Genomic DNA, 45,788 nt, shown 5'->3' with positions numbered 1-45,788 from the left:
CCACCAAGCCTTTCGGCGTTATCCACACCGTTCTGCAGGCTAAGCACAATCGTGTTGGCAGAGATGAATGGCTTGATCTGTTCGCCGGCCTCAACGGTGTCGGTGGACTTAACGCAAAACAGGATCATATCCGAACCGGCAACACCGGCGGCATCGGTATTCCCCGTCACGGTGACATATTCCTGCGATGAACCGAAATCGAGGAGCAAGCCATCCCGGTTCATGGCATCGACATGGCCGGGACGCCCGATCAGGGTAACGTCATGCCCCGCACGGGCCAGCATCGCCCCGTAGTAACACCCAACGGCCCCGGCACCCATTACCGCAATTTTCATCTTCGGTCTTGCTCCTGATCCTGATCTTGCGTCCGATGGGATTTCCCTGTCGGACTGGCACCCGCGAGTGCCGCTTGACTTTCATGCGTTCTCGTCCAATCCTGATCAAATCAGAGGAACGTTCAAGCCCTTATAACAAGTGGCCGCGCAAAAGAACCATAACAGACGCGCCGGTCATCCATATCAGGAAGGCGATCTTGAACAATTCCTCTTATTCCCTGAATCGTCGCCGGTTCCTTACCGGACTTGGCGTCATTGGTGCAGGATCACTTGCATCTGCATCCCTATTTGGATCTGTTCGTACAGCACTTGCTTCGGGCGTGATCGGCAAGAGCAAGGAAGATGTGCTTCTGGTCATTGATGTCCAGAACTGCTTCCTGCCGGGTGGTACCTTGCCGGTCAGTGACGGCGACCAGATTATCCCGCTGATCAACAAACTTGGTCAGCAGTTCGAAAATGTCATTTTCACCCAGGACTGGCATACGCCGGGCCATGCATCCTTTGCATCCAGCCACGAAGGCAAAGCCCCGTTTGAGACCATCGAGCTTGATTACGGCACACAGGTCTTGTGGCCTGATCATTGTGTTCAGGGATCGGACGATGCCAAGCTTGCCGCTGGCCTTGACATCCCGCATGCGCAACTGATCATCCGCAAGGGCTATCATAGTGAAGTCGACAGCTATTCCACCTTTGTGGAAGCAGACGGCGAAACCAAAACCGGTCTCACCGGCTACATGCAGGAACGCGGGCTTAAGAACGTTTATGTTTGCGGTCTTGCCACCGATTTTTGTGTGAGCTGGTCGGCACAGGATGCGCGCAAGGCTGAACTGAATGTATCGGTGATCGAGGATGCCTGTCGGGCGATTGACCTGAACGGGTCGCTTGAAGCGGCATGGGCTGCAATGGAAACAGCAGGCGTTGCCCGCATGCAGTCATCTGACATTCTGACGTCGTAGGCATTCCGCCAAACAAAAATCCCCCCGGAAGTTCTTCATCCTCCGGGGGGATTTTTTATTCTATCAAGGCCGGGTTCAGCCGTTCCTGACGACCGAAACATGGCCTGCGGTCCAGCCACCCGGCCAGACTTCGGCTTCGCCATTTCGCAGGTTCCGGATCAGACCAACCGGCACGTCCTTGGAAATCAGCAGTTCGCCATCGGCACCGTCATCGTAGGTCGGCTCTGTTTCGGCAAAGCGACCAGTATGGCCCAATTGCGGTTCACACGGGGTATAGACCGAACAGCCCGAATAGTTGGTCGGATTGTTGGTGGTGTTGACTGCCGCACCCGTGGTGCCGCAAGCCGCAACCACCGTCATAAGTTCGACAGCCCGCGCCTTCGCACAACCGAACACGCGGTTATAGCCCGATGGCGTCAGGGTCATCGACGGGACGAGCAACAAATCAATATCAAGCGGCGCAAGAACGCAGGACAAGGCCGGCATTTCAATATCAAGACAGATCAGCACGGCAACATTCAGGCCCCGCCACTTGATCACATTGAATGCCTTGCCCGGTGTCAGGTTCCAGTTTTCCGGCTCTTGTTCCCCGGGGGTAAGCGACAGCTTGTCCTGAATGATGGCATCGCCTTCGGGGGTGAAGATCATCGCACTGTTGGTTTGCCCGGCTGCCGGGTTTTCCGGATCAATATGCCAGGGCATGCTGCCCGCAACCAAAAGCATGTCATGCTTTTTGGCAAGCTTCGCGGCGTATTTACGCGCCTCGGGCGCAAGGTCCGCCATCCAGGCGATTTCCTGAGCCGTTTGCAGCCCATCGGGTTTGAAGGCCAACCATTGTTCGCTGGCATATTCCGGCAGCACGAAAATCTTGGCACCTTGTTTGGCGGCCTCGGCCATCTTGGCATCGATATGATCGGCCCATCCGGCCAAGCCAGCCATCGGTCGTCCAAGGTTCGTCGCCCATAAGGCAAGCGTTACATATTCGGGGAAGGATGCCGGCGAAGTCATGATCAGCGTTCCTGGAAATCAAAATGGTGGTGTGCGCAAAATAGCATGATCCGGCCATCAGACGACAGCCGGATCATTTCAGTCCTGAGCGGAGCCAGACTTAGTTTTTAAGTTTGGTCCAGACACGGTTGCGAAGATCACGCGCCTTGACCGAGCAGTTCTGAGACGGAATCAGAAGGTCTGCGTATTCTTCCGGCATGTTCACGGCCGGGTCGGACGTCAGCGACGGATCCATGAATTCGCCAGTGCCCTTGATCGAGTTCATATAACCGGCATAGTTCGACGCAGCAGCGGCGTTTTCCGGCTGCATCATCCAGTTGATGAAGGTCTTGGCGTTTTCAAGGTTCGGCGCGCCATCGGGAATGACAAAGTGGTCAGCCCAGTAGGTCAAACCTTCCTTCGGATAGACAAAGACAGCTTCCGGAATACTTTCCTTGGTACGGTGTGCTGCACCGTTCCACTGCATGTGCATCTGGACTTCACGGGCCGACATACGGTCGATAGTGCCTTCAGAACTGTAGACAGCAATGTAGGGTTTCTGTTTCAACAGAACATCAAGAACCTTCTGTGCCTGTTCCGGGTCTTCGGTGCATTTTTCAACGCCCGCATAGTAGGACGCTGCATTGAACATTTCGACTTCGTCGTTCAGCGCACCGATCTTGCCACGGAACTCTTCGCGCGGTTCGAAGAATTCTTTCCAGCTGTTTTCAAGCTCGCCATCGACAACAGCCGCGTCATAGGTGAAGCCGGTGGTACCCCACAGATAGGTCACGGAGTATTCGCGCTCCGGATCGTATTTCATAGTGTCGTGCGGCTTGGCAACATTGCTGAAGTTTTCAAGGCTTTTGGCATCGAACTTGGTTGCCAGACCTTCCTTGATCATCACATCAACCATGTAGTCGGACGCGACAGCAATGTCATAGCCCGATGCGCCGGCCTGAAGCTTTGCCAGCATGGTTTCGTTGGAATCATACACATCAAGGGTCACCTTGATGCCGGTTTCTTCCTCGAACTTTTCCATCAGTTCAGGCGGGAAATAGTTCGACCAGTTATAGAAGAACAGATCGCCAGCTGCCTGCGCTGAACCAGCCGACAAAAAGGCGATCGCGGATGCTCCCAGAAGTACGGAACGTAGTTTCATCGTGAGACTCCCAAATTAGGACGGTGCATTGTTTTGTTATTCGGATGGCCGGCCCGTCCGGTGAACCCGCCATCCCGTTTGGAATTTGCTAGTAGCGAATACGATCAATCATGAACGAGATGCTGACAAACACGATTGAGACAATCAACATCATGGCAGAGACAGCATTCACTTCGGGCGTGATCCCGATCCGGATCATCCCGAAAATATAGATTGGCAGGGTCGTGGCCCCGGCACCGCCAACGAAATAGGAAATAACAAAGTCATCGAGCGAGATGATGAAGGACAACATCGCGCCCGACAAAATCCCCGGCCACAGCAACGGCAACGTCACCCGCCGGAAGGCTTTCCAGTCGTTGGCATACAAATCATTTGCCGCCTCGACCAATGCGGGGTCCATGCCCTCCAGCCGTGCACGGATCGGCAGATAGGCGAACGGAATGCAAAAGACCGTATGGGCAATGATCACGGTCAGAAGCCCAAGCTTGATCCCCAACGCGACAAAGAACAGAAGGGTGGCAATCGCGGTGACAATTTCGGGCACCAGCAGTGGCAGGACCAGCATGGCTGAAACGCCTGCCTCGCCCTTGAACCGTCCGCGTGACATGCCCATCGCAGCAAGAGTGGCCGCAATGGTGGCCAGAACCGTGGCCGAAATCGCAACAACGATAGAGTTTTGCGCCGCACGCAGCATGTCATCGTTGGAAAGGGCCGTGACATACCAGTCCATGGTAAAGCCGGTCCAGATCGTCGCCAGACGGTTTTCATTAAACGAAAGCGCGATCAGAACAACAATCGGCAGGTAAAGATAGGCAAAGAAAAACATTGCCGTTGAGGTGATCCCGCGGAAACGCCACAGCGGGTTGGAAGCATCGACTTTCATCGGCTTTCCTCCGGCAATGATTTGAACTTGAACGAATAGACCATCATCGAGATCAGGACGAGCGCCAGAAGCACAAAGCCAAGCCCTGCCCCAAGCGGCCAGTTACGTGCTGCACCGAATTGGCTGCCGATCAGGTTGGCAATCATCATGAATTTGCCACCGCCAAGAAGTTCCGGCGTTACATAGGCACCAAGACACGGAATGAAGACAAGGATACTACCCGCCGCAATTCCCGGTGCCGCAAGCGGCAGGATCACGCGGCTCATGGCACGACGTTTGTCCGCACCAAGGTCAAAGGCGGCCTCGACCAGTCGATGGTCAAGCTTTTCAAGGCTGGCATAGATCGGCAGAACCATGAACGGAAGGTAGGTATAAGTCAGACCGATGGAAACTGCGTACGGCGTGTAAAGAACATCAAGCCCACCGGTTTCAATCCCCATCCAGTTCAGCGCCCCATCAATCAGGCCGCCATTGCGCAGCAACAGCATCCACGCATAGTTCCGCACCAGAATGTTGGTCCAAAACGGGATTGTGACCAGAAAGATCAGGAAGTTGCGGCGGCTTTGTGGTTGGGTTGAGATGTAAAACGCTGTAGGGAAGCCCAGCAAAAGGGCAAAGACCGTCGTCATTGCCGATAGACCAAAGGAACGGGCAAAAATCTCCAGGTAGTCGGTATTGACCACCAGATTGTCCATAAGGTCGCGTTCAAAGATGAAACTGATATACGCATCCATCGAGAACACGCCCCAGTTCACCCCGCCATAATCGCCCCGTTCGAGCATCGAAACATAGGCCATCTGCAACAGCGGCACGGCCATGAAGAACCCGATATAGACCACCGCGGGCGCGACCAACCAAAATCGTTTGGATCGTATTAAGTTGCCCATGATCAATCTGCCAGTACCCGAACGGCATCGGGCGACATGGTGATGGCCACACGGTCACCCTCGGCAAAGTCGGCCTTGGCGCCTGCACCGTTTTGCATGCGGACCGTCAGCCGGGCATCATTGCCAAGATCAATCTGATAGGTGGTGTCCGTTCCGAAATAGATCACCGTGGAAACCGTGCCGGTCAGTTGATCGGCATTGGCATCATTTCCTGCGATCAGTCCCAGGCGTTCCGGACGAACCGATACCGTCACCGCCCCTTTGCGTTGATCCGATACATCCTGCGAAAGTGCGATGACGCTGCCGCCGGCAAGTTTGACGGCACGTTCGCCTGCCCCGCCTTCGACAAGTTCACCGACGAGGAAGTTACTGTCGCCGATAAAGTCCGCAACAAAGCGATGGGTCGGTGCTTCGTAAATCTCGCGCGGCGCGCCGATCTGAAGAATTTCACCAGATTTCATAACGGCAATCCGGTCCGACATCGCCAGGGCTTCTTCCTGATCGTGGGTGACGAATACGAAGGTAATCCCGGTTTCCGTCTGCAGGCGTTTGAGTTCGACCTGCATTTCCTTGCGCAATTTCAAATCAAGCGCGGACAACGGCTCATCAAGCAGCAGAACCTTTGGTGCAGGTGCAAGAGCACGCGCCAGTGCGATACGCTGTTGCTGACCACCGGAAAGCTGGCTTGGGACACGATCACCATATTCTTCCAACCGCACCAGTTCGAGCATCTCTTCTGCCCGGCCATCGGCCTGCTTGCGGCTTGTGCCCTGCATTTCCAGACCAAAGGTGATGTTCTGTTTGACCGTCAGATGCGGGAACAGGGCATAGGACTGGAACACCGTATTGATCGGGCGCTTGAATGGCGGCAGATCATTCAGTGCCTTGCCTTCAAGCAGGATCTGGCCGGAGGTCGCCTGCTCAAACCCGCCAATAAGGCGCAGCAAAGTCGTTTTGCCGCAGCCCGACGGGCCCAGCATGGTGAAAAACTCGTTCTGAAAGATATCCACCGACACTGAATCCAGTGCGGTAACCTTGTCGGCGCCTGATCCGAATGTTTTTCCAACAGATCGCGCTGAAATGACTACGTCTGACATGCAGTTCCCCGATTTTGTATTTTGTAAAATGATATAAAATCTACAGAGACTTGCAATCCAGCGGTCGCAAAAGCGTCGAGATTCACAGAAGTTCCGCAATATCCTCGTAAAAAGGGCATCCAAACTGGTGTACATTGCGTCATATAGACACATTACAAAATAATGTGCACCGCACTATGCGCGTAAAACGGGGACTTCCGGGGCAGAAAGGCAATCAAAAGAACCAAATATGATGTCACGACATCAAATCAGACGATGCCCGCCTCACGCAGTTTGGCAATCTGGTCATCACTTAGATCTGCAACCTTGCGCAAGATTTCGTCGCTGTGCTGCCCCAACATCGGCGGGGCTTTTTCATCTGTAATCGGTGTCTTCGAGAACTTGATCGGATTGGCAACTGTCGGAACGATTCCAGCAGTCGGATGATCAAGCTGCTTGACGATGCCGCGATGCTTGACCTGCGGATTTTCGAAGACACGATCAAGGGTATTGATCGGACCGCACGGCACATTGGCTTTTTCCAGCGCATCAATCCATTGATCCGTGGTTTTGCCAACCATCGCCTGACGGATCAGCGGCACCAGTTCGTCACGGTTCGCAACGCGCTTTCGATTGGTGGCATAACGTTCATCAAGCGGCAAGGCACCCAGCCCGGCCACTGCGCAGAAACTTTTGAACTGGCTGTCATTGCCGACCGCCAGGATCAGATAGCCATCGGCGGTCGGAAAGGCTTCGTAAGGCACGATATTGGGATGCGCATTGCCAAGACGGCCCGGTGCATTGCCGGTTGCAAGATAGTTCATTGCCTGATTGGCAAGTACTGCTGTTTGCACATCAAGAAGGGCCAAATCGATATATTGCCCTTCACCCGTGGCATCACGGTGACGCAAGGCCGCCAGAATGCCAATCGTTGCATAAAGCCCGGTAAAGATATCAGCAACAGCAACACCAACCTTCATCGGCTGGCCACCCGGTGTGCTGTCAGGCGCACCGGTGATGCTCATCAATCCACCCATGCCCTGGATCATGAAATCATAGCCCGGCCGGTCCTTATAGGGGCCGTCCTGACCAAATCCGGTGATCGAGCAATAGACAATCTTGGGATTAACCTTCGCAAGCGATGCGTAATCCAGACCGTATTTGGCAAGGCCGCCAACCTTGAAGTTTTCCAGAACCACGTCGCTTTCGGCAGCGAGATTGCGCACGATCTCCTGCCCTTCGGGTTTGGTGATATCGATGGTCAGTGACTTCTTGCCGCGGTTTGCCGTCAGGTAATAGGCCGCCTCGGTGGTGTCTTCACCATTGGCATCCTTGGCAAAGGGTGGGCCCCAGCCGCGGGTATCATCGCCGGCACCGGGACGTTCGATCTTGATGACCTCTGCCCCCATATCGGCAAGGGTCTGACTGGCCCACGGGCCCGCCAGTACGCGCGAAAGGTCAAGAACACGAAGCCCGGAAAGTGCGCCAGTCATCTGAATATCCCGAAATATCGACTTTGAAAAAGGCAGCTGGGAAAAAGCAGCTGGAATCAAATCGGGCGACAACATTTCTGCCGTCGCCCGATCAAGGTCTTTGGATCAGCCTTCAGCGGTGAAGGCCTGAAGACCCGTCTGTGCACGGCCAAGGATCAGGGCGTGAACATCATGGGTACCTTCATAGGTATTGACCGCTTCAAGGTTCATCGCATGACGAATGACATGGTATTCATCGGCGATACCGTTCCCGCCATGCATGTCACGGGCAACACGAGCAATATCAAGCGCCTTGCCGCAGTTGTTACGCTTCATCAGCGAAATCGCTTCTGGTGCGCCTTTGCCTTCGTCAAGCAAACGGCCAAGCTGAAGCGCGCCCTGCAGGCCAAGGGTGATTTCGGTCTGCATGTTGGCCAGTTTCAGCTGGATCAGCTGATTTGCCGCAAGCGGACGGCCGAACTGTTTGCGATCAAGCGTGTACTGACGTGCAGCGTGCCAGCAGAATTCAGCAGCGCCCATCGCACCCCATGCAATGCCGTAACGCGCCTTGTTCAGGCAACCGAACGGACCACCAAGGCCCTTGGCATTTGGCAGCATGTTTTCTTCGGGCACAAAGACATTGTCCATGACGATTTCACCCGTGATCGACGCACGCAGCGAGAACTTGCCTTCGATCTTCGGCGCGGTCAGACCCTTCATATCCTTTTCAAGGATGAAGCCGCGAATGACGCCTTCGTCATCCTTGGCCCAGACGACAAATACGTCTGCGATCGGGCTGTTGGTGATCCACATTTTCGCACCCGACAGGGTGAAACCACCATCGGCTTTACGGGCACGGGTTTTCATGCCGCCCGGGTCGGAACCGTGGTCCGGTTCGGTCAGGCCAAAGCAGCCAACCCATTCGCCGGTTGCCAGTTTCGGCAGATATTTCTTGCGCTGTTCTTCGCTGCCATAGGCATAAATCGGATGCATGACGAGCGAGCTTTGAACCGACATCGCCGAACGATAACCGGAATCAACGCGTTCAACTTCGCGGGCCACCAGACCATAGGCAACGTGGTTCACACCCGGTCCGCCATACTCCTCGGGGATGGTCGGGCCAAGCAGACCAAGTTCACCCATCTCGGTCATGATTTCGCGATGGAAAATCTCATGACGGTTGGCTTCAAGAACACGGGTCTGAAGGTTTTCCTGACAATATGCACGGGCCGCATCGCGGATCATGCGTTCGTCTTCGCTCAACAGTTCTTCAAGCAGGAGCGGATCTTCCCAATGAAACGGTGCGCGGCTTGCCATTCGCCTGGTCCTTTTATGAATTTTTGTACAGAAAGCAGGGGCAGCGCCATAGAAGGGCGAGATGACGCTACCCCTGAAAAGCTTAGTTGCTTATGTGATTAAGCTAGGAATTGGCAGCGCAAGTTGCAAATGATAAAAGCGACATAGGTTATGCATAAAACTCATAAACTTGTTTCGCCACACGACAGCAGGACACCCATTTGGCCCGTCGCATTCCCAGCCTGAAGGCATTGAGTTGCTTCGAACAGACCGCCCGGTTTGGCAGCGCATCACGCGCCGCCGAAGAACTTTACCTGACCCAAAGTGCGGTCAGTCGCCAAATTCAGGGCCTTGAAACCTGGCTTGGATGCAAGCTGTTTGCCCGTGAAAAGCAACGACTGGTGCTAACCCCTGAAGGCGAAAGCTATCTGCAATCCATCCGCCCGGCCCTTGATCAGCTTGAAAGTGCGACATTGACCCTTTTGTCTGGCGGATCGGAAAGCGGGGTTCTCACGCTTGCCGCGCCGCCAACATTCGGGTCACGCTGCCTTATTCCATTATTGCCTGACTTCCGGGCCAAACATCCTGATATTGCGATCAATTTCATTTCGCGGATCGGGATGCCCGATTTTGATCGTGAACAGATTGATATCGCGGTTCTGTTTGGCGAAGGAAAGTGGTCTGAACTTGATGCCCACATCCTGCATGGTGAGGAAATGGTCCCGATCTGCAGCCCGCAACTGGTTGCCAATCTGGGACGGACACCACAGCCAGAAGACTTGCGAAATTTCCCGTTGCTCCATATCGCGACCCGTCCGCGTGGCTGGGCCGACTGGCTTTCTGCAAGCGGGCTCAGTGATATTGACGGGGAAAACGGCCCGAAGTTTGAACATTTCACCATGGCGATGCAGGCCGCTGTTGCCGGACTTGGCGTGGCGTTGTTGCCGACCTTTGCAATTACCGATGAACTGGCAACCGGCCGGATCATTGCCCCGTTCGGACAACCCAAGGCCAGTCCTTTTCACTATTACGCCTGTTGCCCGAAAAGCCGTGCGCGGCTTCCGAGAATCCGGGCGTTCATGAACTGGCTTGATCAACTTGATACGGTCAAGAACCTTACGCGGGAAACGACCGTTTAAGGTAACCCCGCCCGGTCAGCTTACCTTCTGATCGGCTGTCAATGCACGCAGTGCATTCATCCCGCGGCGACGCAGCACGTCGGCATCATCCGGGCCATCGACGATTTCAAGCAAGCGCACAGTTGCCATCAGGTTTCGCTGCGCGTTGGGCACCTCTTCGGGTGTCAGTCGCCGCATACTGTCGACACCGGCACGCCCGATCTGATTGAGCTTTTTCTTAAGCTCTACCACCGCCTTGGCGGCCGAGCTCTGGGCAGCCAGAACATCGGAAATGCGGGCCGTTTCGGCAATGGCCTCTGCTGACTTTTCGGCCGCAAGGATCTTTTCATCATCGAATTCCTGCGAAAAGATTGGCCGCGCGAGCCCGCCTCGGCCAGACCCCGGACCCTGCGCAGCTTCCAGCTTTGGCAGCGCATCAATCACGCGTTCAGGGGTTGCGCCAAACATCGTATCGGCAAGCGCGCGCGAAACGCGGCGTCGGGTTTCAAGCAACTTCTCACCCCAACGGCCATCCTTGCGGATTTTGAATTCTCGCGTGATGCGAACAAACTCGGATGCATACCAGCGCGCAAGCGACAGGATATAGGCCTCATCCTTGCCCGTTCCGACACCCTGTTCGATTTCGGTCACGGTTTCGGCAAGCAGGTCAATAATAAGGTCGCCGGTCTCGGCAAGGTTGGTTTTTTCAATCGTGCGGTCATCGGACTTGGTCGAGAGCACACGGATCAGCTTGAACAGCTCACTTGGGCGCAACAGACGCGCCAAAACGGCAAGCAGGAACATCGGTTCGAACCCGGGCTTGGTTTTCGAAATGGACATGAACAGGTCGCGCAACCATTTCACGTCATTTTTGTCGAGAACCCTGATCGGCGCCGACGGGAAGCGTTCGCGGAGTTGCGCGATCTCTTCACCGACATGCAGGATCTTTCCAACCGCGGAGAAGGCAGACAAATGCACGCGTGATCCCAGCCGGGTCGCCAATGCACGTTCCTGCTTAACACCTGTGTGGGAGTTTTCAAGTTGCGCCTCAATCGTGCGCGCACCGAGCTTCCAAAGCGTGCGTTCAGCAATTGCCAGTTTGGCGGTATCACGGGTTGCCGCAGCTTTTTCGATATCCTTCATGGCCTGCTGAAAGTCAGGACCACCGGACTCAACAACCACCTTCCAGATCGGCATCAAAGAGGATCGGCTGATCCGAATGCTTTTGTCATTCGGATCATCAGAGGTCAGCAAATCCTCGAAGGGATCGCAAAACTGGCGCATCGGGGTCGGATAGCGTTCCGGCTTAAGCGATGCCAGGCGCGGGCGCAGAACCTGCAAAATAGTCTCGTGCGGCAAGGGCAGCTTGGGATCGGCACGGTCGCTTTCGATTGCACGCGTGAAACGGGCAATCTCGTTGCTGCTGAGGGATTCAAACAGCTGACCAAGTTGCGAAGCGCCAAGTTTTCCGGCGTCTTCAATCTTCATGCCGACTGTCTCCTGAAACGTTCGAGACGATCCATCATATCGGCGTCAATTTCGCCGCTACCAAGTTTACGCAACTCACCGGCCCAGAGCATCTGGTTGACACGCACATCCACCCAGAACTGCTGCTCGGAAACGGAAATTTCCGACAACGGCAAGACCGGCGCAAAACTGGCGATTTCCTCAACCGTTTCGCGCTGTTTTGCACGATCTGTCAGCGACCGCTTTTCCCAGACATCAATCAGTTCCTGCCAACCATCAAGCAGCCACCAAAGATACTCGATGGTTTTTCCAATATCCTTCTTGGCACGGTCCCAATCTGTCAGAACCTTGCCAAGCTCGCTATTCCAGCTATCGACTTCGTCAATGCGTTTCAACGCGTGATCTCTGGTGGAACGGGTTGCGCTCACCACCCGTCCGGCCATAAACCGGAAATCGGACTGCTCGGAAATCGCCCATTCATCAATGTCCTTGGCAAACTTGCCAAGCTCGTTGGCCAGAACGCGCAATTGTCCCTGACAGCCCTCCAGATCAAGCCCGACAGGGGCGATCATCTTGCTCCACTCGCCAAGGCTATCAATGATGGTATCATTAGCGACCTTGTGCTCGGAAGCAAAACGGTTCAGGGCCTTTCTGGCACGGATTTGACCCTCGGTCGTCATCAGTTCTTCGCGCTTCATATCCTTGACAGCGCTGCCGCCAAGTTGGCGCAGGGCCTGATGCAAGACCGCCATCTGGCCAAGTTCACGCGATGCCTTTTCGTTCCAGTTCCGGCGGATGCAGACCCGCGCTAGCTCAACCCCGCCAACACCGGTACTACCAACCATGCGGCTATGCTCAAGCACGGTTTGCGGACGCACATCTTCAAGTTCAAGAACGCGATCAAACATCATCCGGTCATGAACCGAAAGATCAAAAACCTCGCGCAATGTATCAAGGGGCATCTCGTAGGTCCCCAATCCACCCGAAAGGCCTGGCAACATGATCATCTTGCGCCCACCCTTGCCTATCGAAACACGGGCATAGCGCAAGGTTTTGGTCGTAAAAGGGGTTCTGACGCCACGCGACTCAAAAGTCTGGGGCAAGCACAACAGTGGGTCTTCCGACACCTCATGCGGTTCGGGAGTCTTGTGACTGACGGATTTTACGAACTTTTGCTTATTCATTATTGGCTTTGGTTAACCGGTAACGACGCTGATGTCTAGCGGTCACCCTGATACCCACAGAGATCAGGATGTCCGGCGTTGGCAAGCAATGGGTGAAGAACACCTTGTTAAACAGTGCAAACCTGTTCGGGAAGGTTCAGATTACCCCGACAAGGTGACCACTACATTAACAATGTTCCGCGAAATTACCATCAACAACTCGCTGCACCAAATTGCCATTTTTCGCTGAATGTCATCAAGTGTTTATAGCGTCTCTTCCGCCTTTTCCCACGTTTTTACATATGCCTTCCATTCCGCACCATCGGGTATGGTCTCATCGACATTCAAGAATACCCGACTATCGATCATAATGGCCACCTCATCCGTCTCCACAGGCGCCTTGATCATTTTGTCCTGATAGGCGCTCGGATGCGGGCCATGTGGAAACCCGCTTGGATGGAAAGTCGCCATCCCGGCCTTGATATCCCCGCGGCTATAGAACTCGCCACGATGGTAAAAGATGAACTCGTCGGCATCTTCGTTGGAATGATAGAACGGCACACGCATCACCCCGGATTCACCCTCACCAACCTTGGGGATAAAGGTGCTGACCGAAAAGGTATCAGATACGAAGGTGCAATGGGCTGCGGGCGATGACCCGAGACCATCGGTACGACGTTTGACAATATCCCGCCAATTGAGCTTCACGACGCAAAGATCGCCTTCCCACCCAAGCGCATCAAGCGGATTAAATGGATAGGTCAGCGTCGAAACATGTCCGTTGCGTTTGATATGAATTTCCCAGAATGCCTCGTCTTGCTGGGCGATAAAGGCGTCGTCAATTCGCGGCAATGTGAATGACATGGGATCGACAACACCTTCCCCGCCTGAGGATGGGTCAGGCAGCTTGAAGGCGTCTGATGTTGCCTCGATCATCATGAATTCTGAGCTTTCCTTGGGCTCAATCCGCCATGCCGTGCCGCGTGGCAGTAAAATATAGTCCCCGTCGCCATAGGATAGATGCCCATAGTCGCAAAACAGTTCGCCCGCGCCGTCATGGACAAACATCAAAGTGTCACCATCCGCATTACGTGCAAGCGCATGCATTTTGCTTTCAGTTTTCCAGTACCTTAGCTCCATCTTGTCATTGTGAAGAACCCGGCGGGCCTGAAGTGGACAAGCTGGTCCCGGTGAAAGCTTGCCAAGGGAAAATGCGCGCGGCCGCAATGGGCCTTCGAATGTCGCCCAACCTGCCGGCGGGTGGCGATGATAAATTTGCGCAGCCGGACCCTGGAAGCCGGCACGCCCGACTTCACGCTGATAGGTTTTATGGGCACCCTGCCCGTCCGGGCGCGCCACACATTGACCTTCACTACTTGGAACCCTGATCCAGTTTGTCATTGCTTCCTCCCAGATCGGTTTATCGGGAACCAAACGACATGGATCGCAACAAGCCCCCTTACTAGCGATATGAGAAAGAAGGGATTGCGTTTCAAGCAACACGGACCAATGGCAACGCACAACATAAGCGCTAAACCAAGGTCATTGTCATGGAAATCAAAAGAGGAAGATGGTGCGCCCGACAGGATTCGAACCTGTGGCCCCCAGATTAGGAATCTGGTGCTCTATCCTGCTGAGCTACGGGCGCACTGCTTAGAAGCCGCTTTCAATTAGCAGCAAATCCGACGGCAATCAATCCGCGACGACACGCATATTGCCGCCATTTCGGGTAAAACTGCGCCCCAAACGCAAATCAGCCGGGGGCGCGAACACCCCCGGCTGATCAAATTCTAGATCGATGATTGCCTTAGTCGAAAAGGCGATCAATCGGGAAGGAATAGGTCAAAGACAGGATTTCCGTACCCGGGTTCTCGTCACCAATGCTGGCGTTCGAGATGTGAGAAATACCAAGACTCAGGCGTTCATGGCTGTCAAAGCGGAAGCCAAGCTCCAGCCCCGAACGGAATTCGATCCAGTGACCAAGATCTTCGCCGTTACCCTGATGGTATGCTCCAACCGATGTATAAACACTGGAAACGAAGTGATCGCCCCACAGAACATCAACAGCAAGACCACCGTAACCGTGAGCGGCCCCCTCAGAGGTCACCATCACACCGCCAATCGGACGGGCGACATCGAACATTGCGTGCTGCGCACGATAGTTTACACGAAATTCTGCTGCTTCTTCATCCTGAGTGATATCAACCATACCGGTTGAAAATTCAAGCAGCCCAGAATCGTTATCATTACCAAGAATTTGCTGCGCATGTGCCGTGTTCCAAAGCCCAAACACAACGCAAGCTGCAAGCAGCTTCCCCAAAACCAACTTCATTAACCAAGTCCCCACTAGATCAATCGGTAGGCTATACTACTCAACGGCGAATCAAACTCAACAACACATTGTTATGTGATTGCTATTTTACGCAAAATGTTTCCCATCAAACCGGTCGGTCGCGCGGACAAGCTCACGAATGATTCCGGGCTCACTTGCTGCATGGCCAGCATCATCAACAATCACGAGCGCAGACCCCGGCCATGCCTGATGTAGTGCCAACGCCGAAACCGGCGGACAAACCACATCATAGCGGCCTTGCACAATTACGATCGGCAGATGGGCGATGCGATCCACATTTGCAATCAACTGGCCTTCTTCAAAGAAGCAACGATGAACAAAATAGTGATGTTCAAGCTTGGCCAATGCCAGCGCGATCTGATCACCTTCAAAGTCCTCGACCAAGCCATCGTCGGGCAACAGTGTGCAACAAGTTGCTTCGTAGGCCGACCAAACGCGCGCAGCATGAATTGCAGTTTCTTCGCCATCTTTGTTCGCAAAGATATCGGCATAGCGATCTAGAAGCGCCTGAAATCCGGGATTCTCCTTGAAACCGGCAGCGTCAAGAAAGCGCTGCTCTGCCTCAGGGAAGAAACGCCCCATGCCATCCATGAACCATTTGATTTCGGCTTCGGTGCCAAGGAATATACCGCGTAAAACAAACCCGATAACCCGTTCCGCACAGGCCTGACCATATGCCAGAGCCAGTGTGGAGCCCCATGAGCCGCCAAACACCAACCATTGATCAATACCGCGATTTTCTCGCAGGGCTTCGATATCGCCAATCAGGTGGTCGGTTGTGTTGTTTTCTAGACTGCCGAACGGGCGTGATTTTCCGGCGCCGCGTTGATCGAAGAGGATCACGCGGTACTTTTCAGGATCAAAGAACCGACGGCTGTTGGGCGAGATTCCGGCACCCGGACCACCATGCAGGAAGATGACAGGAATACCCGACGGGTTTCCAACTTCTTCCCAATAGATTTCGTGACCATCGTCACGCGAAAGCCAACCTGATTGATGGGGCGAAATTTCGGGATAGAGCACGCGAAGGACCTCTTTGTTTTCGTAGCAAAATATTGTGGTGGCGCGAACAACAAGTCTCATGAACCACGCCAAAAGAACAAGCCCTATTAGGATATCCGCACAATTCCGCCTATTGGGCAAAACATAGCCATGTCGGGTCGCGTAAAGCGATATAGGGACCGCCACGATTTTCGATGACGCCTCTGACCCGGACCTTTTGCCCGATCCAGCCCTTTAGGACGTTTTGAAAATCTTCGCCCCGGGCAAAGGCATCGCGCATTGAGGCGTCCAACGCGATGGTGAAATCGTCACGCCAGTTTGCCCCGAAATTCAGGTAGCTACGCCATTCCTGATGCTCGATGCTCTTGATCGTGCCGTCTATCACGGCAAATCTGCCAACAGCGTCGCTTGCCGTCGGGATTGCATTTTTTCCCGAACCGTTGGCAACAAAGTAAAAGGACGCATCTGGTCCAAGTTCCGACCACAGCCCAAGCTTGCCTCTGATTGCCGCATCTTCGACATTGATCAGACTATCAATTTCAAGGCCGTCATCGGGGACAAGCATCGCCAAGCCTTCTGCCAGCAACACCTTGCGCCAATCGCCGTCCACGGAACTCTCAATACGGGCCGGCCGTCGGCCAAGGAAATCGGGGCGATCAGAAGCAACTGTGACCAGAACCTCTTGCCTGCTTAGTTCTTGCAGCCTTGCCTTTGCCTGATGTTCATACCCCGGCACAAAGGCAACATCTGCCAGTCGAAATGGCCCGTCCATCGCACCATTTGGTGTAAAGGCGTCGACGGCATCAATATTCAGATGCAGACCGTCCAGGATTTCGCCACGTTCGGTTTCTGCTGCTTCCATGGCCTCGATGCTGCTATTTCCGCATCGCCATTCACTTGCCGCTGCAGAAAGGTTTATGGCGCAAATCAAACCGACAAAGACAAGCATTGCAGCATGGTACCTTGCTGGCACCAAACCGGCCCGAAAATCTCCCCATTCTTGATGTTTGATCGGGGAAACTGAAAAGATTGAACGATCACAAAACACGCGCTACCAATTCCCGGTTGGTTTCGCAATTACGATGCATGGCAGCTTACGCGGCCAAACGACACGAGGAAAGATATCAATGGGCTGGCTGAATTTCGGATCACACAAACGTCTTGCAGGTGTGCTTGCCGCGATTGCACTGAGCACTGCGGTTGCCGGGTGCTCGACCAACCGGGCGACCGGCGAGGACAGCTTTACGGCCTTTATGTCGCCCGAGCAGGAAAAAGAAATCGGCTCGCAGGAACATCCGAAAATGGTTCGGGAATTCGGTGGTCAATACACTGAAAAGGACCTGCAATCTTATGTAACCGGGATCGGCGAGAAGCTTGTTGCTGTCTCGGAAACTCCGAACGAGAAATTTACTTTCACCGTTCTGGATTCCCCGGTTGTCAACGCCTTTGCCCTGCCCGGTGGTTATGTGTATATCACGCGTGGTCTTGCTGCCCTTGCCACGAACGAGGCAGAACTGGCCGGTGTTCTGGCCCATGAAATCGGCCATGTCGTTGCCCGTCATTCCGCGCAGCGTTATAGCCGGGGCCTCCTGACGCAAATTCTGGCTGGCGGTCTGGCGGTAGCTATCGGAAACGGTGCCGGCGAGTTGATCGGGACCGGGGCAAACGCCTATCTTAAATCCTTCTCGCGCGAGCATGAATTCGAAGCTGACATGCTTGGCATTCGATATATCACCCGGGCGGGATATGATCCCGATGCGATGGCGACCTTCCTTGAAAAGCTGCGCGCCCATTCGCGGCTTCAGGCCAAGCTTGCCGGGCGATCACCCGATGATGTCGACCAGTACGATTTCATGGCGACCCACCCGCGTACGCTTGATCGCATCGAACAGGCCCATCAAAGCGCCAACGTCACAGCCGTTGCCAACCCGGAACGCGGCACCGTGCGTTACATGACCGCCATTGATGGCATTCTTTATGGTGATGGTCCGGATCAGGGCTATGTCCGGGGACAGGAATTTGTCCATGTACCGCTGGATTTCAGGTTTGAGGTTCCAGACGGTTTCAACATCACCAACCAGCCAACCGCAGTCATCGCCAAAGACGGTAAAGGTGCACAGATCATTTTCGAAGGTGCACCGGGCGCAAAAGACATTCGTCTTGATCATTATCTCGAGAATGGGTTCTCAAAGCAGGTCGACATTCGCAACATCGAGATGCTTGATATCGAAGGTCAGGAAGCCGCTACCGGAAGTGCCGACATATCACTCCGGTCCGGCCCGGCGCGCCTGCGGGTGGTTGTCATCCGTCATCGCAGTTCTGCCTATCAGTTCCTGTTTGTCACCCCGCTTGATCAGGCCGACAGCTACAATCTGCCACTGCGTCGCACGACCTATAGCTTCCGCCCGCTAACAGAGCGGGAGAAACAGATCTACACGCCGCTTCGTATCAAGGTGCGCGCCGCAAACCCGGAATATGACCTGCAAACCTTTATTGACGCCATGGAAGTCGACAAGGCTCCTGCAGAGGTGTTTGCAACCATCAACGGTCTCGACACAGGCCAGCCCCCGGCCGTTGGATCACTGGTCAAAGTTGTGCGCCACTAGGCCCACAGCAAGACCAACCACCCCAAACAACAAAAGGCAGCATGATAAATGCTGCCTTTTCTGTTCCGGAATATGCTTTTGGGTCAGTTCGGATAATCGATTAGCTGCTTGTGATCTGTTCGATGATCACACCTTGGGTATCAAGCGCAACAGCAATCAATTGACCACCCCGACCGGCACCACCGTCCAGGGACAAGGTGAATTCGCGTTCCTGCAGCCCGGCGTGCCCCTGTGATGCACCACGCACAATGCGCGCGCAATCGTAGTAGCGCTCGGTAATCGCTTCGAACATTGATCCGCCCCACCAGAATGTATCGGTCTGGCTGGTCAAAGGCCGGGAGCCATCAAGCCCTGCATGAACAAAGATCAGTCTGCCATCGGTGGAATAGGCCGCATGTTTAAGATCAGACAGAAGCGCATTGTGACCACCATGGCGTCGTACAGCATCACCGAATGCTGAGGTCCACTGTGAAATCGCATGCGCCCCCTGATGCATCGTTCGTTGCACATTGGCCGGATCAAAGCCATAGGCACGAACCACACCCGCAATTCCGCGGGTCAGCATCCATTCAAAAACTTCACCCGGATTGGGGGCGAACTGGATCTGTTGCAGCTTGGACAACATTTCTTCGGCAGCGCCACGCAGAAATGCGATGTCGGTGATATCAACACCATCCTTGGCGATGAAGTAACGACGGAACAGCAAAAGCTCGTTGATGGTGGCAATGACATTTTCAGCCGAGCCATCACCCCAATAGTTCCCAAGATAGACAAGCCTGTCGCCCGGCTGAATGCGCTGCGCAAGTTTCTGATGAACATCACGCAAAGCGCCATGATCACCATTTATTGCGCCGACGACCCAGATTCTCTCTGCCGGTTTGATCGGCGCCAAGACTGTACTCATCGCTGTAACCTGCCCAAAACAAAAAACAAAACCGGCCCAAGCGTATATCGCGGGCCGGTTTTTATAAATAGTTGTCTAAAGGTGCCTTCGCAATCAGGCTGCCTTTTGCAAAAGCTTTTCAAGCTTGCCAGACGCCTTGTCCTTGTCGATTTTTTCAATCGCGGCAAGTTCATCAACGAGGCGCTCGAACGCTGCTTCGTAGATCTGACGTTCAGAGAAGGACTGTTCTGGCTGGGTCGCGCTGCGGTGCAGGTCGCGAACAACTTCTGCAATCGAAACCGGGTCACCGGAATTGATCTTTGCTTCATATTCCTGCGCGCGACGCGACCACATGGTGCGTTTTACGCGCGCACGGCCCTTAAGGGTAATGAGCGCAGAATCCATCTGCTTTTTCGAGGACAGCTTGCGCAGACCAGAGTTGCCAACCTTGTTCACCGGCACGCGCAAGGTCATGCGGCTGGAATCAAAGGTAATTACATAAAGGCGTAGTTCCTGTCCCGCAATTTCCTGGGTTTCCAGGCCATCGACACAGCCAACACCGTGCGCGGGGTAAACAACATAATCGCCAACAGCAAACGGCAACTTATCCGACATCAAGCATCCTTCCGGCCAAATCAGGCCTGGTCATTCAACTGCAACATTACAGAACCAGCGACACAAAGAGCTGCACACGACCAAGCTTTTTTGGCAAAGTCGCGGTTCAGACAGGAATTTCAAATACGGAAATCCGACAATTCGGAACGAGCCTGTCGAGCCCTTAGCGCGAATTGTGAACAATAACACAACACGTCATCAGTTTACAGATATTTTCCCGGAACCGTATTCAATGCAGCCATGCACAAAACCCACTGGCAAGCACCAGTGGGTCTAAAATCTCTTGGAATTTCGGGAGTTAGCCCGAAAATCAGTCGCCTTCTCCCGGCGCTTCGGACAGCATTTCGGCCTTGCCAGATTTGCCGTTCCATTCGTCAGCGTCAGCAGGTGCATCGCCCTTGCGGGTAATATTTGGCCATACCTCTGCAAACTTACGGTTGATTTCCAACCAGTTATCCAGATTCGGCTCGGTATCGGGAATAATCGCCTCAGCGGGGCATTCCGGTTCGCAGACACCGCAATCAATGCATTCATCAGGGTGAATCACGAGGAAGTTTTCACCTTCATAAAAGCAATCGACGGGGCAAACCTCGACGCAGTCCTGATACTTACACTTGATGCAGTTTTCCGTCACCACATAGGTCATGGTGTAACTCCGTACAGGTTGCGGGGCCAGATTGCGGCTGCACCCGCTTTCGGCCATGTTCTCTCTCGGGAATTGGGTTATCACGCACAGCTGTTGTGTGCAACTCCAATAAAACCCTAATTTTTTGCGTAGTATTTTCTTCACGACGCACTGACAGGCTGCGTGGCGCCTGCTTCGAGTTCGCCCTCAACGCTGCAGTGCAGCGCAGAACATACAGATTTCTTGCGGCTTTTCCAGTTCCTAAATCCCGCCGAGAATTGCTTTTGGCCCCACAAAGCCATAATCTGCTTTGCAGGGGTTACATTACCGAGATCAACGGGGGTTGGGTTGCCAGAAAAAGCCCGGGACCAACAACGGCTTAGATGGCGCGACCGATTGTCTGTCAAACAGGCAAGAATTGCGGTCGGGCTCACCTTGCTGATTGGCCTGTTGTTCAGTGGCATCCAGATAATGTGGGACTTGCGCGAAGAACAGCACCTGATTGACAGAACCGTGAACCAGGTTCTGGCAACACTGCGCGAGTCTGCAACACAGGCCGCCTATGGGCTTGACGAAACGTTGGCGGCCCGCGTCGTTTCCGGCATATTCGAATATGATCCGGTCTACGAAGCAGAACTGCGTGACAATTTCAATAATGTGCTGGCACGCAAAGTCGAACAGCCAAGCAGTTCAAACCGCGCTTTCCTGACCCAGCTTATGTTTGGCGAGAATCAGGAATACGAGATCGCGCTTCAGACAGATGCCCCCAGCGGCCTTGTGGGGCATCTTCGTGTCAAAATTGATACCGATCTGATCGCGGATGGCTTTCTGAACCGTGCTTCGCGCGTTCTGTGGTCCGGTATACTCCGCAACCTTTTGCTGGGGCTGGTTTTGGTTGCGTTTTTCTATACGACTTTAACCAAACCGCTTCTGGGTATTGCGGCCCAACTTCGCAAAATCGACCCGGAAAAGCCCGACTCCGCTGACATTGATATTCCGACCCATCATAGCCGCAACGAACTTGGCATGATCTTGCAGACCATGCGCAGTCTGATGGAGCGCGTATCGACAAACCTCGACCGTTTGCTTGAGGCGCAAAAGAAAGTGCGTGACCGCGAAAACCGCCTGAGCGCCATCGTCCAAAATGTGGCGGACGGCATTCTGACCATTACGCCGAACGGTCGCATTGTCGAACATAATGCAGCAACCAAAGAAATCCTTGGCATGTTGCGTGACGAAACAGCCAAAGGCCGCACGCTTCATGAATTTTTGATGCCCCACGCCATACCGCTTCTGGAACACAGTCTCGAAGAACTCGCCGCACATGCTCAGGGTAGCGGAACGGTGGAAAAACGCTTCACGCTGCCGATCATACGTGCGGACCAGAAAGAAATTGATGTTTCCATCGCGTTGCGACCGATCCCCGATAGCGCGACCCCGCTGATGACTGCAGTGCTGAACGACATCACTGTGCGCAAACGCTATGAAGAACAACTGATCTATATGGCGAACCATGACACGCTGACCAACCTGCCCAATCGGAGCATGCTTGAACGCAGCCTGTCAGACGCCTTGCAAACGCACAAAGACTCCGCAGCCAAGCGCAGCGGCGCAACAGCGATCCTGTTTATCGATCTTGATCGTTTCAAAGTGATCAATGACAGCCTGGGGCATGATGTCGGTGACTTGTTGCTCAGGGCGGTCGCCCTTAGACTGCAACGCGTGATCGGGCGACAGGAAATCGTCGGTCGCCTGGGGGGTGACGAATTTCTGATCATTATTCCAGAGCTCAAGGAAACCCAGGATGCCGCCATCCTGTCGCAAGCAGTACTTGATGCGCTTGCGCCTTCCTTTGACATCAATGGACGGGTCCTGTTTGTAACCCCTTCAATCGGGATTGCCCTTTATCCGTCTGATGGCGATGATTTCCCGGCACTTATGCGCAATGCCGACACCGCGATGTACAGCGCAAAGTCGGGCGGCGGTGGCACCTATCACTTCTTTACCAAGACGATGAACGAAAGCGCGATGGCGCGCCTCGTCATTGAAAACGACCTGCGTGAAGCGTTGGTAAAAGATCAGTTCGAACTGCATTACCAGCCAAAAGTTGATCTTCGCACCAACCGGGTTTGCGGCCTTGAAGCACTGATCCGCTGGAAGCAACCGGGTCGGGGGTATATTTCCCCCATGCAGTTTATTCCCGTCGCCGAGGAAACCGGCCTGATTGGCAAGATTGGGGAATGGGTCTTCCGCGAGGTCTGCCGACAAATTGCCGAATGGGATGCACAATCGGTTCCAGCAACCCCGATTGCCATCAATCTGTCACCACGCCAGCTGATCGAAGGGCGCATTACGGAAACCATTTCACGCATCCTTGCCGAGGCCAACACCCCCGCAGCGCGGATCGTGCTTGAAGTCACCGAAACAGCAATGATGCAGGAAATCAAAAAGTCTGCGACGATCCTTGAAGAACTGCGACATCTGGGCCTGAAAATTGCGGTCGATGATTTTGGCACTGGCTATTCGTCGCTCGCCTATCTCAAGCGTCTGCCGATCAACACGATCAAAATTGACCGATCCTTTGTTCGCGATGTGACCATTGATGCCGATGATGCGGCAATTACACGCACCATCATCGCGATGGGCCATAATCTTGGCCTCAAGGTCGTTGCCGAAGGTGTCGAAACACATGAACAGATGCATTTTTTAAGGGAGTGCGATTGTGACGAAGTTCAGGGTTTCCTGATTGCAACACCCCTGCCAGCAGGCGATGTTGTCGACTATATCCGACGACCATCCATCGACATCCAAACCGAACTTTAGCCCCGCTGCGTCGTCAGGCTGACATCAGCCGCACCACAGCACCATATAATTGAGAAGAAAATGCCAAACACCAAATCCGTTTTGCTCGTTGATGACAGCAAGTTCGCTCGCCTTCTGGTAAAGGCATTCATTTCCAGCAACTTTGCAGGTTGGGAAATTGACGAGGCCGAGGACGCAAACAAGGCGTTGGAAATGGTCAGTGCAAAGACCTATGACTACATGCTGGTTGATTTTAACATGCCGGGTATGAACGGGCTAGAACTTGGCGAAAAGCTGCGCGCACAGTTCCCGGATGCTGTAATTGCACTTCTGACTGCCAATATTCAGCAGGAAATCCAGAACATGGCCGAAAACCTTGGACTTGATTTCATACCCAAACCCCCGACCGAAGAGAAAATTCGCGACTACATTGCGTCGCGGGAAGCAGCCAGATGATCGAACTTACTGAGCTTGAACATGATACCATCAGCGAGCTGATCAATATTGGCGTTGGCCGTGCGGCATCATCGCTTTCGGAAATGGTTGCACAACCTGTTGAGCTTACCGTGCCCACCATTTCCTTTGTGGAGCGGTTTTCTGACAGCGAACTGGCCAATGCCCCGACCGAAATTGTTTCCGCAGTCAGCCAGCGCTTCCATGGGCCTTTTACCGGGGAAGCCATGCTGGTCTTTCCCGAAGTGCGAAGTCTGGAGCTTGTGCGCAGCCTTTTGAAGGTCGACGTCCCGCTGGATACCCTGACAGATCTTGAACAAGAAGCCTTGATGGAGGTCGGCAATATCATTCTCAATGCCTGCCTTGGCAGTATTTCGAATGTTTTGGGTGAGCCGATCAACTGTTCCATGCCAACATTCCGCAAGCGGGAAACGCGCGCCTTGCTCGAAGACGATGCGACCGAAGCAACAGCTGGCGTCAAGCCGGTTCTAATGATTTTGCATGTACAGTTCATGCTGCGCCAAAACGATATTGATGGCTATGTCCTGTTCGTCATGGATCTCAAATCCATCCAGATGCTGCGTGAGTTGGTGCGGCGTTTTCTGGCCAACTCCTTTGAATAGCCGGTGAGGTGAATGACCAAGTCGAAATCCGCAAGCACGGATCAAACCCCATCCTTTGATCTCAACCGTGACAGTGATGCTGCCGACCTTTTCGCGGCACTCCTTGATACGGCAGATACCGGTTTGATTGCGCTTGCCCCCGACGGCACGATTTGTCACTGGAATCAATGGATGCAAAGCCGGTCTGGCATGGATGCAGATCATGTGATGGACAAATCATTGCACGATGTCTTTCCCGGCACAAAACTTGGCCGGGTCAGTTTGGCAATCGAGGATTGCCTGAAGTTCGGCATGCCGGCGGTGATTTCCCCGTCCCTTAATCAGGGGGCTCTGCCGCTGCGGCCCTTGCCGCAATTTGCCGCCAGTTTCGAGCGGATGGAACAATCCATTCGCGTTCATCCAATCGAAACCAAGCGGAACGGCACGCTGTGTTCGTTGATCATTCGTGATGTCACACTTGCGGTGCAACGTGATCGGCTTCTCCGTCAGCAGGCGGCAGAACTGGCTGATCTGGTCACGCAATCCAAGCGCAGCGAGGGTCGTACACGCGCTATTTTGCAAAATACCGTTGATGCCATTCTGGTGGCCTCTGACGATGGCAACATTGAACCGCTTAATGCGCGCGCACAGGAACTTTGCGGCCCAACGGGCGATCCCGAGCTTCGCAACATCATCCGTTTCTTGCTGCCCGATAGCGAGCATACGCCGCTTACACCGCCGCCGCCCAACCGGCTTCTGACCGACCTTGGGACCGGCGTAATCGAAGTTCTGGCATCCACACTCAGTGGCCGCAACATCCCGCTTGAAGTGGCTATTAGCCATTTCTCAGCCGACCAGCGCTATCACTACATCATTACCCTGCGCGATATTTCCCAACGCAAACGCCATGAAAAAGAAATTCAGCGCACGATGCAGGAACTTGAGCGGTCAAATGCCGAACTTGAACAGTTTGCCTATGCCGCCTCGCACGATCTGCAGGAACCCTTGCGCATGGTTTCAAGCTATACCCAGTTACTTGCGCGCCGTTATGAAGGCCAACTGGATGAAACGGCCGACGAATTCATTCACTATGCCGTCGATGGTACGCAACGGATGCAGCGGATGATTGACGACCTTCTGACCCTTTCACGGGTTGGTCGCCATGGCAAACCGTTCACCCAAGTGCCGCTCGACAGTCTTTTTGATGCCATCGTTACCAATTTCAAGCGCGCTGGCTCGGCCCCCGAAGGCAATATCATTCGCGAAGGATCCCTGCCAACTGTCAGGGGTGATGCCAGTCAATTGTTGTTGCTGTTCCAGAATCTGGTTTCGAACGGCCTGAAATACAGCGACCCGAAAAACGGTCAGGTCCGTATTTTTGCCTCTGAAACGCCAGACACTTGCCGAATCTTTGTTGCCGATAACGGCATTGGCATTGACCCGCAATATCACGAAACGATCTTTGAGATTTTCAAACGCCTGCATGGATACGGGGATTACGCCGGAACCGGCATTGGCCTTGCCATCTGCAAAAAGATCGTCGATCGCCATGGCGGAAGCATTCAAGTCACCAGCAAGCCCGGGGACGGCAGCACCTTCTGTGTGGAGCTTCCCAAAGAATTGCCGATTGTCGCCGCTTCCGAAAGCATGTAGCTTTCAGTTTACGTAAGCGTAAAGATGATTGAGCCACAATGACCGATAGCTACACCATCACCGACCTTGCCCGTGAATTTGAAGTCACCACCCGTACGATCCGCTTCTACGAGGATCAGGAATTGATTTCGCCCGAACGGCAAGGCCAGACCAGAATCTATCGTCAGCGTGACCGCGTACGCTTGCGGCTGATCATGCGTGGCAAACGGCTTGGTTTTTCGCTTAAGGAAATTCGTGACCTGCTGGATCTTTATGACGGCGACCGCAGCGAGATCACCCAGTTGACGACGCTGGTCGACAAGGTCAACGAACGGCGCGAAACATTACGCAAACAGCGTGAAGATATTGATGCCACGCTTGATGAACTCGATAAACTTGAAGAAACGTGTCAGGAAGAACTGTCGCGCAAGAAGGCAGGCTAGGAGCTTTGCTCTGTGTTGGCTTTATTGACCATTGACTGTCGTGTTTTGCACCTTGGCCAAGCGGGGTTCAGACGGGCGCGACAGAATAAAACAGCTAACCGGTATCGCGACCAGAAGCTGAATAAACGCTACCCATCGGTTCTCGATCAACACCAATGATGCCGTAATCACCAAAAGAAATGCCACCATGGCAAGGGTTTTGGCACGGCGATTGATCACGCCATATTCGTTCCATTGACGGATCGACAAACCAAAGCGCGGATGGTTGCAGAGCCAGTCATGCAAACGCGGCGATCCCTTGGCAAACAATGCGGCGGCCAGCAGCATAAATGGCGTGGTTGGCAGGAGCGGCAAGAATATGCCAATCACACCCAATCCAACAGAAAGCCATCCAAGGGCAAGATAGATATGCGAAAGGCGCAGCATTGATTTCCTGTTTACAGTCGGCCCCACCCCTGACAGGTTAGGGTCTGCGTAATGTAGGCATAGAAATTCGTAAATTCAATCAATAGCCGACCATTGCACTCAGTTAATTTATCACCTTGAAACGCATCAAAAATCCTCTCGGTTTGCCATGCTTGAAATTGAAAATGGCCTCTATCTGGATGAACGGCATCTGAATTTTCAGTTTGTTCGTGCCTCTGGCCCGGGCGGGCAAAACGTCAACAAGGTTTCCAGCGCCGTTCAGATGCGTGTCCGCATCGATGACCTGACAGAGCTGCCGCAGCGCGTGCGCAATCGCCTGCGCGAACTTGCCGGCAGCAAATTGACCAATGACGGCGAAATCATCTTTGACGCCCAGCGCCACCGGACCCAGGAACGCAACAAACAGGATGCCGTCGAACGGTTTCTGGCCCTGCTACGCAAGGCGGCCGAGCGCAAGAAATACCGGGTCAAAACCCGTCCAAGCCTGTCGGCCAAACGCAAACGCGTCGATTCCAAAAAGAAGCGCGGCGACATCAAGAAAATGCGCCAGCGTCCCATTGACTAGGGCCTGCTGTGGTCAGGCTGCAATGCCCTGATCCCTGCTCCCAGGATATCTCCGATACCTACGATATCTACGATGCCGGGCACTTGCGCAGCCAATCATCCAGCAGGGCTGCCATTTGCGCATTGTCGAGCCCAGTGTTTGACAGGGACTGCCAGGTCGAAAATTGCACAGCATGCTGTGCAACGGCCCGGCATACTTTTCCAGTACGTCGCTTGGGATCCTGATCTGACAGTACATCACCTGCCAGTCCTTCAAGATAGCTGTCAAACCCCTTCATCTGTTCGCCCAAGGCGGGCACAGCTTCCCTGTCTCGATAACACTGTTCCCACATATAGGCGGTCTGGCTGTAATAATCATAGAGCATACTCAGAATTGTGACCGCCCAATCACCGGTCGCGACCGAATCGCGCCAGCTCGCAGGATCGGGTGGCGGATTCAAATCGAGCCAATGCGATAAACATGCCCCAAGCAGTTCATTTTCCTCGGGAAAATGGCGGTAAACCGTCAGACGCTGAACACCTGCACGATCAGCAATCGCGCTGATTGTTGTCTGTGCCGGACCAACCTCACCATGCAAATTCATGGCGGCCTCGACAATTTTCAAACGCGTTTCACTTTCGTTATTCGCACGCAACCCTTTGGTATATTTACGTTTTTTCATTTCATTAAACACATGCGTTCACACAAATATTGACAAGCAGGCCCTTGCTTTCGTATTTCAATGATCACTGATGATTACTCATTATGCAACCTGTGCTTCTGCCCCACAGAGCACACTTAAAATACGGAGCATTGAAAATGCATCTCCCCTCGATCGCCACCGCGGTTCCGGTTACTGACAGCGTAACCGTCATACCATCCTTTTTACCCGTTGCCGGTTTTGGTGTTTTGCCAATCAACGCAATACTGATCAATGGCAATGAACCCGTTTTGGTCGATGCTGGTATCAGTGTTGTTCAAAATGAATTCATGTCTGAATTGTCCAACTGCATCAATCTGTCAGAAATACGCTGGATCTGGATCACCCATGCGGACCCAGATCACACTGGTAACCTGAAAGCACTTCTGGACGCCGCCCCCAAGGCAACGGTTATCACGACCTTTGTTGGTATGGGCAAGTTGAACCTTGCAGGTTTTCCCGTTGATCGGGTCAGGCTGGTTAATCCGGGCGAGGATTTTGTTGTCGGCGAACGCCGCTTGCAAGCAGTCACACCACCGACTTTTGACGCGCCAGAAACAACCGCGATCTTTGACCCACGCGACCAGATATTGTTCAGTTCTGATTGTTGTGGCGCATTATTGCCAGATGCCTATCAACGGGCCAACGATATTCCCGACGACATCCTGCGCGAGGGGATTATCGGCTGGACGCGGGTTGATGCCCCATGGCTCGACTTTGTGGATGCCGCACAATTCGAAACATCACTGGACCGGTTTCGCGCCCTGGCACCACGCCATGTTCTAAGCAGCCACCTGCCACCGGCAGAAAATATCGCGGAAAAATTGCTTGATGCTGTTGCCGCCGCCCGTTTGGCACCAGCCTTTAGCGGTCCTGATCAGATGACCTTTGACGCCATCATGGCAAATGCGGGGGGTATAATTTGATGAAACAGCATCTTGCCCCCAACTACACGACCAACCGCGATGTCGTTTTGCGCTTCTTCGAGGAAAGCCACAGCCACAATCCGGCAATTGTCTATGAGCTTGTCACATCCGACATTGTTACGCACGGCTTCCCCTGCCAGAATCCGCATAATCTGGACAGCTATCATGATTTCTTTATTGGATTGAATGCGGCCTTTCCCGATATGAAATTCGCCATCCTGACCATGGTTGTTGAGGATGACCATGTCGCGGTCCGGTTCCATATTCAGGCAACCCACCAAGATCAGTTTGCGGGTATCCCCGCATCCGGCAACAAAGTTGATTTTACGGGTATGGTTTTATATCGCCTTCGCGATCGCAGAATTGCCGAAACATGGTTGCATCCTGATGTCACAACTTTGATGTCTCAGTTAACTGCGCAATAGAGACGTGCGTTTCTGCGATGATCAACATCCGGTTCGCATGGTGTTTCACAATATGCGGTGTGGTGTATTCTTTACACTCTGCGAACCGGCTTTCTATAACTGTCATGAAGTGTCATTAGGTTTACCAACATGATCAACTGGGACGACATCGCCAATGCTTCCCTTCCCGCCAATTGCGGCTGGAAGGGCAGTTATCGTGTGCGCTATTCCGAGATTGGCGACAATGGCAAGGTCATGATGTCGGCGCTCGCCGACTATATGCAGGATGCCGCGGGCTGGGGTGCACGCATTCTGAAGCTTGCCTATGACGACACAGTTGATCACGGGATGGCCTGGGTGCTCGCACGGATGGTTATTCATATCCGCGACTATCCCGGCAACGGCGAGGAAATTCTGGTTGAAACCTGGCCATCGGGTGTGTCGCGCCGGGTGGCGACGCGTGATTTCCGCCTGACCAACAGCAAGGGCGAGGTTATCGGCGTCGCGCAAAGTTTCTGGGTGATGTTTGACTTGACCACCCGTCGCGCAGCCCAGTGGCCGGACTGGATCGAGGAACGCCTGCCCAACCCGCCGGGCCCCAAACTGATCTCGCCACCTTTGCGCCCGCCATTCACCAAGGATCCGTTACCGACAGTCGATAACATCAAAGCGCGACCATCTGATCTGGACCTTTACGGGCATGTTAACAATGTGCGTTTGATGCAGTGGGTCATGGGTGTTGCCGGGCCGGATGGTCAACCGGACTTTCACCCCGAAAGCCTTGATATCCAGTTTCGCACCGAATGCCGTGTGCAAGAACGCGCTTCCATCCGCCATGCCAAAGGTTTTGCCGCCGTCACCCGTGAAGAAGACGGCACTGACCTGGTGCGCGCCCACATTGTGCCGTTCAACCAGACGCCCATGGCTTAGGTCTGGCCGTCCTAGCGACCATCCATCATCGCCTCAAACAAATCGGCAATTGGTTTAAAGCTTTTGCGGTGATGTGCGGTTGGGCCAACTTCTCCCAACCCGGCCATATGTTTCTTCACGCCATAGCCAGCATTGCCTTCCCAGCCAAAGAACGGGTAACGCACAGCCAGGCGCGCCATGGCGCGATCACGGACCACCTTGGCAACGATGGATGCGGCCGCAATCGACAAAGATTTGCTGTCACCCTTCACAACCGTCTCCACCGCACAGGGCAAACCGGGATCACGGTTACCATCCACAAGCGCCTGATCAGGCACCCCACCCAGGCGATCCACGGCACGGCGCATGGCAACATAGGTCGCCTGAAGGATATTGATCTGATCAATCTCGCGCACAGATGCGGCGCCAATGCCAACCTCGGCGCAGCGCATGATGATTTCATAAAGCCGTTCACGTTTTTTGACAGACAGCTTTTTGGAATCATTGAGCTCCGACACCAGTTCCACGGGCAAGCGTGCGTCGCGTGGCAGAATAACAGCAGCTGCAACCACCGGGCCTGCCAACGGCCCACGACCGACCTCGTCGATCCCGGCGATCCGACCGTGATATTGATCTTCGATGGCAAAATCCGGCATGGTGCCCCTGTCGCGTTTCTTTTGTCATATGGTCATAGCAAGCACGCACAAAGCAGGCAACAAGCCACCCACGAAACAAAAAAACGGCACCAGTTTCCCGGTGCCGTTTTACTTCATCAAAGGTCCTGACCCTTTCAGGTTTCCTTTTCCTGATATTCCTCGCTGGGGTCATAACCTTCTGGCCCGATGGGGTCAAAGGTGGCCCAACCTTCATCCTGCTTGCTGGGCGGCAGATCCTTGTTCGGATCAACATTCAGCAGCATGTAGGCCTTGGCAATCAGGTTGGCCGTGATCGGCGCAGTCAGGAAGATGAACAGCGTGATCAGCAATTCATGGATTGTGAAGTGACCACGTTCGGCCCAGAAGAACAGCATGGAAGCGATCAACAGGCTTCCTAGTCCCACCGTACTGGCCTTGGTCGGGGCATGCAGGCGCGGCAGAAGATCACGCAGCTTGATCATCCCGAATGACCCGACCAGCAAGAAGGCACCACCGATGACGATCAGAAGCGAGATGATAAGTTCAATAACGAACGGCATTGCAACGCTCCCTTATTCGATGATGTCGCCGCGCAAGACGAACTTGCAATAGGCCACGGTTGAAACAAACCCGAACATTGCAAACAGCAATGCCCCTTCGAAATACATCGCGGTTGCCTTGCCGATCCCGTACAGAACCAAAAGCGCGATGGCATTGATCGCCATGGTATCGACGGCCAGAACACGGTCTGCGGTCGTCGGACCAGCAGTCAGACGGTACAGGTTCATCAAAAGTGCCAGCGCCACACAGACAAAGCCGAAATTCAGTGCATATTCGATCATTCGAAAATCTCCTTCAGACGGCGTTCGTAGCGATGCTTGATCTCATCGACGACTTCCTGCGGGTCCGGCGCATGCAGGCAATGCACAAGCAGGCTTTTGGCATCGGCACTCAGATCAATGGTCACCGTTCCCGGCGTCATGGTGATCGTGCCGGCAAGTGTGGTAATCGCCTCGGGCGAGGTCAGATCAAGCGGCACAACAACCGATTTTGATTCCAGACTTTCGGTTTTGCGAAACAGGATCAAACCAGCCACGATCAGGTTTGCGACGAGAATGTCCCACAACACAACCAGCCCGTACTCGCAAATTGCATAGGCATTGCGCACGCTGGGTCGACCTGGCCAGAAATTGGCCGTGATCAAGGGAATGATGATCGCCAGAATAAGGCCAAAGATCACCGCACCGGCCGAGATTTCATTAACCAGAAAGACCCAGACAATCAGCAGTGCGAGGGTCAAAAGCGGATGGGGCAGATAACGTTTCATCATCTTTTCTATCCTCTCCCCTTATTGACCGATCAGTGACAGGGCATTTTCGCCCAGCACCGCTTCGATATATTGCGACGTGTCAAAGAGCTGCACCGAAACGCCTTGCAGATAATCTGTTACCGGCCCGGCAAAAATCGTCAGCGCGACCAAAGCGCCAAGCATTCCGCAACTTGCGATAATCGGCAGGACCGGCCATTTCGCACCTTCGACCGTGATCTCACCATCGACAGAGGCACTTTTCCAGAACAGCACGCTGCCCGCCCGGCCAAAGCCGACGATGCACATAAGCGACGTCACCAGAATGATTGCCCAGATCCAGACCATGGCATCGCTGTCGCGTGCCGCATCAAGGATCTGCAACTTGCCGATAAAGCCGCTAAGTGGTGGCATCCCGGCCATGCCAATCGCCCCGACAAAGAACAGAACGGCAAGGAAACCGGCCTGATGGAAACGTGGCGCGGTATGCAGGCTGTCGCCAAACTGCCCGCGGCGTGACACCACAAGATCAGCAATCAGGAACAGCGCCGCGGCCGAGAAGGTCGAGTGCAGAAGATAATAAAGACCTGCCGAAATGGCTTCGGGCGTGAACAGCCCGACGGCAATCAACAAGGTCCCCATCGATCCGATCACCGAAAAGGCAATCAGGCTGTTAAGGCGCTTGGCGGCCAGAACCCCGGTCATGCCCAGCACCAGTGTAACCAGTGCCGCAGGCAGGATATAGGGCGCTGCCAACCATGCCATATCCCCGGCCGTGTCACCAAAGGCCAGCGAATAGACACGCAGAACCGAATAGGCACCGACCTTGGTCATGATGGCGAACAGGGCCGCCACAGGGGCGGGCGCATTGGCATAGGTGCCCGGCAACCAGAAATGAACCGGAACCAGTGCGGCCTTAACGCAGAACACCAGAAGCAGGATGAGGGCCCCGGCACGCAACAAGGCCGCATCACCGGATGCGACGTTGGGGACCTGAATGGCAAGATCGGCCATGTTCAGGGTACCGGTAACCGAATAGATCATGCCAACCCCAACCAGGAACAGCGACGAGCCGGTCAGGTTGATGACGACATATTGCATGCCCGCCTTCAGGCGATCAGCCCCCGCACCATGCAGCATCAGGCCATAGGATGCGATCAGCAGAACTTCGAAGAAGACAAACAGGTTAAAGATGTCACCGGTCAGGAATGCACCGTTCACCCCCATCAGCTGGAACTGGAACAGGGCATGGAAATGCTTGCCCCGCTTGTCCCATTCGCTTGAGGCAAACAGAACAACACCAAGACCCAGAAGCGATGTCAGAAACACCATCATCGCTGACAGACGATCAAGCACCAGAACAATGCCAAACGGTGCCGGCCAGTCCGACAACGCGTACATTTCCGGACCATTGCCGCTGGCAAAGATCAGAAGCGACAGCGTCACCGCCACAAGGGCAACGGTTGCGGTAATCGAAAACACACGCTGCAAAATGATGTCGTGACGCACCGCCAGAACAATCAGGGCGGCCATCACGGCGGGCAGCACTATGGGAACAACAATCCAGTCACCCATCAGTTTTTATCTCCTGCTTCGGATGGCGCGCCAGCCGGGCGACCGTCAACATGGTCATTGCCGATCTCAAGGAAAGTCCGGATCGACAAAACAACGATAAGTGCCGTCATACCAAATGAAATCACAATCGCCGTCAGGACAAGCGCCTGTGGCAACGGATCAGTGTATTCGGTAACACCATCGCGCAGGATCGGCGGCATATTGATGGTCAGGCGCCCCATGGCGAACAGGAAAACGTTCACCGCATAGGACAGCATGGCCAAGCCAACAACAACCGGGAAGGTTCGACCACGCAGCAGCAAATAGGTGCCGCACATGGTCAGAAGCCCAATACTGCTTGCTACAAGAAATTCCATATCAGGCCTCCTTTTCCGGTGATGCTGCCGGTGCTGCCGTTGCCGACGGATCATGATCCATCGGTTCGGCATTTATATCGACATGTTCGGCCATACGTTCGACCTGCGAGAGTTTGGCAAGGGCAAGCATCACGGCCCCGACCACGGTCAGGAACACACCAAGGTCAAAGCCCATGGCCGATGCCAGTTCGAACTCGCCAACGATGGGCAGGTGGACATGAACGAACCCGCTGGTCAGGAATGGCAAACCAGCCACCCACGCCGACACACCGGTAATCGCCGCCGCAATCACACCAAGGCCGATCATGCCATGGTAATTGACCTTCATGCGGTTCTGGGTCCAGCCAAAGCCAGACGCCATATACTGCATAACCAGTGCAACTGAGACGACCAGACCAGCGATAAAGCCACCGCCCGGTTCGTTATGGCCGCGCAGGAAGATATAAACCCCCACCATCAATGACAGCGGAAGCATCACACGCGTGGCGACCACCATCATCATCGGATGACGATCGGCCGAGCGACGATGATCCACCACCCAGTTGGCAAGACGTTTTGCGGCCTCGCCCTGGGTTACGGTTTCAATCAGTGCAAAGATCGAAAGTGCCGCGATCCCCAGAACGATGATTTCGCCAAAGGTATCAAAGCCACGGAAGTCAACGAGGATCACGTTAACAACGTTGGTCCCGCCACCTTCGACCTTGGAATTCGCCAGATGATAGGACGAGATCGAGTTTGTCAGGTCACGTGTCATGATCGCCCAGATCGCCCCGCCGACACCAAGACCCGCGGCGATGGAAACAATGCCATCGCGCATTTTGCGTCCTGGCGTGCTTTCCTTTGGTGTTTCCTTGGGCAGGATATTAAGTGCCAGCAACATCAAAATGACCGTCACCACCTCAACCGAGATCTGCGTCAGGGCAAGGTCGGGTGCGGAAAGATAGATGAAGCCAAGCGACACGATCAGGCCAACCACACCAACCAGAAGCAAGGTCAGCAAACGGTTGTGATGCATGAAGACGGCGGCCACACAGGTCACGACCAACAACAGCCAGCCAATGGCTGCAGGCGGTGAAACTTCAAGAAGCTCGCGCGAGCCCGACTGGAAGTCCGGCTGGGCATAGAAGCCCGAAAGACCAATACCAATCGAGCCGATCACCATGATCGCAAGGTAACGCTGCAGCGATCCATTATGCAGGTTGTCAGAAACCAGTCGGCTCAGTGCGACAGCCTTGGCAATCCCGCAATCAAACATTGCCTTGGCATCCGGACGCGACAGGTTCGCGGTCACTGACATCAGTCCCCCATGGCGCATCAGCAACAGCGAACCACCGATAAGGGCAATCACGCTCATGCCAAGGGCGGGTGTCAGGCCATGCCAAAGGGACAGATAATATTCCGGCAATTCGCCCCCGATAACAGCACCAGCGGTCGCCGCAACCAGCGGACCGGCAATGACGGAGGGGAACAGACCGATCAGCACAACCAGAACCGTCAACAGTGCGGGCGGTGCCCACATGCCAAATGGCGGATCATGCGGATGGTGCGGCAGGTTTTCATCGCGCGGCTTACCAAGCCAGACATGGAAGATAAACCGGAAGGAATACGCCACCGAGAACAGGGCACCCACCGTCGCCAACAGCGGCACCACCCAGTTCTGATCCAGCCACATGGTGTGCCATGCTTCTTCGAGCATCATTTCCTTGGAAATGAAACCATTGAACGGAATGACACCGGCCATCGAAGCCGCAGTGATAATTCCGATGGTCCCGGCAATCGGCATCAGGTTAAGCAAACCGCCAAAGCGCCGAATGTCACGGGTTCCGGTTTCATGATCAATAATACCGGCCGTCATAAACAGGGCGGCCTTGAAGGTCGCGTGGTTGATGATATGGAACACGCCAGCCACAGCAGCCATCGGCGTTCCGAAACCAAGCAGCATGGTCACAAGACCAAGGTGGCTGACCGTCGAAAACGCCAGAAGCCCTTTAAGGTCATGCTTGAAGATGGCAATCCATGCGCCCAGCACCATGGTCACCAGACCAGCCGTTGCAACGATATAGAACCATTCCGGCGTGCCAGACAGAACCGGCCACATACGCGCCATCAGGAAGATGCCCGCCTTCACCATCGTGGCCGAGTGCAGATAGGCCGAAACCGGCGTTGGTGCCGCCATCGCGTGCGGCAGCCAGAAGTGGAACGGGAACTGTGCGGATTTGGTAAAGCAGCCCAACAAAATCAGGATCAAGGCCGGCAGATACATCGGCGATGCCTGGATGAGATCGGCATTCTGCAAGATGACAGTCAGGTCATAGGACCCGACAATGTCGCCAAGGATCAGCATCCCGGCAATCATCGCCAAACCACCGGCCCCGGTCACGGCAAGCGCCATACGCGCCCCCTGTCGGCCGGCCGGAAGATGCTTCCAATACCCGATCAACAGGAACGAAGACAGCGATGTCAGTTCCCAGAAAATCAGCAGCAGCAGTATGTTATCAGAAAGAACGATACCGACCATGGCCCCCTGGAACAGAAGCAGGAACACATAGAACCTGCCCATCGGATCGTCCTTGGAAAGATAGAACCGCGCATAAATGATAATCAGCAAGCCAATGCCAAGGATGAGGGTCGCGAACAGCAACCCAAGCCCATCCAGGAAGAAGGTCACATTCAGACCCAGTTCCGGCAGCCAACTATAACTGACCTGAAATACCTCGCCGGCGATGACCGCTGGGGCCTTTGCCATTAGCAAGATCAGGGCAAGCAGCGTGACAGAACCGGTCGCTGTGGCACATGCATTGCGCCCGGCCCTAATCATTATGGCGGGTAAGACCGCCCCAATGAAGGGAAGCAAAACAATGAGGGTGAGACTCATGAAGGACCCTTATTTTTGGATATTCGCCGCATCGCCCCCAACGCGAGACAGCAAGAAAATTCCGCCAGAAGTTAATATTAGTACTGATATTGGTCAAGAAAACCCAAACAGAGCAGCTTTTTACCTTGCTGCTGTCAAGTGAAGACGATCACCAAAAATTACAACCGGGCGCGGTCAAAAAGTCACTTTTTACCACCCGCAAGCTGTATTGCCTCTGGCATCATGCGCAAACGAACCATGGCAATGGTCCCCAAAACGGGACCTCCGGCCAGCATGGCAAACGCCCCCCACCAACCAGCATGATCCGCAACCACCGGCACAAGATGGATCGAAACAAGCGCGATCAGGAAACCGATGGCATTTTGCAGGGTTAATGCCGTGCCGACCTGATGGGGATCGGCCAGTTCGATCACACAGGACGAAAACTGCGCGGAATCCGCAATCACGGAGATCCCCCAAACGATGCAGACAACAATAAGAAGGATGATCGGGGCATCGGACAACCCACCGGCAACCATCGCACAGGTGCCACTCACGATCATGGCGGCTATCGTCACTGTCGTTCTGCCAATCCGGTCAGCGTAATATCCCCCGGCCAAGGACCCGAACGCACCGATGCCAACAATGGCAAAGGTCGAAAGCGCGGACCAGACACCGGGATTATCCATCACACGATCCGAAAATGCCCCATACAGGAACAGGCCGATCCAGCCCCACATGGCATAAAGTTCCCACATGTGGCCGAAATAGCCATAGCAGGCATGACGCAGCGCCTTGTTTGACCAGATCTTGCCAACCATTCTTGGATCAAAGCGGGGCGACCGTCCCGGTGTGCCGCCAAGATGTACAAACAAGACGGCAATTGCCGCGATATAAGCCGTTATACTGGCGGTAATGATCACGTACCGCCAGTCAAGCGGCACGGCGACCGCAAACAGGTGCGGCATGGCAGACCCCATGGTCAGTGCCCCGACCAGAAGCCCCACCAGAAACCCGGTATCTCCGCGTGACCAGGTTGCCACCATCTTCATGCCGATCGGATAAATCCCCGCCATGCAGACCCCAGTGATCAGGCGCAGCACAATCACCACGACCCCGTCAATCGGGACAACAAGGATCATAAGATTGGCGGTCGCGGCAATAATCGCCGATGCCGCCCAGAAACGCCGGGGGTCGATCCGATCCGCCAGACCAAGGATCGCACTGATCACGGTTCCCAGAACAAAGCCCAGCAAGACCGCGCTGGTAAACAGCGACGACTGCAACGCACCGATGCCAAATTCGCTGCGCAATTGTGGCAGCACCGCTGTTGCGGAAAACCACAGCGCAAGCGCCATCAACTGACAGATTGTAATCATGGAAACGGCAAAACTCTTGCCCGTACGCACCGTGCTTCCCCCGCAGTTTTTTTGGTATTTCGGCCATCATACACAGATGTTGGCGAATGCCTATCTTGGAACACTTCATCTTTCCAGCCGTTCCTTCAATACCCCGATACCTGAAATCGCAGGAGGGCCACAATGGATTTGCTTGATCAATATTCAAACGGCGTCACCACCGCACTTGGTTTCTTCTGGAACGCGCTGTGGGCGTTTGTGCTTGGCTACGCCATCAGTGCCGCGATTCAGGTTTTCGTCCCCAAAAACCGCCTGACTGCGCATATGGGCGACGCCGGGGTCGGTAGTGTTTCGCTTGCCGGTCTGTTTGGTGCCATATCCAGTTCCTGCTCGTTTGCGGCCCTTTCGGCAGCACGATCCCTGTTTCAGAAAGGCGCGCATTTCATTGCCACAGTCGCTTTCATGTTCGCATCGACCAACCTGGTCATTGAACTTGGCGTTTTGATCTTCCTGTTTCTTGGCTGGCAGTTTCTGGCCGCCGAAATCATCGGTGGTATCCTGATGATTGCGATTTCCGCCGTCCTGATTCGCGTGACATATCCCAAGGAGATGATTGAAGCCGCAAAGCAGCATGCCGATGAAGAAACCGGCAGCGAAGAAGACGACTTCGACTGGAAGAAACGCATCAAGTCGCGGGAAGGCTGGCAGCAGGTCGGCAACCGCTTTGTCATGGAATGGCAGATGGTCTGGCGTGAAATCCTGATTGGTTTCACGATTGCCGGCTTTATTGCGGTCTTTGTGCCTGCCGAATTCTGGCAGACCTTGTTCCTTGCCGGGGACGGCACCGGTAAAGCCGCAGACTTGCCGTTCGTGACCGTTCTCGAAAACGCTCTTGTCGCGCCATTTGTCGCCGCCGCGACCTTTATCGGCTCGATGGGTAACATTCCGTTGGCCACTGTTCTGAGCGCCGGGGGTGTCAGCTTTGCCGGGATTATGGGCTTTATCTATTCGGACCTGATGGTCCCGCCACTGGTCAAGGTTAATGCCCGTTATTATGGCTGGAAAACCGCGCTTTATATCGCGGGGGTCATGTATGCCAGTATCGTCGCGACGGCTCTTATCCTGCACTATGCCTTTGTCGCAATTGGTGCCCTGCCTGAAAGCAGCCGTGACATCGCCGAGGTCAGTGCCTTTGGCGTCAATTATACGCTGTTCCTCAACATCGCGGCCTTTGGGCTGATTGGCATCCTGCTGTGGCTTCGCCGCGAAGGTCAGAAAGCAGCACAGCACGACCACGAGCATGATCATGGTGGCCACGACCACGACCACGGGCACGATCATGATCATGATCACGACCACGGCGACGGGTCTGTGCTTTCCCTGAAAAACGTGATCGTCGGAGCGGCACTCACGCTGCTTGCAGGTGGTCTGGTGCTTAAAGCAGCCAGCTTGATCTAGAAAAAAGTGCCGCCGGCAAAGCCGAGCGGCACAGGTTTCCCGAGCGGGAATGAAACACTAAGTCAGTGAACCTAATCAGGTCAGATCACGCTGATCATCAATCACCTTGCCGTCATTGGGCAGACTGCCGACCTCTGTGGCCAAAACCGTGCCGCGCAGTTTGCAAACACTGGCAAGCGTGTCGGCAATCGCTTCAATCTGGCCGTCATCAATACCCTCGCAGGTAAGGGTCATGATGTCGTTTTCGTTTTCGCGGGTAACGACCAGGCGCGCCTTGGCAATATCGCCATGACGTTTGACGATTTCGCCGATCTGTTGCGGATGAACAAACATGCCCTTGATCTTGGTGGTCTGATCGGCACGCCCCATCCAGCCCTTGATACGATGGTTTGTGCGACCACAGGCACTTTCACCCTCGGCAATTGTCGACAAGTCGCCGGTAGCGAACCGGATCAGCGGATAGTCCATGTTAAGCGTGGTAACGACGACTTCGCCAACCTCGCCCTCTGCCACCGGCTCACCGGTGCCCGGACGGACGATTTCAAGAATGATGTCTTCGGCAACAATCATGCCGTCCTTGGCATCGCTTTCATACGCAATCAGGCCTAGATCGGCACTGGCGTAACATTGCAGCATGGCGATATCGCGTTCGGCAAACCACGACCGCAGACTTTCAGGCAGCGCTTCGCCCGATACCAGTGCGCGCTTGATGGATGAAATATCCGCACCAAGTTCCTCGGCCTTTTCGATCAGGATTTTCAGGAAGGATGGCGTACCGCTATATCCGGTTGGTTTAAGATCACTGATCGCCTTGACCTGTGCTTCGCTTTGCCCAACTCCGGCCGGAACGACAACACACCCACAGGCTCGGGCACCACTGTCAAAAATGAACCCACCCGGTGTCAGGTGATAGGACAGGCAGTTATGCACAATATCGCCGGGGCGGAAGCCAGCCGCAAAGAACGCACGGCCCATCCGCCACCAGTCATCGCCTTTTCCTTGCGGATCGTAAATCGGCCCGGGGCTTTGGAACAGGCGCGCCATCGCCGGGACCGGCGTCGCGTTCAGGCCCGCAAGCGGCGGCTCCTTGGCCTGCGCATCAATCAGATCCGACTTGCGCGTAAGCGGCAGTTTCGCCAGCGCCTCGCGGGTGGTGACTGTTTGCGGCTCGACATCGGCCAATAGCCTGCCATAAGCCAGCGATTGTGACTTGGCATGATGCAAGATACGCGGCAGTGCGGCCATCAGCCCGGCTTCGCGAGTTGCCGGGGTTCGCGTTTCGCGTTCGTCAAAATAAGTCTTTAGCATCATACCCGTCTTTCATTCAAAGGCCGCCAACCACGGACATGGGTGTGGTTGGCGCATTCATCCTAGAGCCAACGTTTGCGGCGCTTATAGGACTTGATGTTCTTGAAGCTTTTGCGTTCTTCAGAACCGCCGCCCAGATAGAACTCCTTGACGTCCTCGTTATTAAGAAGCTCGTCACGGGTACCATCCAGAACAACCTTACCGCTTTCCATGATATAGCCATAGTCGGCAACCTTGAGCGCAAAGTTGGCGTTCTGTTCAACGATGAGCATGGTGATGCCCTGTTCACGATTGATCTTTTCGATGATCCCGAACACTTCCTTGACCAGAAGCGGCGAAAGCCCCATCGACGGTTCATCAAGCAGGATCATTTTGGGTCGCGCCATCAGTGCACGCCCGATGGCCAGCATCTGCTGCTCCCCGCCAGAAAGGTAACCGGCAAGGCCTGTTCGCTCCTTGAGACGCGGGAAGTATTCAAAGACCATCTCGATATCTTCTTTGACCTTGTTGTCCTTGCGCGTATAGGCGCCAAGACGCAGGTTTTCGATGCAGGTCATGTCCTCGATGATACGGCGACCTTCCATGACCTGGAACAGGCCGGAGCGCACGATATCCTCGGGATTGCCATTGGCAATCTGGTTGCCCATGAAACTGATGTCACCACGGGTGACTTCACCGTCTTCGGTTTTCAGCAAACCCGATATCGCCTTGAGCGTTGTGGATTTACCAGCACCGTTCGGGCCAAGAAGGGTCACGATTTTGCCTTGCGGCACTTCAAGCGATACCCCGCGCAGGACAAGGATCACCTCGTCATAAACAACTTCGATGTTATTGACCGACAACATCGGCTCGGCGGTTTCAATTTTGCGGGCGGGCTCAGCCATGGTGTCCCTTTCGAATGTTCGTCTTGTGATCTCCAGCTGCCGGGGGCAAGGCATTTCGCGTCTTTTGCCCTGCCCCCGAACAGTCTGGGAGACATTCGTCTTACTGGATGGTCTTAGTAACCAAGCCAGTCGTCACGACGCGGCAGCGTTACAGTCGTTACTTTCTCGACCGTTGCTTCACCGCCCTTGGCGCTACCGTTATAGATATTGACGGTATTGATGCCGCGATGGTCTTCGGCGGTCCAGGTTGCTTCCATGCACACGCCTTCCAGACCGGCAGGTACCCAGTTCTGGCGGGCATACATGCCTGCCTTGATGTTCTCACCGGTAATCCCGCCATTGGCTTTTGCCCATTCCATCGCTTCTTTCATGTAATAGGCAGAGCAAATGCCACGAATATAGTGATGGGTGCGTAACTCTTCGCCAGAGCTGTCCGACATCTTGGAGATTTCACGCACCAGTTCCATGCCCGGAACGCCTTCGTCCGTCCAGAAGCTGGTCATCGCCGGGAAGACATAGTTTTCAACATCGCCGATGGTTTTAAGCGTTTCGTAGTCACCCGCCCAAATATTGGCGAGCCATTTCGGCGTGGCACCAACCGTGTCACAGGATTTTACCAGCGACACAACCGACGGACCAAGGTTGCCAAGGTAACCATAGTTGGTCCCGGCTTCCTTAAGGGTCAGGCACTGTGCCTTGAAATCACCCGGCTTCATCGAAACCACGACCGGCGCGGTTACCTCAAAGCCAAGCTCGGTTGCATATTCCGCACAGGCTTCTTTTGGTGCGTTCGGATACGGATGGTTATCCCCGATATGCGAGAAGATCGGTTTGCCGGAACCGCCCGTGGATTTCCAGTCTTCTGCAGCCCATTGAACCAGTGCACGACATGCATCGGAATAGGATGCTCCATAGAAGAAGTTATACGGCGCCGGTTTTGCGGTTTTCGGGTTTTTGCCGGTCGGATCGGTCAGATGACCGGAATAGGACGCGGAATAGACCGGGACCTTGTCCTTGGCAACGAAGCTGATAAGGGCTTCGGTATCACCCGTGCCCCAACCCTGCATCGCAACCATTTCATTGCGCGAACGCCATTTCTTGTAGTTGGCAATTGCCTGTGGAACCTTATAGGCATAGTCGACGGACTCTGAATCCATCACCGTGCCATCGATACCGCCATGGGTGTTGATGTATGACAGCGCATCGCGCACACCATCTGCATAGAATTTGCCGATGAAGCCGGTCGGGCCGGTGATATCCATCAAATGGCCGACAAAGACCATATCGTCATCTGCTTGTGCTGCCGAGAATGACAGGCCGGTCGCAACCATCGCGGTTGCAGCAATTAGTCTCTTCATAACGACGTCTCCCTTGGACGTTTTCATCAAAGATAGCCTCCCGGTCGCCCCGTTTTACCCCCCGGCCCTTTTGGTTTTTATAAGCGGGCCGGGTTCGGGGTTTTGATCAGTACGAGAAGGGATAAAGCTTCCAGTACGCCCTGATCTGTTGCCAGCGATGGGCAAGCCCATCCGGCTCAAAGATCAGGAAAAGGATGATGGCCAGACCAATTGCCATCTCCTTGATGTAAGCCAGCCCGTCGGTCACAGCCGTCGAATTGGCCCATTCAAAAACGCTGAGCGCGCTGACACCGCTTTCCATGACTTCGGGCAACAGAACCATGAATACCGTTCCCATCAGGGTTCCTTTGACCGACCCAAGTCCCCCGATGATGATCATGCCCAGGAACTGGATCGACAGCAGAATGGTAAAGCCCTCCGCCGAGACAAAGCCCAGATAATGGCCATACATCGCCCCGCCGACACCGGCATAGAAAGACGAAATGGCAAAGCTCATCAGACGGTATTTCGTCAGGTTGATGCCCATGATTTCAGCCGAAAGGTAGTGGTCGCGCACCGCGACAAAGGCACGACCATCACGGGTCCGCATCAGGTTGGTGCCCAGCAGATACATCACCACCAGGAAGAACAGCGCGACATAGAAGAAGCTGAAATCATCGTAGATTTCATAGCCAAACACATTGATCGGATTGGCTGCCGCCCCATAGGAACCACCGGTAAACCATTCGGCACGGGCAAAGAAATCTTCAAGAATGAACTGTGCGGCCAATGTGGCAATTGCCAGATAAAGCCCCTTGATCCGTGCCGCTGGCAATCCAAACAGCATACCGACCGCCGCCGTCATCAAACCCGCCAGCGGGATCGACAGCAAAACCGGAATGCCTGTCGTGTTGTTGATCCAGGCCGATGCAAAGGCACCAAAGCCAAAGAACGCGGCATGGCCGAGCGAAATCTGTCCGGTAAAACCAACCAGAATATTCAGACCAAGTGCAGCAATCGCGAAATACGAGATCTGAATGAACAGGTTGACGTAATAGCCATCCAGAACAAACGGGATCATAGCGACGGCAAAGATGCCAAGGATCGCGGCGTTGCGGATATAGGTCGTATCAAAGATGCGGGTATCCTGCCGATAGGTCGTTCGGAAGTCACCGCAAGGACGTATAGAAAATCCAGCCATAGTACTTTTCCTCGTCCCCTAGATACGTTCAATGTCTTTGGTGCCAAACAGGCCATACGGCTTGATGCACAGGATAATGATCAGCACGTAGAATGGTGCTATCGAGAATAGGTTGCCCCAGTGCAGATACTGGCCATCGACAAACTCTGCGGTGTTTTCCAGAAGGCCGATAATCACGCCACCGACAATCGCACCAACGATCGAATCAAGCCCGCCCAGGATCACCGCCGGGAACACCTTGATCCCGATGACCGAAAGCGCCGATGAAACCCCGTTGACCATGCCGATCACGATACCGGCGACGCCCGATACAAGCGCGGAAATCGCCCAGGACATCGCAAATACGGTTTTGACGGAAATACCAAGGCTTTGGGCAACCTGCTGATCAAAGGCAGTTGCGCGCATGGCAAGGCCAAGCTTGGAATATTTAAAGAACCAATAGAACCCGGCCATGATGAACAACGAGATCACGAAGCTCATGATATAGGCCGTCTCAATTTGCATGCCGAGCAGGTTAACCGACCGGGTTTCAAACACCTGCGGATAGGTTGCTGTCGTCGCCCCGAAAATCCATTTGGTCGCCGCCTGGAAGAAGATCGAAAGCCCGATGGTCACCATGATNNAGACCAATGATCACGCCGCCGACAATGGCACCGATAATTGAATCAAGCCCGCCAAGGATTACCGCCGGGAACACCTTGATGCCGATAACCGAAAGGGCGGACGACACGCCATTGACCATGCCGATCACGATCCCGGCGACACCAGATACAAGGGCCGAGATTGCCC

General features: G+C 54.3%; 44 protein-coding genes, 1 tRNA gene and 2 pseudogenes. 13 read left to right on the top strand and 34 right to left on the bottom strand.

Annotated elements, in window-relative coordinates:
- Window positions 1–335: ketopantoate reductase family protein (locus B2R48_RS16060; RefSeq protein WP_297002455.1), on the bottom strand; the 335-nt coding region annotated here is incomplete at its 3' end.
- 197 nt (window positions 336–532) lie between these two features.
- Here B2R48_RS16060 and B2R48_RS16055 point away from each other — a divergent pair.
- Window positions 533–1,291, top strand: coding sequence for a nicotinamidase (locus B2R48_RS16055; protein WP_249742023.1), 759 nt, complete (start codon window positions 533–535; stop codon window positions 1,289–1,291).
- Window positions 1,292–1,366: 75 nt separating this feature from the next.
- Here B2R48_RS16055 and B2R48_RS16050 read toward each other — a convergent pair whose 3' ends face one another.
- The 7 genes from B2R48_RS16050 to B2R48_RS16020 all read right to left on the bottom strand — a co-directional run bounded on the left by B2R48_RS16050 (window position 1,367) and on the right by B2R48_RS16020 (window position 9,075).
- Window positions 1,367–2,299, bottom strand: a complete 933-nt coding sequence (locus tag B2R48_RS16050) for a nitrilase-related carbon-nitrogen hydrolase (RefSeq protein WP_297002449.1) — start codon at window positions 2,297–2,299, stop codon at window positions 1,367–1,369.
- 100 nt (window positions 2,300–2,399) lie between these two features.
- The gene (locus tag B2R48_RS16045) at window positions 2,400–3,440 is read right to left on the bottom strand and encodes an extracellular solute-binding protein (protein ID WP_297002446.1); all 1,041 of its coding nucleotides are present in this window, start codon (window positions 3,438–3,440) and stop codon (window positions 2,400–2,402) included.
- An 88-nt stretch (window positions 3,441–3,528) separates the two neighbouring features.
- Window positions 3,529–4,323, bottom strand: coding sequence for an ABC transporter permease (locus B2R48_RS16040; RefSeq protein ID WP_062956542.1), 795 nt, complete (start codon window positions 4,321–4,323; stop codon window positions 3,529–3,531).
- Window positions 4,320–5,210, bottom strand: a complete 891-nt coding sequence (locus B2R48_RS16035; RefSeq protein WP_062956543.1) for an ABC transporter permease — start codon at window positions 5,208–5,210, stop codon at window positions 4,320–4,322. Before B2R48_RS16035 ends, B2R48_RS16040 begins: the two co-directional genes overlap by 4 nt.
- A 2-nt stretch (window positions 5,211–5,212) precedes the next feature.
- Window positions 5,213–6,307, bottom strand: a complete 1,095-nt coding sequence (locus B2R48_RS16030; protein WP_297002441.1) for an ABC transporter ATP-binding protein — start codon at window positions 6,305–6,307, stop codon at window positions 5,213–5,215.
- Window positions 6,308–6,555: 248 nt separating this feature from the next.
- Window positions 6,556–7,779, bottom strand: coding sequence for a CaiB/BaiF CoA transferase family protein (locus B2R48_RS16025; protein ID WP_297002438.1), 1,224 nt, complete (start codon window positions 7,777–7,779; stop codon window positions 6,556–6,558).
- A gap of 105 nt (window positions 7,780–7,884) precedes the next feature.
- On the bottom strand, window positions 7,885–9,075 hold the full coding sequence (locus B2R48_RS16020) for an acyl-CoA dehydrogenase (RefSeq protein WP_062956546.1): 1,191 nt from the start codon (window positions 9,073–9,075) through the stop codon (window positions 7,885–7,887).
- Window positions 9,076–9,275: 200 nt separating this feature from the next.
- Here B2R48_RS16020 and gcvA point away from each other — a divergent pair, with 200 nt between their 5' ends.
- Window positions 9,276–10,193 (top strand): transcriptional regulator GcvA, encoded by a 918-nt coding sequence (gcvA, locus tag B2R48_RS16015; RefSeq protein ID WP_062956547.1) that lies wholly within the window; start codon window positions 9,276–9,278, stop codon window positions 10,191–10,193.
- Window positions 10,194–10,208: 15 nt separating this feature from the next.
- Here the strand turns inward: gcvA and B2R48_RS16010 are convergent, their stop codons facing one another.
- From B2R48_RS16010 to B2R48_RS15980, 7 genes are all read right to left on the bottom strand, one after another.
- Entirely contained in the window at window positions 10,209–11,660 is a 1,452-nt protein-coding gene (locus tag B2R48_RS16010; protein WP_297002433.1) for a hypothetical protein, read from the bottom strand.
- Window positions 11,657–12,646: a hypothetical protein gene (locus B2R48_RS16005; RefSeq protein ID WP_297002430.1), complete on the bottom strand. Its 990-nt coding sequence runs from the start codon at window positions 12,644–12,646 to the stop codon at window positions 11,657–11,659. The genes B2R48_RS16010 and B2R48_RS16005 overlap by 4 nt, the downstream gene beginning before the upstream one ends.
- Window positions 12,647–13,066: 420 nt before the next feature.
- Window positions 13,067–14,203: a homogentisate 1,2-dioxygenase gene (locus B2R48_RS16000; protein WP_297002427.1), complete on the bottom strand. Its 1,137-nt coding sequence runs from the start codon at window positions 14,201–14,203 to the stop codon at window positions 13,067–13,069.
- A gap of 170 nt (window positions 14,204–14,373) precedes the next feature.
- Window positions 14,374–14,450: transfer RNA gene (locus tag B2R48_RS15995), tRNA-Arg, on the bottom strand.
- Window positions 14,451–14,609: 159 nt separating this feature from the next.
- A complete protein-coding gene (locus B2R48_RS15990; protein WP_062956611.1) occupies window positions 14,610–15,134 on the bottom strand; it encodes an acyloxyacyl hydrolase in 525 nt (174 codons plus the stop codon).
- A gap of 87 nt (window positions 15,135–15,221) precedes the next feature.
- Window positions 15,222–16,178: a prolyl aminopeptidase gene (gene pip / locus B2R48_RS15985; protein ID WP_297002424.1), complete on the bottom strand. Its 957-nt coding sequence runs from the start codon at window positions 16,176–16,178 to the stop codon at window positions 15,222–15,224.
- Between the two features lie 109 nt (window positions 16,179–16,287).
- Window positions 16,288–17,019, bottom strand: a complete 732-nt coding sequence (locus tag B2R48_RS15980) for a hypothetical protein (RefSeq protein WP_297002422.1) — start codon at window positions 17,017–17,019, stop codon at window positions 16,288–16,290.
- Window positions 17,020–17,284: 265 nt separating this feature from the next.
- Between B2R48_RS15980 and B2R48_RS15975 the strand changes: the two genes are divergently transcribed.
- A complete protein-coding gene (locus B2R48_RS15975) occupies window positions 17,285–18,763 on the top strand; it encodes a M48 family metalloprotease (RefSeq protein WP_297002419.1) in 1,479 nt (492 codons plus the stop codon).
- A gap of 100 nt (window positions 18,764–18,863) precedes the next feature.
- Here B2R48_RS15975 and B2R48_RS15970 read toward each other — a convergent pair whose 3' ends face one another.
- The 3 genes from B2R48_RS15970 to fdxA form a co-directional block, all read right to left on the bottom strand.
- The gene (locus B2R48_RS15970; protein WP_297002416.1) at window positions 18,864–19,667 is read right to left on the bottom strand and encodes a hypothetical protein; all 804 of its coding nucleotides are present in this window, start codon (window positions 19,665–19,667) and stop codon (window positions 18,864–18,866) included.
- Between the two features lie 93 nt (window positions 19,668–19,760).
- Window positions 19,761–20,261, bottom strand: coding sequence for a CarD family transcriptional regulator (locus B2R48_RS15965; protein WP_062956615.1), 501 nt, complete (start codon window positions 20,259–20,261; stop codon window positions 19,761–19,763).
- A 310-nt stretch (window positions 20,262–20,571) separates the two neighbouring features.
- Window positions 20,572–20,907 carry a ferredoxin FdxA gene (fdxA, locus tag B2R48_RS15960; RefSeq protein ID WP_062956616.1) on the bottom strand — a complete coding sequence of 112 codons (336 nt, stop codon included), beginning with the start codon at window positions 20,905–20,907 and terminating at the stop codon, window positions 20,572–20,574.
- Between the two features lie 375 nt (window positions 20,908–21,282).
- Between fdxA and B2R48_RS15955 the strand changes: the two genes are divergently transcribed.
- Genes B2R48_RS15955 through B2R48_RS15935 form a run of 5 tightly spaced genes read left to right on the top strand, consistent with a single transcriptional unit; the run spans window position 21,283 to window position 26,818 of the window.
- A complete protein-coding gene (locus tag B2R48_RS15955) occupies window positions 21,283–23,709 on the top strand; it encodes a putative bifunctional diguanylate cyclase/phosphodiesterase (protein ID WP_297002411.1) in 2,427 nt (808 codons plus the stop codon).
- A 60-nt stretch (window positions 23,710–23,769) separates the two neighbouring features.
- Window positions 23,770–24,144, top strand: a complete 375-nt coding sequence (locus tag B2R48_RS15950) for a response regulator transcription factor (RefSeq protein WP_297002409.1) — start codon at window positions 23,770–23,772, stop codon at window positions 24,142–24,144.
- A complete protein-coding gene (locus tag B2R48_RS15945) occupies window positions 24,141–24,764 on the top strand; it encodes a chemotaxis protein CheC (protein ID WP_062956619.1) in 624 nt (207 codons plus the stop codon). The genes B2R48_RS15950 and B2R48_RS15945 overlap by 4 nt, the downstream gene beginning before the upstream one ends.
- A 12-nt stretch (window positions 24,765–24,776) precedes the next feature.
- Window positions 24,777–26,396 (top strand): ATP-binding protein, encoded by a 1,620-nt coding sequence (locus B2R48_RS15940; protein WP_297002405.1) that lies wholly within the window; start codon window positions 24,777–24,779, stop codon window positions 26,394–26,396.
- A gap of 38 nt (window positions 26,397–26,434) precedes the next feature.
- Entirely contained in the window at window positions 26,435–26,818 is a 384-nt protein-coding gene (locus B2R48_RS15935) for a MerR family transcriptional regulator (protein ID WP_062956621.1), read from the top strand.
- Between the two features lie 21 nt (window positions 26,819–26,839).
- Here B2R48_RS15935 and B2R48_RS15930 read toward each other — a convergent pair whose 3' ends face one another.
- A complete protein-coding gene (locus tag B2R48_RS15930) occupies window positions 26,840–27,244 on the bottom strand; it encodes a YbaN family protein (protein ID WP_297002401.1) in 405 nt (134 codons plus the stop codon).
- Window positions 27,245–27,392: 148 nt separating this feature from the next.
- Here B2R48_RS15930 and arfB point away from each other — a divergent pair, with 148 nt between their 5' ends.
- A complete protein-coding gene (gene arfB / locus B2R48_RS15925) occupies window positions 27,393–27,809 on the top strand; it encodes an alternative ribosome rescue aminoacyl-tRNA hydrolase ArfB (protein WP_297002399.1) in 417 nt (138 codons plus the stop codon).
- A gap of 67 nt (window positions 27,810–27,876) precedes the next feature.
- On the opposite strand, the gene B2R48_RS15920 is transcribed toward arfB, so the two are convergent.
- Window positions 27,877–28,470, bottom strand: coding sequence for a TetR/AcrR family transcriptional regulator (locus tag B2R48_RS15920; RefSeq protein ID WP_297002397.1), 594 nt, complete (start codon window positions 28,468–28,470; stop codon window positions 27,877–27,879).
- Between the two features lie 137 nt (window positions 28,471–28,607).
- Here B2R48_RS15920 and B2R48_RS15915 point away from each other — a divergent pair, with 137 nt between their 5' ends.
- The 3 genes from B2R48_RS15915 to B2R48_RS15905 all read left to right on the top strand — a co-directional run bounded on the left by B2R48_RS15915 (window position 28,608) and on the right by B2R48_RS15905 (window position 30,748).
- Window positions 28,608–29,414 carry an MBL fold metallo-hydrolase gene (locus B2R48_RS15915; protein WP_297002388.1) on the top strand — a complete coding sequence of 269 codons (807 nt, stop codon included), beginning with the start codon at window positions 28,608–28,610 and terminating at the stop codon, window positions 29,412–29,414.
- Window positions 29,414–29,839 (top strand): ester cyclase, encoded by a 426-nt coding sequence (locus tag B2R48_RS15910; RefSeq protein ID WP_297002385.1) that lies wholly within the window; start codon window positions 29,414–29,416, stop codon window positions 29,837–29,839. Before B2R48_RS15915 ends, B2R48_RS15910 begins: the two co-directional genes overlap by 1 nt.
- A 129-nt stretch (window positions 29,840–29,968) precedes the next feature.
- On the top strand, window positions 29,969–30,748 hold the full coding sequence (locus B2R48_RS15905) for an acyl-[acyl-carrier-protein] thioesterase (protein WP_297002382.1): 780 nt from the start codon (window positions 29,969–29,971) through the stop codon (window positions 30,746–30,748).
- Window positions 30,749–30,759: 11 nt separating this feature from the next.
- Here the strand turns inward: B2R48_RS15905 and B2R48_RS15900 are convergent, their stop codons facing one another.
- The 8 genes from B2R48_RS15900 to B2R48_RS15865 form a co-directional block, all read right to left on the bottom strand.
- On the bottom strand, window positions 30,760–31,383 hold the full coding sequence (locus tag B2R48_RS15900) for a ribonuclease HII (RefSeq protein WP_297002379.1): 624 nt from the start codon (window positions 31,381–31,383) through the stop codon (window positions 30,760–30,762).
- A 134-nt stretch (window positions 31,384–31,517) separates the two neighbouring features.
- On the bottom strand, window positions 31,518–31,922 hold the full coding sequence (locus B2R48_RS15895) for a Na+/H+ antiporter subunit G (RefSeq protein ID WP_297002377.1): 405 nt from the start codon (window positions 31,920–31,922) through the stop codon (window positions 31,518–31,520).
- A gap of 12 nt (window positions 31,923–31,934) precedes the next feature.
- Window positions 31,935–32,204 carry a K+/H+ antiporter subunit F gene (locus B2R48_RS15890; protein WP_062956627.1) on the bottom strand — a complete coding sequence of 90 codons (270 nt, stop codon included), beginning with the start codon at window positions 32,202–32,204 and terminating at the stop codon, window positions 31,935–31,937.
- On the bottom strand, window positions 32,201–32,692 hold the full coding sequence (locus B2R48_RS15885; protein ID WP_297002372.1) for a Na+/H+ antiporter subunit E: 492 nt from the start codon (window positions 32,690–32,692) through the stop codon (window positions 32,201–32,203). The genes B2R48_RS15890 and B2R48_RS15885 overlap by 4 nt, the downstream gene beginning before the upstream one ends.
- A gap of 18 nt (window positions 32,693–32,710) precedes the next feature.
- Complete coding sequence (locus B2R48_RS15880) at window positions 32,711–34,243, bottom strand: monovalent cation/H+ antiporter subunit D (protein ID WP_297002370.1); 1,533 nt, start codon at window positions 34,241–34,243, stop codon at window positions 32,711–32,713.
- On the bottom strand, window positions 34,243–34,599 hold the full coding sequence (locus B2R48_RS15875) for a Na+/H+ antiporter subunit C (protein ID WP_062956630.1): 357 nt from the start codon (window positions 34,597–34,599) through the stop codon (window positions 34,243–34,245). The genes B2R48_RS15880 and B2R48_RS15875 overlap by 1 nt, the downstream gene beginning before the upstream one ends.
- Before the next feature lies 1 nt (window position 34,600).
- Window positions 34,601–37,474, bottom strand: coding sequence for a monovalent cation/H+ antiporter subunit A (locus tag B2R48_RS15870; RefSeq protein WP_062956631.1), 2,874 nt, complete (start codon window positions 37,472–37,474; stop codon window positions 34,601–34,603).
- Between the two features lie 182 nt (window positions 37,475–37,656).
- Window positions 37,657–38,862 carry an MFS transporter gene (locus tag B2R48_RS15865; RefSeq protein ID WP_297002367.1) on the bottom strand — a complete coding sequence of 402 codons (1,206 nt, stop codon included), beginning with the start codon at window positions 38,860–38,862 and terminating at the stop codon, window positions 37,657–37,659.
- A 132-nt stretch (window positions 38,863–38,994) separates the two neighbouring features.
- Here B2R48_RS15865 and B2R48_RS15860 point away from each other — a divergent pair, with 132 nt between their 5' ends.
- Window positions 38,995–40,269, top strand: coding sequence for a permease (locus B2R48_RS15860; RefSeq protein WP_297002364.1), 1,275 nt, complete (start codon window positions 38,995–38,997; stop codon window positions 40,267–40,269).
- Between the two features lie 75 nt (window positions 40,270–40,344).
- Here B2R48_RS15860 and B2R48_RS15855 read toward each other — a convergent pair whose 3' ends face one another.
- The 6 genes and pseudogenes from B2R48_RS15855 to B2R48_RS15830 all read right to left on the bottom strand — a co-directional run.
- Complete coding sequence (locus tag B2R48_RS15855) at window positions 40,345–41,580, bottom strand: phenylacetate--CoA ligase family protein (protein WP_297002361.1); 1,236 nt, start codon at window positions 41,578–41,580, stop codon at window positions 40,345–40,347.
- 59 nt (window positions 41,581–41,639) lie between these two features.
- A complete protein-coding gene (locus tag B2R48_RS15850) occupies window positions 41,640–42,422 on the bottom strand; it encodes an ABC transporter ATP-binding protein (protein WP_062957289.1) in 783 nt (260 codons plus the stop codon).
- Window positions 42,423–42,574: 152 nt separating this feature from the next.
- Complete coding sequence (locus B2R48_RS15845) at window positions 42,575–43,819, bottom strand: ABC transporter substrate-binding protein (protein ID WP_297002357.1); 1,245 nt, start codon at window positions 43,817–43,819, stop codon at window positions 42,575–42,577.
- 106 nt (window positions 43,820–43,925) lie between these two features.
- Window positions 43,926–44,999 carry a branched-chain amino acid ABC transporter permease gene (locus B2R48_RS15840; RefSeq protein ID WP_297002354.1) on the bottom strand — a complete coding sequence of 358 codons (1,074 nt, stop codon included), beginning with the start codon at window positions 44,997–44,999 and terminating at the stop codon, window positions 43,926–43,928.
- 18 nt (window positions 45,000–45,017) lie between these two features.
- Window positions 45,018–45,620 (bottom strand): annotated as a pseudogene (locus B2R48_RS15835) (branched-chain amino acid ABC transporter permease); the annotation flags it as partial.
- Window positions 45,529–45,788: pseudogene (locus B2R48_RS15830) on the bottom strand (hypothetical protein); the annotation flags it as partial. The pseudogenes B2R48_RS15830 and B2R48_RS15835, both read right to left, overlap by 92 nt.

The sequence above is a fragment of the Thalassospira sp. UBA848 genome, assembly GCF_002295455.1.
GTDB lineage: Bacteria > Pseudomonadota > Alphaproteobacteria > Rhodospirillales > Thalassospiraceae > Thalassospira.
The sequence above is the reverse complement of the archived record's forward strand: the minus strand, read 5'-3'. Positions and strand labels throughout refer to the sequence as shown.

Coding starts and splice junctions, on each gene's coding strand:
- B2R48_RS15860 (WP_297002364.1), top strand. CDS start 38,995: ATGGATTTGCTTGATCAATATTCAAACGGCGTCACCACCGCACTTGGT.
- B2R48_RS15975 (WP_297002419.1), top strand. CDS start 17,285: ATGGGCTGGCTGAATTTCGGATCACACAAACGTCTTGCAGGTGTGCTT.
- B2R48_RS16025 (WP_297002438.1), bottom strand. CDS start 7,779: ATGACTGGCGCACTTTCCGGGCTTCGTGTTCTTGACCTTTCGCGCGTA.
- B2R48_RS15875 (WP_062956630.1), bottom strand. CDS start 34,599: ATGGAATTTCTTGTAGCAAGCAGTATTGGGCTTCTGACCATGTGCGGC.
- fdxA (WP_062956616.1), bottom strand. CDS start 20,907: ATGACCTATGTGGTGACGGAAAACTGCATCAAGTGTAAGTATCAGGAC.
- B2R48_RS15870 (WP_062956631.1), bottom strand. CDS start 37,474: ATGAGTCTCACCCTCATTGTTTTGCTTCCCTTCATTGGGGCGGTCTTA.
- B2R48_RS16005 (WP_297002430.1), bottom strand. CDS start 12,646: ATGATCATGTTGCCAGGCCTTTCGGGTGGATTGGGGACCTACGAGATG.
- B2R48_RS15965 (WP_062956615.1), bottom strand. CDS start 20,261: ATGTCGGATAAGTTGCCGTTTGCTGTTGGCGATTATGTTGTTTACCCC.
- B2R48_RS15940 (WP_297002405.1), top strand. CDS start 24,777: ATGACCAAGTCGAAATCCGCAAGCACGGATCAAACCCCATCCTTTGAT.
- B2R48_RS15885 (WP_297002372.1), bottom strand. CDS start 32,692: ATGATGAAACGTTATCTGCCCCATCCGCTTTTGACCCTCGCACTGCTG.
- B2R48_RS15980 (WP_297002422.1), bottom strand. CDS start 17,019: ATGGAAGCAGCAGAAACCGAACGTGGCGAAATCCTGGACGGTCTGCAT.
- B2R48_RS15915 (WP_297002388.1), top strand. CDS start 28,608: ATGCATCTCCCCTCGATCGCCACCGCGGTTCCGGTTACTGACAGCGTA.
- B2R48_RS15935 (WP_062956621.1), top strand. CDS start 26,435: ATGACCGATAGCTACACCATCACCGACCTTGCCCGTGAATTTGAAGTC.
- B2R48_RS15970 (WP_297002416.1), bottom strand. CDS start 19,667: ATGAGTACAGTCTTGGCGCCGATCAAACCGGCAGAGAGAATCTGGGTC.
- B2R48_RS15855 (WP_297002361.1), bottom strand. CDS start 41,580: ATGATGCTAAAGACTTATTTTGACGAACGCGAAACGCGAACCCCGGCA.
- B2R48_RS16045 (WP_297002446.1), bottom strand. CDS start 3,440: ATGAAACTACGTTCCGTACTTCTGGGAGCATCCGCGATCGCCTTTTTG.
- B2R48_RS15950 (WP_297002409.1), top strand. CDS start 23,770: ATGCCAAACACCAAATCCGTTTTGCTCGTTGATGACAGCAAGTTCGCT.
- B2R48_RS16040 (WP_062956542.1), bottom strand. CDS start 4,323: ATGAAAGTCGATGCTTCCAACCCGCTGTGGCGTTTCCGCGGGATCACC.
- B2R48_RS15930 (WP_297002401.1), bottom strand. CDS start 27,244: ATGCTGCGCCTTTCGCATATCTATCTTGCCCTTGGATGGCTTTCTGTT.
- B2R48_RS16000 (WP_297002427.1), bottom strand. CDS start 14,203: ATGACAAACTGGATCAGGGTTCCAAGTAGTGAAGGTCAATGTGTGGCG.
- B2R48_RS15890 (WP_062956627.1), bottom strand. CDS start 32,204: ATGATCGAATATGCACTGAATTTCGGCTTTGTCTGTGTGGCGCTGGCA.
- B2R48_RS16035 (WP_062956543.1), bottom strand. CDS start 5,210: ATGGGCAACTTAATACGATCCAAACGATTTTGGTTGGTCGCGCCCGCG.
- B2R48_RS16010 (WP_297002433.1), bottom strand. CDS start 11,660: ATGAAGATTGAAGACGCCGGAAAACTTGGCGCTTCGCAACTTGGTCAG.
- B2R48_RS15910 (WP_297002385.1), top strand. CDS start 29,414: ATGAAACAGCATCTTGCCCCCAACTACACGACCAACCGCGATGTCGTT.
- B2R48_RS15990 (WP_062956611.1), bottom strand. CDS start 15,134: ATGAAGTTGGTTTTGGGGAAGCTGCTTGCAGCTTGCGTTGTGTTTGGG.
- B2R48_RS15880 (WP_297002370.1), bottom strand. CDS start 34,243: ATGGGTGACTGGATTGTTGTTCCCATAGTGCTGCCCGCCGTGATGGCC.
- B2R48_RS15900 (WP_297002379.1), bottom strand. CDS start 31,383: ATGCCGGATTTTGCCATCGAAGATCAATATCACGGTCGGATCGCCGGG.
- B2R48_RS15920 (WP_297002397.1), bottom strand. CDS start 28,470: ATGAAAAAACGTAAATATACCAAAGGGTTGCGTGCGAATAACGAAAGT.
- B2R48_RS15840 (WP_297002354.1), bottom strand. CDS start 44,999: ATGGCTGGATTTTCTATACGTCCTTGCGGTGACTTCCGAACGACCTAT.
- arfB (WP_297002399.1), top strand. CDS start 27,393: ATGCTTGAAATTGAAAATGGCCTCTATCTGGATGAACGGCATCTGAAT.
- B2R48_RS16020 (WP_062956546.1), bottom strand. CDS start 9,075: ATGGCAAGCCGCGCACCGTTTCATTGGGAAGATCCGCTCCTGCTTGAA.
- B2R48_RS15905 (WP_297002382.1), top strand. CDS start 29,969: ATGATCAACTGGGACGACATCGCCAATGCTTCCCTTCCCGCCAATTGC.
- B2R48_RS15895 (WP_297002377.1), bottom strand. CDS start 31,922: ATGCCGTTCGTTATTGAACTTATCATCTCGCTTCTGATCGTCATCGGT.
- B2R48_RS15945 (WP_062956619.1), top strand. CDS start 24,141: ATGATCGAACTTACTGAGCTTGAACATGATACCATCAGCGAGCTGATC.
- B2R48_RS16050 (WP_297002449.1), bottom strand. CDS start 2,299: ATGACTTCGCCGGCATCCTTCCCCGAATATGTAACGCTTGCCTTATGG.
- B2R48_RS15845 (WP_297002357.1), bottom strand. CDS start 43,819: ATGAAGAGACTAATTGCTGCAACCGCGATGGTTGCGACCGGCCTGTCA.
- B2R48_RS16030 (WP_297002441.1), bottom strand. CDS start 6,307: ATGTCAGACGTAGTCATTTCAGCGCGATCTGTTGGAAAAACATTCGGA.
- B2R48_RS15850 (WP_062957289.1), bottom strand. CDS start 42,422: ATGTTGTCGGTCAATAACATCGAAGTTGTTTATGACGAGGTGATCCTT.